The sequence below is a fragment of the Cellulomonas fimi genome, from assembly GCF_012952065.1.
Classification (GTDB): Bacteria; Actinomycetota; Actinomycetes; order Actinomycetales; family Cellulomonadaceae; genus Pengzhenrongella; species Pengzhenrongella fimi_A.
In genome coordinates this window covers 56,584-113,357 of record NZ_JABCJJ010000006.1, presented here as the reverse complement: position 1 = coordinate 113,357, position 56,774 = coordinate 56,584, and the positions used below count along the sequence as shown (strand labels likewise).

The window sequence follows — 56,774 nt, the reverse complement described above, 5'->3', positions numbered from 1 at the left end:
ACGAGCGTCGGACCTTGATCCGACTCCCGGCGACGGCGGTCCGCATCGACGGCGCGCGCGTCGCGCGCATTCTCCGGCGCCACCTCGGACCTCATCATGAGCGTTCTGTCAGGCCGACCGCGCGCCCCAGCACGCGCAACGCCTGACACATCCGCGAGGTACGCACGCGCGACGCCACCTGTCAGGCCGAGCGCGCTCGATACCACGCGCGATGCCTGACACATCTGGGGGACACGCGCCGACGTGCGCCGACGTGCGCCGACGTGCGCCGGCATGCGCCGACGTGCGCCGGTTCGCGGGTGTCGGACAGGCCCTCCGGTCAGGCGAAGAACGGGCGGAACACCGTGAACATCAGGGCCGCGACGAGCGCCGCCATCGGGATCGTGAGGACCCACGCGACCGCGATGTTCTTCGCGACGCCCCAGCGCACCGCGGAGAGCCGCTTCGTCGCGCCCACACCCATGATCGCCGAGGTGATCGTGTGCGTCGTCGAGATGGGCGCGTGGAACACGAACGCCGTCGTGTAGAGCACGGACGCCGCGACGGACTCCGCCACGAAGCCCCGGGCAGGGTCGAGCTCGATGATCCTGCGGCCGAGCGTCCGCATGATCCGCCAGCCGCCCGAGTACGTGCCCAGCGAGATCGCGCCCGCGGCCGAGAGCTTGACCCAGAGCGGGATCTCGGTGCCCTGGTGGAACCCGCCGGCGACCAGCGCCAGGACGATCACGCCCATCGTCTTCTGCGCGTCCTGGAGCCCGTGCCCGAGCGACATCGCGGCGGCAGACGCCGTCTGCGCGATCCTGAACCGGCGCTGCGCCTTGGCCGGCGCGACCGACCGCACGAGCCACAGCACACCCACCATCAGCAGGTACGCGAGCCCGAAGCCGACGAGCGGCGAGAGGATCATCGGGAGCACGACCTTGTCGAGGATCACGTCCCACTGCACGGTCGTCGCCGACGCGAGGCCGGCGCCGACCAGCCCGCCGATCAGCGCGTGCGTCGACGACGACGGGAGCCCCAACCACCACGTGATGAGGTTCCACACGATGGCCCCGATGAGCCCCGCCAGCACGATCGCGAGTCCGTACGTCCCCGCGTCGGGGCTGACCGCGATGATCCCCGAGCCGATCGTCTGCGCGACGTCCGTCCCGAGCAGCGCACCGACCAGGTTGAAGACGGCGGCCATGACGAGCGCCACACGCGGGGTCAGCGCGCGGGTCGAGACCGACGTCGCGATCGCGTTCGCGGCGTCGTGGAAGCCGTTGGTGTAGTCGAAGCCGAGCGCGAACGCGACGACGACGACGACGAGGGCGAGCTCCACCGGCGCTCAGGACTCCTTGAGCGCGATGGTCTCGACGGTGTTCGCCACCTTCTCGAACGCGTCGGCCGCGTCCTCGAGCCGCTCCACGACCTCCTTGAGCTTCATGAGCTGGATCGGGTCGGTGATCTCGTCGAACAGCTGCGCGAGGAGCTTGCGGTGGATCTTGTCGGCCTGGTTCTCGAGGCGGTTGACCTCGACCCAGTACTCGTCGAGGTCCGACATCGACCGCAGGCGGGGCATCGCGTCGGCCGTGAGCTCGGCGGCGCGCTGCAGCACCTGCACCTGGTCGGCGACCCGGGCCGGCAGCTCGTCGAGCTTGTAGAGCACGATGAGGTCGGCCGCCTCCTCCATGAAGTCCATGCAGTCGTCGAGGCTCGAGGCCAGGTTGTAGATGTCGTCCCGGTCGAACGGCGTGACGAACGTCTGGTTGAGCCGCCGCATGATCGAGTGGGTCGCCTCGTCGCACTGGTGCTCGATGTCGGCCAGCTGCTTGGCGAGCGCCTTGCGGGTCGGCCGGTCGGCGCCGAGCAGCTCGCCGAGCAGGTTCGCCCCCGTGACGAGGTGCTGCGCCGACGCAGCAAGAAGGTCGAAGAACGAGGTGTCGCGCGGGGTGAGGCGCAAGCGCACAGGAGGCTCCGGACGGGAGGGACGCGTGGTCGGACACAGGCTAGGGCAGCCGCGAGGTGTCCAGGCAACTTCGATGGTGACGCAGCGGTGACACGGAGGTGTCCTGGGCGTGGATCACGGATGGACGGCGCCACGGTGTGACGAGCGACTCAGCTCCGACGCGGAGCGACGCACCGCGCCTCAGTCGAGCCGGCCCCTCCGCCACAGGTCGGCGGCGAGCTCGAGCTCCTCGGCGGTCCGGACGAGCGACGACGCTCCCCGTGTGAGCCGCAGCGCGTCGGCCGGGGCGTGCGCATCGACGTCGTCGGCGTCGAAGGCCGCGCCCGCGGCCAGGACCCGGCAGAACGCCGCCCCTCGCTCGAGCGCCACCGCGAGGTCGCCGGCGAAGACGCCGGACAGCACGGCGTCGGCCACCTCGCGGATGTCCTCGGGCCCGGGCGGGGTGACCACGCCGGCGACGACGTCGGCCACCTGGGCCGCGTGGACCCCGCTCGCGTAGCGCGCGGCGAGGGTGCGGGGATCGCGGCGCGTCCACTCCCGCAGCGTGTAGAGCCGCCAGAGCGCCCCGGGCAGCGTCCCGGGTGGGCTGTCGGCCCAGAGACCCGCGACGACGTCGAGCCCCTCCGCCTCGACGAGCCGGACGAGGCGGTCGACGAGGTGGGGATCGTCCGAGGCGCGCGCCTGGTGGACGATCGCGCCCGCCGTCGTGTGCGCGACCTCGGAGCGCAGCGCCGGGTCCATGTCACCCGGGATGTCGTCCGCGAGGCGAGGGTCGAGCATCGCGGGACGCCGGGGTCGCCGGGCCTCGCCGTCCGAAGAGCTCATCCGGCGATTGTCCCCGAGGCCCTGTTCGGCTCGCACGTCCGGGCGTCCGGGTCGACAGTGGTGAGTGGTTGAAGCGCCGCACCACGGGGGGAAGGCCGACGATGTCCCAGTCCGCACAGCCGCGACAGGCTCGGGGCGACAACAGCGCCCACCACCGCAAGGCGATCGGCCTCTCGGTCGCCGCCGCCGTCGGCGGGTTCCTCTTCGGGTTCGACAGCTCCGTCATCAACGGCGCGGTCGAGGCGATCGAGGGGGCGTTCGGTCTCAGCGCGACCCTGACCGGCTTCGCCGTCGCCGTCGCCCTGCTGGGCTGCGCGGTCGGGGCCTGGCTGGGTGGGCGGCTCGCCGACCGGTTCGGGCGGACGCGCATCATGCTGCTCGGCGCCGTCCTCTTCCTCGCGTCGGGCGTCGGCTCCGGGTTCGCGTTCGGCGTGTGGGACCTGATCCTCTGGCGGATCGTCGGTGGGCTCGGCATCGGCATCGCGTCGGTGATCACGCCGGCATACATCGCCGAGATCTCGCCGGCGGCCGTGCGCGGACGGCTCGCGTCGCTCCAGCAGCTCGCGATCACGCTCGGCATCTTCGCGGCGCTGCTCTCGGACGCGGTGTTCGCGAACACGGCCGGTGGCGCCTCCGAGCCGAGCCTGCTCGGGCTCGACGCCTGGCGCTGGATGTTCCTGGTCTCGGTCGTGCCCGCCGCGGTCTACGGCATCATCGCGCTCCGGATCCCCGAGTCGCCGCGCTACCTCGTCTCGGCCGGCCGACGCGGCGACGCCGTCGAGGTGCTCCGGTCCGTGCTCGGCCCCGACGAGGACCCGGAGACCCGCGTCGCGGAGATCGAGCGCACGATCCGGTCCGACAAGCTCCTCGCCAAGCAGGCCAGCCTGCGGGGTCCCGCGCTCGGCCTGCTGCCCATCGTCTGGGTCGGGATCGCCCTGTCGGTGTTCCAGCAGTTCGTCGGGATCAACGTGATCTTCTACTACTCGACCACGCTGTGGCAGACGGTCGGATTCACCGAGAAGGACTCGTTCACCGCGTCGGTGCTCACCGCGGTGACGAACGTCCTGGTGACGCTCATCGCGATCGCGCTCGTCGACAAGGTCGGGCGTCGGCCGATCCTGCTCGTCGGGTCCGCCGGCATGGCGGTGTCGCTCGGCGTCATGGCGCTCGCGTTCACCAACGCGACCGGGTCGGGGGACGACATCTCGCTCACGTCCCCCTGGGGTCCGGTCGCCCTCGTGGCCGCGAACGTCTTCGTCGTCTTCTTCGGCGCGACCTGGGGCCCGGTGACGTGGGTCCTGCTCGGGGAGATGTTCCCGAACCGCATCCGCGCGGCCGCCCTCGGGGTCGCGGCCGCGGCCCAGTGGATCGCGAACTTCCTCATCACGATCAGCTTCCCGCCCATGCTCGACGCCTTCGGCCCGACCATCCCCTACCTGCTGTACGCGATCTTCGCCGCGATCTCCTTCGTGTTCGTCCTCCGCCTGATCCCCGAGACCAAGGGGGTCGAGCTGGAGGACATGGGAGACGTCCGGGTCCGACGGCGCCGCGACGTCACGACCTGACCCGCCGCGCCGACCCAGCGCCACCCCGAACGGTTGCCCGAGGCAACCACCTGCCGTACCCTCGACCAGTGCCCGCTGAACCGCTGCCCGCCGAACCGACACCCGCAGAACCGATGCCCGCTGAACCGACACCCGCGCCGGGCGACTCGACTCCTTCCTCGCACGACCCCTACCTCGCGCTGGTCGCAGCCGTCGAGGACCTCACCCGCACCCACCGCGAGACCGGTGCCCTCGTCGCCCGTGCGGCAGGGAGCTCACGTGCGGGCCTCGCTGTCGTCCGGACGCTCGAGCTCGCCGGCCCGATGCAGATCGGCGACATCGCGCACGCCCTGCGCGTCGACATCTCGGTCGCCAGCCGTCAGGTGAGCGCGCTCGTCGCCGCGGGGCTCGCCGCCCGGACGGTGGACGACGACGACCGGCGGGCCCGCGCCGTCGTCCTCACCGAGGAGGGGCGCGCGGTCGCGGACCGTGCACGCGTCGCCGCCGGCGCGCTCACCGCCCAGGTGCTCGCCGACTGGTCCGGGCCCGACGTCGCGACCACGGCCGCGCAGATCCGTCGCCTCGCCGACACGGTCACCGCCTACGTCGTCGCGCTGCGCGACGCCGGGGACGAGTCGGTCGGCGCGGCGGAGGCCGACCCCGCGTGACGAGCCGGCCCGTGACCCCCGCACCCGACCCGCCCGCTCCGCACACCTCCGCGCCGCACACCTCCGCTCCGATGTCGCACCGCGAGGTGCTCGAGGCGCTGTCCGGCATCCTGCTCGGGATGTTCGTCTCGATCCTCGCCACGAGCGTCGTCTCGTCGTCGCTCCCCCGGATCATCACCGACCTGAACGGGACGCAGTCGGCCTTCACGTGGGTCGTGACCGCGACCCTGCTCACCACCACGATCTCGACGCCCGTCTGGGGCAAGCTCGCCGACCTCGTCGACCGCAAGGTGCTCATCCAGCTCGCCCTGGTCGTCTCGGTGCTGTCCTCCGCAGCGGCCGGGTTCTCCGAGTCGACCAGCATGCTGATCGGGATGCGCGCGCTCCAGGGGATCGGCGCCGGTGGGCTCACGGCGCTCGGCACCGTGCTGATCGCCGACATCATCTCGCCGCGCGACCGGGGCCGGTACATGGGCCTGATGGGCGCCGTGATGGGCCTCGCGATGGTCGGCGGTCCCCTCCTCGGCGGCGCGATCACCGACGGGCCCGGGTGGCGGTGGAACTTCTTCGTCGGGCTGCCGTTCGCGGTCGCCGCCATCGTCGTGCTCCAGCGGACGCTGCACCTGCCGCCGCTCGAGCCGCGGGTCGTGCGGCTCGACTACGCCGGCGCGGCGCTCCTCTCGGCGGGCATCTCCTCGCTGCTGCTCTGGGTCACGTTCGCCGGCAACCAGTTCGACTGGGCGTCGTGGCAGACGGCCGCGATGGTCGGCGGCGCGGTCGTCGTGCTGGCCGCGGCGGTGTGGGTCGAGTCCCGGGCGGCCGAGCCGATCATCCCGCTGCACCTGTTCCGGAACCGGACGCTCGTGCTGTCGGTCGTCGCGAGCGTCGCGGTCGGCGTGGCGCTGTTCGGCACGTCGGTCTTCCTCAGCCAGTACATGCAGGTGGCACGCGACAAGTCCCCGACCGAGTCCGGGCTCCTCACCGTGCCGATGATGGTGGGGATGCTCGTCTTCTCGACGTTCAGCGGCCGGATCATCAGCCGCACGGGCCGGTACAAGCGCTTCATGATCGCCGGCGCGCTGGTCCTGACGGCCGGTCTCGCGCTCATGGGCACGATCCGGTACGACACGAACCTGTTCCTCGTGGGCGCGTACATGCTCGTGCTCGGCGCGGGCGTCGGCATGCTCATGCAGAACCTCGTGCTCGCGACGCAGAACACCCTCGACCTGCGCGACATGGGCAGCGGGACAGCGACCGTGGCCTTCTTCCGCACGCTCGGCGGCGCGGTCGGCGTCGCGGCCCTCGGGGCCGTGCTCGGGGGCCGGATCACCACCCTGCTGCTCTCCGGCCTGCGCGACCTGGGCATCGACCCGGCCGTCCTGACCGGCGGCACGACGGCGATCCCTGACGTCTCGACGCTGCCGCCGGCCATCCGGGTCGTCGTCGAGGCGTCCTACGGCCAGGGCATCGCCGACCTCTTCCTCCTCGCCATCCCGCTCGGGCTCGTGACGGTGCTCGCGGTGCTGTTCCTGCGTGAGGTGCCGCTCGGCACGCGGTCGGGCGTCGACGTCCGGCGCGCGAAGGCAGAGGTCGCGCACGGCGCCGGGGACGCGTGATGGCCGGCGACCCGTTCTCGCTCGTCGAGCGGGAGCTCGGGCTGCTCCTGCGCCGGGCGCGCGCGTCGTCGGCCGCGATGGCAGCCCGCGTCCACCCCGACCTCGACGCCGCCGCCTACCCGCTCCTCGTGCACGTGTCCCGCGCCCCCGGCGTGCGCAGCAGCGACCTCGCGGCCCACTTCGGCGTCGGGCGCGCCACGATCTCGCGGCAGGTCCGCCGCCTCGAGGAGCTCGGGCTGCTCGCGCGGCGGGCGGACGCCGCCGACTCGCGCGCGCAGCGGCTCGAGCTGACCCCCGACGCCGAGCGACGTGTCACGACCGCGCAGGACGCGCGCCGGGCCTGGCTGCGCGCGGCGCTCGAGGAGTGGCCGCCCGACGACGTCGCGGTGCTGGCCGGGTCCATCGGTCGCCTCAACGCGGCGCTCGACCGGGCGACGAACCGGACGTGACGGTCAGGCGGTCCACGTGCTCCGGCGCCCGGCCGCGGCCCTGATCGCCTCGACGCGCGTGGCGGCGAGCCGCGGCGGCACCTCGCGGAAGAGCTGCGGGACGTCGGTGCGCCCGAGCACCAGCGCGGCGTCGGGCAGCGCGTCGCCCGCGAGGACCGGGGGCACGTCGGTGTCCAGGACGACCACCGGCCGCACCTCGACGTGCAGCCCTGCGGCGGCGCCGAGCACCTGCTGCACGCGGGCCTGCTCGAGCCGGGCGTCGCGCAGGTAGCTGGTGGGGCGGCCGTCGACCTCGACGCTGGTGCGGCTCATCACGACGTGCGCGTCCGGGTGCGCGTGGACCCGGATCGCGAAGACGCCACCCGTCCCGATGAGCAGGTGGTCGAGCACCGCGCCCTGGCGGCCGACCGGCACGTCGTGCAGCACGAGCCAGCCCTCGGCGACCAGCCGCTCGAGCCGTGCGGCCACCGACCCGCTCGCGTCGTCGGCCGCGTCGTCGGGCACCGTCACGTAGGCGTCGAACGCATCCAGGGCCGCGCGCCGCGGCACGGGGAGCACGATCTCGTGCACGTCGGCGCGCAGGTACTCCTGGGCCGCGAGGCGGAGGCTGTCCTCGAGCATCGGCCGTTCGACGACCACCTCGCCCGAGCGCAGGTCGACCCAGCCGACCCGCGCCCCCGTGTCCGCGGTCGCGACGAGGAAGTCGACACCGAAGCGGTGCCAACGTCGCATCGTGAGGGTCGGGGACATGAGAGCAGTATCGGCACGTCAGCCGGCCGACTTCAGCCTTTCCCGAGCTCGACCCGCCTGATCCGGGTCGGGCGGTCAGGACGGATCGGGTCCCGTGCCGTCCGCCGGCTCGAACGTGAGCGACACGGAGTTCATGCAGAAGCGGTCACCCGTCGGCGTCTGCGGGGCGTCGTCGAACACGTGGCCGAGGTGCGAGCCGCAGCGCGCGCAGCGCACCTCGGTGCGGACCATGCCGAGCGTCGTGTCCTCGATCAGCTCGACGGCGTCGCCCGCGAGCGGCGAGTAGAAGCTCGGCCACCCGCAGTGCGCCTCGAACTTGGTCTCGGAGCGGAACAGCTCGGCGCCGCACGCGCGGCAGCGGTAGACCCCCGGCCGGTTCTCGGCCAGGAGCTCACCGGTCCACGGTCGCTCGGTGCCCGCGCGCCGCAGCACGGCGAACTCCTGCGGGTCCAGCGCGACGCGCCACTCGTCCTCGGTCCGCTCGACGGCGTACGCCATGAATCCCTCCTTCGTCCGACGGCCAGGCTATGCCTGGGCCGCCCGGGTGACCATCGCGCGACCTGACGACCATCGCGACCCTGACGAGCGCTGCGCGGTCAGCGCGAGCGACGGCGACCCGCGGAGGCGCCACGCGACATCTCGACGGCACCACCGCGCCCGCCGGACGTGGACGAGTACACGGGGGTCGAGCCACCCTGCGCCGGCCGGCTCGAACCCGGCGTGCGCGCGGGCGCCGTCGAGCGCCCCGCACCCGCGGCGCGGCCCGAGCCACCGGGCTGCCGTCCGCCCTGCGGCGCTGCGGCCGCAGCACCCTGCGCACCGGAGCCGCCGCGGCGACCGCGACCGGCACCGCCACCTGCCCCGCCACCACGGCGCGACCGGCCCTGGCCGGCGACGTCCCCGCTGCGGGCCGCGTTGCCGCGACCGTGCTCGGGCACCGAGACCGGCGGCGCGGTCGGCATGACGACGTCCGCCACCGCACCGACGAGCGACGTGATGACCGGCGAGCCGGGCCCGACGCGCTGCGGCGTGACGGTGATCTTCGCAAGGCGCGTGAGGGTGCGGACGTCGCCCGCCTCCTCGGGGAGCATGACCGTGACGACCACGCCCTCCGACCCGGCCCGGGCCGTGCGACCCGAGCGGTGCAGGTACGCCTTGTGCTCGGCCGGCGGGTCGACGTGCACGACGAGCTCGATGTCGTCGACGTGGATGCCGCGCGCCGCGATGTCGGTCGCGCACAGCACCCGGACGCCGCCCGAGGAGAACGCCGCGAGGTTGCGCTCGCGCGCGGGCTGGCTGAGGTTCCCGTGCAGGTCGACCGCGGGGATCCCTGCGGCGGTCAGCTGCTTGGCCAGCTTCTTCGCCTGGTGCTTGGTGCGCGTGAACAGCACGCGACGCCCGGTACCCGACGCGAGCTGCTGGACGACCTGACGCTTGGACTCGGCGTCGTGCACGGCGAGCACGTGGTGCGTCATCTTCGCGACCGGCGACTCGGCCGAGTCGACCGAGTGCGTGAGGGGGTTGCTCAGGTAGCGCTTGACCAGCTGGTCCACGCCGTTGTCGAGCGTCGCCGAGAAGAGCATCCGCTGCCCCTGCTTCGGCGTCTTGTCCATGATGCGCTTGACGCCCGGCAGGAAGCCCAGGTCGGCCATGTGGTCGGCCTCGTCGAGCACGGTGATCTCGACGCCGTCGAGCGTGAGGAGCCGCTGCTGGAGCAGGTCCTCGAGCCGGCCGGGGCACGCGACGAGGATGTCGATGCCGCCGTTCAGCGCGCTCACCTGGCGGTTCTGGGAGACGCCGCCGAACACGGTGGTCAGGCTGAGGCGCTCGGCCTTCGCGAGCGGCTCGAGCGTCCCCGCGATCTGGGTCGCGAGCTCGCGGGTCGGTGCCAGCACGAGCGCGCGGGGGCGGGCGGGCTTGCGGGCGCTGCCCGACGCCGCGAGGCGCGTCACGATCGGGAGCGAGAACGCGAGCGTCTTGCCCGAGCCCGTGCGGCCACGGCCCAGGACGTCGCGGCCCCGGAGCGTGTCGGGCAGCGTCGCGGTCTGGATGGGGAACGGAGCGGTGATGCCGCCCGCGGTGAGGGAGCGGACAAGGGTCTCGGGCACGCCGAGGGAAGAGAACGTGGACACGTGAAGGTCGCCTTTCCGGCGGTGGATGGTCGGGGCTCGCCGCGTGAACTCGCAGGTGCTCCACGACGCGGGCCGCGCACGAGATGGTGCGGGCCTCGGGGTCCAGTATGCCTCACGTCGCCTCCCGGCCCACCTCCTTCACCCGGTGACGCCCCTCACGTCGCTCCGGGGGGTGCCGATCGGGACGCCACGGACACGGCGGACGACGCCCGACGAACGCGGCGTCACGTCGCCCCGCGTCGCGACCACGGAAGGACGGTGCACCATGGCGGAGCCGCTCACCGTCCTCGCGGTCTCCCCCGGCACGGGCGGCTACTTCTTCGGGGAGGTCCTCGCCGGGCTCACGCGCGAGGTCCGCGCGGTCGGTGGGCGCGTCGTCGTCGTCCAGACGCTCGGGCCGGGCGCCGCGGCCGACGAGCTCGACGAGCCCACCGCCTTCAGCACGCCCGTCGCCTGGGCGCGCGCGGACGGCGTCGTCGCCGTCACGAGCGCCGTCCAGGCGCCGTACCTCGAGCGGCTGCGTGCCGCCGGGACCCCCGTCGTGTGCGCCGGCATGCCGCTCGACGGCTTCGAGGCCCCGCTGGCCGTGCCCGACAACGAGGGCGGGACCGCCGACGCCGTCGCGCACCTCCTCGAGCACGGCCACACGCGGATCGGCTACGTCGGGCCGCTCGACCGCGCCGACCTCCGCGACCGGCTCACCGCGTACCGGGACACGCTCACAGCGCACGGGCTCGACGCCGACCCGGCCCTGGTCGTCGACGTGCCGGGGAGCACCCCCGCCGCGGGCGCCGCCGCCGCCGCGCAGCTGCTCGCGCTCGACCGGCGCCCGACCGCGGTCATGGTCGCGACGGACCGGATCGCGATCGGGCTCATGGGCGCGCTCGCGGACGCCGGCGTCGTCGTCCCCCGGGACCTCGCCGTCATCGCGTTCGACAACATCGAGGCCGCCGCCTTCAGCAGCCCGCCGCTCTCGAGCGTCAACCAGCGCTTCGACGAGGTCGGCGCGCTCGCGGGCCGGCTGGTCCTCGCGCAGATCCGAGGCGACGCGGTCCCGGCCGTCGCGCACACCTCACCCGCCGCGGGGCTGGCCCTGCGCGCGTCGTGCGGGTGCGCGCCGGACGTCGCGGGCGGCACCGGGAGCGCGCAGCCCGTGCAGGCGTACCGCCCCTCGCCGCTCGAGGAGCTCAGCGAGCTGCTGCGCGGCGCCCTCCTCACCTACGACAGCACGGCGGACGGCCCGACCGAGGACGCCGTGCTGGCGATGGCCGTCGAGGTCGAGGCGCTCCTCGAGGCGGGCGACGCCGTGCCCGCCGAGCGGCTCGAGGCGCTCACGACGTCCCTGCGCCGCGTGGCGACCGACGCGAGCGTGCTGCACCGGACCCTCGGCGCGCTGACGGAGTACCTCGAGCGCACGGGTGCGGCGACGCCCGACCAGGCGACGGCGGACGACGCGCTCGGTGACGCCGGCCGGACCGCCGCCACGCGCGTCGCCGCCGCGCTCTGGCAGATGCAGGCCGGCTCGTTCCGCGTCCGCGCCGAGTCGCTCGAGGCGCTCATCGAGGAGCAGGTCGCTCTCGACAAGGGGCTGCTGGACGTGGGGAGCGCCGAGGCGCACCGCCTCGCGTGGCTCACCGGCACGCACGTGCGGGCCGGCGTGCTGGGGCTGTGGGACGGCGAGCCGGGGACCGGCCCGCTGCGGATCGCGGGCAGCTACGACCCCGACGGCCTGCTGACCGGCGTCCTCGGCACGACGATGCCGGTCGAGAGCTTCCCGCCCGCGCCCCTGGTCGGGGGCACCCCGGACTCCGCGGACCGTGTGTGCGTCGTCGTGCCCGTCCGCACCGCCGAGCGCGACTGGGGGATGCTCGCGCTCGTCGGCGCGATCGTCACGACGTCGAGCCGCGAGACCTACCACCACTGGGCCGCGCTGCTGTGCGCCGCGCTCGAGGAGGAGCGGCTGCACCAGACGGTCCGGGCGAGCGAGGAGCGTTACGCGCTCGCGGCGCTCGCGACGAACGACGGGCTCTGGGAGTGGGACGCGCGCACCAGCGCGCTCTACCTCTCCGACCGGTGCTGGGACCTGCTGGGCCTGGACCGCGCCACCGAGAACCGGCTCGAGGCCTGGCGGGCGCTGATCCACCCCGACGACGTCGCCGACATGGAGCACGCCCTGCGCAAGGCGGTCGCCGGGCACGAGGCCACGGTGCTCACCGAGTACCGCGTCCGCACGGCCGACGGCTCGTACCGCTGGGCGCTCGCGCGCGCCCTGTCGGTCCGCGCGGCCGACGGCTCCGTGGAGCGCATCGTCGGCTCGCTCTCCGACATCCACGAGCGCCGGTCGCTCGAGGACCAGCTGCGCGAGAACGCGCTCTACGACGCCCTGACGGGCCTGCCCAACCGCCGGCTCTTCCTCGACCGGCTCGAGCACGCCGTCGCGCAGTGCCGGCGGTCGAGAACCCCCTTCGCCGTTCTCTTCCTCGACCTCGACGGGTTCAAGGTCGTCAACGACTCGCTCGGGCACCAGGCGGGCGACCGCCTGCTCACCGCCGTCGGGAACCGGATCGAGCACCAGCTGCGCGCGGTCGACACGGGCGCGCGGTTCGGCGGCGACGAGTTCGCGATCCTGCTGCACGACGTCGAGCCGCACGACGTGCTGCACGTCGCCCAGCGCGTCCAGGCAGCGCTCGCCGAGGTCATCGACCTCGACGGCAACGAGGTCGCGATCCGAGCCAGCCTGGGGATCGCGACCAGCGCGATCGACTACGCGTCGGCCGAGGACGTGCTCCGCGACGCCGACACCGCGATGTACCACGCGAAGGCGACCGAGCGCGGCTCGGTGTCGTTCTTCGACGCGGCGATGCACGCGAACGCGGTGCACCACCTGCGCCTCGACGCCGAGCTCCGGCGGGCGCTCGACGAGGAGCAGTTCGAGGTGCACTACCAGCCGATCGTCGACCTGGCGTCGGGCCTGGCGAACAGCTTCGAGGCCCTCGTGCGCTGGCGGCACCCCGAGCGCGGCATGGTCCCGCCCGACCAGTTCCTGCCGATCATGGAGGAGACCGGGCTGATCGTCCGGCTCGGCCACTGGGTCATCGAGGAGGTCTGCCGGCAGCTCGCCGTGTGGGGCCCCGCGGTCGTCAACGTGAGCGTCAACATCTCCGACCGCGAGTTCTGGCACAGCGGCCTGCTCCCTCACGTGCTGCACTGCCTCGGGCGCCACGGGCTCACGGCGGACCGGATGACCATCGAGATCACCGAGGGCGTCATCATGCGGCGGCCCGAGCTCGCCCTGCGGCTCATGAAGGACATGCACGACGCCGGGCTCCAGCTCCACATCGACGACTTCGGCACGGGGTACTCGTCGCTCGAGACCCTGCACCGGTTCCCGGTCGAGGCCTTCAAGATCGACCGCTCGTTCATCAGGGGCGTGATGAGCGGCGACCGGACGGCCGACCTCGTGCGGGTCATCGTCGCGATGGGCAAGGCGCTCGGCCTGGCCGTGGTCGCCGAGGGCGTCGAGACGACCGACCAGCTCGCGTTCCTCCAGGAGATCGGCTGCGTCACGGGCCAGGGCTACCTGTTCATGCCCGCGGTGGCCGGTGACGCGGCCGGCGAGCTCGTCGGCCAGGTGCTCGGCGGCGGTCCGGTGGTGCCGACGCAGGGTGGTCCGACGCAGGGCGGTCCGGTCGGCGACGCGCGCGCCGCGGTCGGGGCCACGCGCGGCGCGTAGCCGTACGGTGCACCCCATGACGGACGGGGGAGAGCTGGGGCTCGTCCCCGTGCTCGGGGAGGTGCTCGGCGAGATCTGGCACCGGGCGACGACGACCCAGCCCGCGCCGTCGACCACGGTGGTGCTCCTGACCGCGGGGGTGGCCGTCCTGGTCGTCCTCGTGCCGCGGCTCTGGGGCGTGGCACGGCACGCGGTCACCCTGGTCCACGAGGCCGCGCACGCGGGGGTCGCGGTGCTGACCGGTCGGCGGCTGTCGGGCATCCGGCTGCACTCGGACACCTCGGGGCTCACCGTCTCGGTGGGGCGCCCGCGAGGCCCGGGGATGATCGCGACCGCCGCGGCGGGCTACCTCGGACCGGGCCTGCTCGGCCTGGGAGCCGCGTGGCTCGTGTCGCGGGGGTACGCCGTCGGGCTGCTCTGGCTGCTGCTCGTGGTGCTGGTCCTCGTGCTGGTCCAGATCCGCAACTGGTTCGGGCTGTGGTCGGTGCTCGTCACGGGCGTCGTGCTGGTCGCCGTGACGTGGTGGGCGGCTCCGGTGTGGCAGTCGGTCGCCGCCTACGCGATCACGTGGTTCCTGCTCGTCGCGGCGCCGCGCCCCGCCCTGGAGCTGTTCGCCCACCGCAGCAGCGGGTCCGACGCCGCGCTCCTGGCCCGCCTCACGCACGTCCCGGCAGCGGTGTGGATCGCGGTCTTCGTGCTTGTGACGATCGTCACGGCCGTTCTGGGCGGGTCCCTCCTGGTCAGCGCATCTGCGCCGTGATAGCGCGACTCGCCCGCAGATGCGTGCTCCGTTCCTGGACCCGTGACCTGATACCGCCTAGTCTCGGCGGACACCTCAGGGTGGACACCGACTCCTCCGACCTCTCGAGCAGCCACCCACCGTGAGCCCGACCACGCCGAAGCGTCCGCCGCTGACCCGGTACTTCTCGGTCGTCAGCGTGCTGTCGATGCTCACGCTCGGGATCGCTCTCGTCTTGGCCGTGAGCCAGGTGACGACGCAGCGCGAGCACGCCGTCGGGATCGAGACCGCGGAGATCGTCGAGTCGTACGCGCGGCAGGCCGTGTCGGTCGACGCCTACACGCTGGGGGTGCTCTCGTCGGGCGAGCGCGCGGGCGTCGACGAGGCCGTCCGCGGGTTCGACGACCGGGTGGTGTCGCTGCGGCTGTGGACCGTCGACGGCGACCTGCTGTACGACTCGGGGTCCGACAGCCCCACCGGCTTCCCGGACGGCATCCGGCTCGACGACGCGGTGCGCGGGGGAAGCCCCGTCGCGCACGTCGGCACGATGGTCCTCCCGAACGCCTCGGTCGCCCGCGCCGGCGGGACCGAGGTCGAGGTGCTCGACGTCTACGTGCCGGTGCGCTACCGCGACGTCGTCGGGGCCGTCGGCGCCGCCGAGGTGGTCCTCGACTACAGGGACTCGGCCGCCGCGCTCGCCGACATCAACCGCACGATCGGCCTGGTCGTCGCGGGCGGGTTGCTCGTCGTGTGGCTCCTGCTCTTCCGCACGGTGCGCACGTTCACGCGCCGCCTGCAGTCGAACGCGCTCGACAACGCCCGGCTCGCACTGCTCGACTCGCTCACCGGCCTGCCCAACCGGCGGATGCTCACGGAGCGCCTCGCCCGCGCGGTCGACACCGCGTACGACGAGGGCACCGGCGTCGGGCTCGTGCTCCTCGACATCGACCGCTTCAAGGACATCAACGACTCCCTCGGCCACGACATGGGCGACGAGCTGCTCCAGCAGGTCGCCCGGCGGCTCCAGGGAGCGCTGCGCGACAACGACGTCGTCGCCCGCCTCGGCGGGGACGAGTTCGCGATCCTGCTGCCCTCGATCCGGGCCGCCGCCGACTCGGAGCGCCTGGCCGATCGCGTGCGCAACGTGTTCGGTCCCCCGTTCCGGCTCGGCGACCTCGACGTCCACGTCGAGACGTCGATCGGGGTCGCCTGCCTGCCCGAGCACGCGCACGACGGCTCCTCGCTCATGCGCAAGGCCGACGTCGCGATGTACACCGCCAAGGTCCACCGCATGGGCGTCGCGGTCTACTCGCCCCACGAGGACGACTCCTCGCCCGCGCGCCTCGTGCTGCTGGGCGACCTGCACCGCGCCCTCGAGCGGGCCGACGAGCTCGTGATGCACTACCAGCCGAAGATCGACCTGCGCACCGGCGCCACCGCGGGGGTCGAGGCACTCATGCGATGGCAGCACCCGACCCGCGGGATGCTGCCCCCGACGCTCTTCGTGCCGCTCGCCGAGCAGACCGGCCTGATCAACGACCTGACCCGCTTCGCGCTCGAGACGGTCGTGACGCAGATCGCGCGCTGGCGCGAGGAGGGCGACCCGGTGCCGGTCGCGGTCAACCTCTCCGCGCACAACGTCACCTCGTTCGCCGTGACGGAGACGATCGAGGCGCTGCTCGCGACGCACCAGGTGCCGGCGAGCCTGCTCGAGGTCGAGATCACCGAGACCGCCCTCGTGGCGGACCCGTCCCGGATCCTCCCGGTGCTCAAGCGCCTCGCGGACATGGGCATCCGGGTGTCGATCGACGACTTCGGCATCGGCACCACCTCGATCTCGCAGCTGCGCGACCTGCCCGTCGCGCAGCTCAAGATCGACAAGCTCTTCATCGCCGACATCGAGGCGAGCGCGGACAAGCGCGGCTCGGAGCTCGTCGTCAAGGCGATGGTCGACCTCGCGCACTCGTTCGGCCTCGTCGTGGTGGCCGAGGGGGTCGAGGACGCCGGGACGGCGAGCCGGCTCGCGGCCCTCGACGTCGACCAGGCGCAGGGCTTCCTGTACTCCGAGGCGGTCCCTGCCGCGGCCGTCGCCGGGGTGCGCGCGGCGCTGCTCCCGGCCCCACGCCGGCGGTTCGCCCCCACGCGAACCGATCTCCCGACAACAAATCGGCCAGAACGCTCAAGTACGCCCACCGACGTGCCGATGACCACATCATGACCTCCGAAGGACGCGCACCCATGGACGATCTGCTGCAGGAGATGATCCGGCCCGCGGGCCCGAGCGCCGCCGACCGCGCCCGGCGCCGGCGGTTCGTCGCGAGCGCCGCGACCGTCGGCCTCGCGGTCGTGGGCGTGAGCTCGCTGACCACCTCGGCGCTGTTCCGTGACAACGACGACGCCGGGGTCAGCGGGTTCACCACCGGGTCCGTGTCGATCTCGGGGACGCCCGTGGACGAGGTGATCACCACCGACCCGCTCGTGGCGCCGGGTGACACGTCGTACGCGGTTCTCGACGTCCTGAACGACGGCTCGCTCGAGCACCGGTACGCGATCGAGTACGCCGCGACGAACCGCAACTCGGCGCAGGCGCCTGCCGACCGCCCGGTGCCCGACCTGGCCTCGGTGGTCGACATCGGCCTCTACGCGCTGCCGACCGGCGCCGCGTGCGACGCCGCCTTCGTCGCGTCCGCCCAGCCGCTCGTGCCGGTGCAGAAGCTCGCCGCGGGTGCTGAGAACGTCCTGCTCGGGTCGAGGACCGACGGCGTGCAGGGCGGCGAGCGCACGCTCATCGCCGGTGCCTCGGAGCAGCTCTGCGTGAGCCTCGGGCTGCCGATCGGAGCCGGCAACGAGTACGCCGACGCGACCACCGACCTGGTCTTCACGTTCTTCGCGGAGCAGACGAAGAACAACTGAGGCTCGAGGAGCTCCAGCCCCATGCCGTTCCTGCCGGCGACCCGACGCGACCGGCGCACGAGACCCGTGCGCCGGCGCGCCCGACGCACGCCCCCGGGGAGTCGTCGCGCGCGCGGCGTCCGGGTGGCGCTGTGGACGGTCGTCGCGCTCTGCGTCGGGTCGTACGCGGCCTCGCTGCTCGTGCCCCTCTACTTCCAGGTGCAGGAGCAGCGGCTGCTCATCGTCGTCTCCGGCTCGATGTCCCCGTACATCGACGCGGGCGACGCCGTCGTGATGAAGCAGATCGAGAACCCCGCCGAGCTCCGCGTCGGTCAGGTCGTCTCGTTCTGGCCGCAGGACTCCGAGGTGCTCCAGACGCACCGGATCATCCGCCTCGAGATCCTGCCCGTGCTCGAGCAGGACGAGAGCACGGGCCGGATGGTCCCCAAGCTGGACGAGGCGACCGGTGAGCCGATCACCCGGCCGTACATCTTCACCAAGGGCGACGCCAACGACGAGCCGGACCCGAACGCGACGCCGGTCAACCGCGTCCGCGGGGTCGTGCTCGCCGTCCACCCCGGCTGGGGCGCCGTGCTGGGCTGGGCGCACTCCGCGACGGGCCGGTTCGTCATGCTCGGGCCGCCGCTGCTGATCCTCGCGGGCATGGAGGTCGCCGCCGTGGTGCAGGCGCGGCGGGCCCGCGCCCGGCGCCCCGCGCTCGGCATCGAGAGGAGCCAGGTCGATGACCTCCTCTTCGAGTGACCGCGACGCGTCGCTGGTGCGGCTCGGGGTCGCGCTCGTCGTCGGGCTGCTCGTCGCCGTCGGCATGTCGGTCCAGACCGCGAGCACGCGGGCCGGCTTCTCGGGCGAGGACACCGCCGGGCTCCGGCTGACGACGCGGCCGGCGTGCGTCGGGTCGGCCGCCGCGTACACGAGCGGGATGATCGACGCCGCGACGCCCGCGCTGAGGTGGAGCTTCTCGGGCGCCCTGCCCGCGGACGCCACCGCGCAGGCCGTCGCCGTGACGTCGCCGGGCCTCCTGGTGTGCGACCCCGCACAGCTCGCGCCGGCGGCCGACGTCGTGCCCGGCGCCCTCGCGCTCGACGCGACGGCGCCCGGGAGCGCGCTCACCGCGGCGACCCCCGTCGCGCTCCCGGGCGACGCGGCGACGCTCCTGCTCTGGGTGTCGCTGCCTGTCGACCCGACCGGCGCGCCGGTCCCCGCGGACGGTGAGCTGGCGTCGGTCGTGGGCCCGGACGGCGCGCTGGTGCTGCGGCTCACGGGCGGCGCGCTCGAGCTCACGCACCCGAGCGGGAGCGCGACCACGACCCTGGCCGGTGGCGCGCTGCCGACCGACGGCGCGGTCGCGCTCGTCGCGGTGTCGATCGAGGCCGGCGCCGTGACCCTCGGGCTCGCGCTGCACGACGGCGCCCCGACCGTCGCGTCCGCGCCGACGTCGTGGACCCCCGGACCGGTCACGCTCACCGTGGGCGCGCGCGCCGGCCTCGTCGCGGCACCCGCCGTCGTGGACGAGGTGACCCTCCTGACCGGCGCCACCGACGAGGCCGGGCTGCGCGCCCTGGTGGCGGCCGACGACTGGTGGACCGAGGCCCCGTACCCCGACCCGGCCCCCTGACGCTCAGACGCGCGCGCTGCGCCGCTCGAGCAGCACCACGTCCCGCCACACGCCGTGGCGCGCCCCGATCCGCTCGCGGACGCCCACCCGGCGGAAGCCGTGCCGGGCGTGCAGTGCGAGGCTCGCGGAGTTCTCGGCGAGCACGCCGGACTGGAGCGTCCAGATGCCGGCCCGCTCCGAGCTCTCGACGACGGCGTCGAGCAGCGCGCCGCCCACGCCTCGGCCCCGCGCCGATGCCGCGACGTAGACGCTGACCTCGACGACGCCTGCGTACACCGCCCGCGCGCTCGTCGCGCTCACCGCGACCCACCCGAGCAGCGGTCCGTCCGGCGACGCCGCGCCGTCGTCGTCCACGGCGACCAGCCGGTGGTCCGGCAGGTGGCCCGCGTCCCAGGCGGACCACGTGGGGACCTCGGTCTCGAGGGTCGCGATCCCGGTCGCGACGCCGTCGGCGTAGATCGCGAGGACCGCCCCGGCATCGGCCGGGGTCATGGGCCGCACCGACGGCGGCACCGGGTCGCCGTCGGAGCGGCTCGTCGCACGGGCACGGCGGACCCCGGGCTGCACTGGCACCGGACCAGTATGCGACCGGCCTCCGGCGAGGGCGCGGACGACGAGCCGCGTCAGCAGCCCGACAGCGAGCACGGTCACGCCCGTGGACACGGCCTGCCACGGCAGCGTCGCCGCGAGCAGCACGCAGCCACCGAGCCCGACGAGCTGGAGCGCACGCGGCCACCGCCGCTCGACCGCGGGTTGCCGCAGCGCCGCCGCGTTGGCGACGGCGTAGTAGAGCAGGACGCCGAACGACGAGAACGCGATGACGCCGCGCAGGTCGGCGACCAGCACGAGCACCACGACGACGATGCCGACCGCGTACTCGGCCCGGTGCGGCACCCCGAAGCGCGGGTGGACCGCCGCGAGCTGTCGCGGCAGGTCGCCCGCGCGGGCCATGGCGAAGGTCGTCCGTCCCACGCCGGCGACCAGGCCGAGCAGCGCTCCCGCGGACGCCAGGACGGCTCCGACGCGGACCACCCCGGTGAGCCCGGGCTGCCCCGCCGCCGTGACGACGTCGGCGAGGGGGCGCGCCGAGGCCGCGAGCTCCGTCGGGCCCAGGACGCCGAGCGTGACCAGCGCGACGGCGAGGTAGACGACCACGACCACCGCAAGCGCGAGCTGGATCGCCCGCGGGATGACGACGCGCGGGTCACGGACCTCCTCGCCCAGGGTCGCGATGCGGGCGTAGCCGGCGAGCGCGAAGAAGAGGAGGCCGGCCGACTGGAGCACTCCGTAGGGCGTCGGTGCGGCACGGGGTCCAGCCATCAGGTCCGCAGCCGTCGACCCGTCGACCACCCCGCCGCAGCACGGGGCCGACGTCGCCCCGACCACGACGACGAGCGCGAGCACCGCGAGCGTCGCCACGACCAGCACCCGGGCGACCCGTGCCGTCCGCGTGATCCCCCGTGCGTTCACGCCGACGATCGCGACGACCGCCGCGACGGCGGTGCCCCGTCCCCAGCCGGGCCCGGCGTCGGGGGCCACGTAGGCGGCGAGGGTCATCGCCATCGCCGCGCACGACGCCGTCTTCCCGATGACGTAGCACCAGCCCGCGGCGTAGCCCCACCACGGCCCCAGCCGCTCGCGCCCGTAGTGGTACGCACCTCCCGCGGCGGGCAGCACGGCCGCGAGCTGGGCGGTCGACGTCGCGTTCGCGTACGCGACCACGGCCGCGATCAGCAGCCCCACGAGGAGCGCCGGCCCGGCCGCGCCCGCCGCGGGCGCGAGGACGGCGAACACCCCGGCGCCGAGCATCGAGCCGACCCCGATCACGACGGCGTCCGTGAGTCGGAGCCGGCGGTCGAGCCGACCGTGGCCGGGCGTCCCGGGAAGGGACGAACGCGGCGGGTCGACGGTCATGTGAGCCCTCCTGGGGTGGCCGGGGTCCGTCGTCACGGTAGCCGCGAGGCGGCGCGGTCCGGCAGTGAGGCGCGGTGAGGCGCGGCAGGGCGCGGGGAGCGGTCACGTGGTGCCGCGGCGGGATGCTGCGCCTACCGTTGCCCCATGCCCGACGACGTGCCCCCCAAGCGATCCGCGCGCCCGGCCGCCGCGGCGCTCGCCGCCCCGCTCAGCCCGCCCGACGGCGCACCCGACGGCGCACCGGACGGCGCACCCGACCGTGTCGAGCCGGGGAACGGGCTGACGCTCAAGGCGCTCCCCGTCGCCGTCGTCTCGCTGGCCGGCTTCGTGCTCTTCGCGCTCGAGCAGCGCGAGCTCGGGTACGCGCTGCTCGCGATCGCCGTCGCGCTCGGGCTGGTGATCGACCGCGCGCTCGGCAAGGACCTCGCGCTCATCGGGTTCGGGCTCGCGGTGATGGGGGCCGTCCCGATCACGACGGACGTGAGCAACGCCCACATGGTCACGATGGGGACGGCCATGGTCCTCGCGGTCGCGGTGCCCTACCTGGTCTCCCGGTTCGTCTACCGGGATCACGCCGTGCGCTTCCCGATCCGCACCGGCGAGCGCTGGACCACCCTCGAGAAGGCGTACCTGGTGGCCGTTCCGCTGCTCGGCTACCTCCTGCTCCCCACATACATGATCAACACCGGCGTGTACCGGAACTGGCCGGCGGTCTCGGACGCCGAGGGCATCGGCCGGCTCTTCCTCGGCACGAACGCCCTGGGGATCTGGGACGAGCTGTTCTTCATCTGCACGGTCTTCACCCTCCTCCGCCGGCACCTGCCGTTCTGGCAGGCGAACGTGCTGCAGGCGGTGCTGTTCACGTCGTTCCTCTACGAGCTGGGCTTCCACAGCTGGGGTCCCGTGCTGATCTACGCGTTCGCTCTGGTGCAGGGCTACATCTTCCGGCTGACGAGATCGCTCACCTATGTGGTCTCCGTCCACCTGCTGTTCGACCTCGTGCTCTTCCTCGTCCTCGTGCACGCGCACAACCGCGAGTGGCTCGACATCTTCCTGTACTGACCAGGCACCGCTGTCCGCATGCCGGAGCCGAATCACCCCGCCTCGCGGCCGCGCGGTGGCTGCCTTCACCGTTAGCGTGGACACTCGACAGATGCCGGGAGGTAGCCGGGGACGGAGGGCGGTGACGTGAGCACAGGCACCCGCACGGCCGTCGGTCCCGTGCTCGGCTACCGTCATGAGGCCTTCCTGTGGCAGGGCATCGACGCCTTCCTCGCGCGGACCGTCCCGTTCGTCAGCGAGGGTCTCGCCGCGGGCGAGCCGGTCATGGTCGCCGTCATCCAGGACCACTGGGCACCGCTGCGGGACGCCCTCGGGGCCGACGCCGCGCGCGTCCGGTTCGTCGACATGGCCGAGCTGGGGCACAACCCGGCGCGGATCATCCCCGCCTGGCGCGACTTCGTCGAGAGCGCCGGCGGCCGACCGGTCCGGGGGATCGGGGAGCCGATCTGGGTCGGTCGCCGACCCGCGGAGATCGTCGAGTGCCAGGTCCACGAGGCGCTGCTCAACCTCGCGCTGCCGCCTGACGCACCGCTCTGGCTGCTGTGCCCGTACGACGCCGACGGCCTCGACGAGCACGTGATCGACGAGGCGATGCGCAGCCATCCCACCCTCGTGCGCGCGGGCGGCACGCACCCCAGCACCGACTACGGCGGGGCGCAGCACGTCGAGCACCTCGCCGGCCGGGACCTGCCCGCGCCCACCGGACCGGTGCAGACGGTGGCCTTCGGGCGCGGCGAGCTCGCCGCGCTCCGCCGCGCCGTGCGGGCCCGCGCGAGAGGGGTGGGCCTGGCGGACGGTGACGTCGACGACCTGACCCTCGCGCTGAACGAGCTGGCGGCGAACAGCCTCGACCACGGCGGTGGCAACGGCGTGCTGCGCATGTGGACCGAGCCGGGTACCTTCGTGTGCGAGATCGCCGACACCGGACGGATCACCGACCCGCTCATCGGGCGCACGTGCCCGCCGTCCGACCAGCTCCGCGGGCGGGGCGTGTGGATGGTTCACCAGCTCTGCGACCTGGTGCAGATCCGGTCGACCTCGAGCGGCACGGTCGTCCGGGTCCACAGCTGGCTGTGACCGCCGCAGGCCGCGCCGGCGCTGCCGGGCCGACCGCTCCTGACGTCACCCGGCGCCGGTGGGTGATCGGGCTGGTCGCGGTGCTGGTCGCCGTCGTCGTCGGAGCGCTGGTCTGGTCGGGCCGCTCGGTGCCCGACGACGCCGCGCCGGCCGGGTCCCCCACGTCCGCCGCCGCGACGCTCGAGGCCGGCCCCACGTCGTCGTCCACGAGCGGCGGACCGGGCGTCGCTCCACAACCCTCCGCCGACCCGCCCATCGCGGCCGACGCGCCCCGCATCGGGTTCCTGGGCGACTCGCTGACCGAGGGCGTCGGCGCCCCGCCCGAGCGCGGGTACGCGTGGCAGACAGCCGAGCAGCTCGGCTGGCCCCTGGCGGTCGTGGACGGGGTGTCGGGCAGCGGCTTCGTCGCACCGGGGCTCGGCCGGCCGATGCCGGAGCGTGTGGACGGCGTCGTCGCGGCCGACCCCGACGTCGTCGTGGTCGCGGGTGGGACGAACGACGCGTTCCGCGGCTACCCGGCCGACGACGTCGAGGACGCCGCCGCGGCGCTGCTCGACGAGCTCGACACGGATCTGCCGGACGCGACCGTCGTGGTGCTCGGTCCGTTCACGTCCGTGCTGACCGGCGGCGCGGGAGGCGACGCGACCGCTGCCGCCGTGCGCGCCGCCGCCGAGGCCGCCGGGGTCGAGTACGTCGACGCGACCGAGCTGCTGGACCGGGCGACCGCGGACTCGACGCAGTGGAGGCGGTACCTGAGCGCGGACGGGCTGCACCCGAACGAGCTCGGGTACGAGGTGATCGCCACCGCGCTGGCCGGCGAGCTGCGCGAGCTCGTGGGCTGAACGGGCTCGTGGGCTGAGCGGGCTCGTGGGCTGAGCGGGCTCTGCGGGTGAAATCCGCCACGGCGCAGCCCGCAACCGTTCCGATTCGCCTCCGCGCGGCCGATAGGGCGGCGACACACCCGTGCCCGGCCGGGCCACCGAACGAAGGACGTCGAGATGCAGGAGAGCGTCGAGCACCCGGCACTGGCACACCTGCGCCCGGGCGCCGGCCCGACGCCGCTCGCGGGCGGCGCGTCGGTGCCGGTCGCGGTCGAGGCGCCGCAGCGACCGGTCGCCGTCGAGCACCTGCCCGTCCCCCGCGTGCCCGCCGTCCCCGCCGCACGGAACGTCCCCGCGGCACCGACCGTCCGCGCCTCGCGCACCGCGGACCCCGCCGGCCTGGTGCTCGGCCTGCTCAACCGCGGCGTCGACCCGATGGCGCCCGAGCTCCGCACCGCGCTGCCCGGTGGGCAGCTGCGTCTGCACTACCAGGTGCAGCGCGACGTCGCGACGGGGGCCGTCGTCTCGCTCGAGGCGCTGATCCGCTGGGCGCACCCCGAGCAGGGCCTGCTCGCGCCGGCCGCGTTCCTCCCGGTCGCGCAGGACCACGGGCTGATGGGGCTCATCGACTCCTGGGCCCTCACGCACGCGTGCCGCGACGGCGCCTGGCTCTCGACGTGCGGGTTCCCCGTGGAGATCGCGGTCAACCTCTCCTCGGCGCAGCTCACGTCGCCGGACGTCGTCCCGACGGTCGAGGGTGCCGCGCGCGCGGCCGAGCTCCCGTCGGGCCTGCTCACGCTCGAGCTCTCGATGACGGACGCGCTCGCCCACGTCTTCGCCGCGCGCGACGTGGCGAGCTCCATGGCGCGCCGTGGCGTGCGGGTCTCCGTCGCCGACGTGGGTCTGGGCGCACGCTCCCCGGAGCGGGTCGGGCACCTGGGCGCGGGCGAGTTCAAGCTCGACCGCGCCTTCGTCGCGACCCTGGGCGACCCGGCGTCGGGACCGTTCGCGCAGCTCAAGGACATCGTCGACGCGGCCCACTACCAGGGCGTGCGCGTCGTCGCCGAGGGCATCGAGAACCAGGCCCAGCTGGACGCCGTGCGCACCGCGGGCTGCGATCGGGTCCAGGGCTACTTCGTCGGCCGACCCGCTCCGCTCGAGGACCTCGCCGAGGTGCTCGCGCAGCCGGCGGCCGGCTGGTCGTAACCCCGCTCCTCGTGTCAGACCCAGCGCGCCCCCCGCACCGCGCCACGCCTGACACCTCCCGTGCGGACTCCACGTGTCAGACCCAGCGCGCGCCCTGCAGCGCGCCATGCCTGACAACCGCCCTGCGTCGGCCGGAACGTTCCAGGGTCAGACGCCTCGCGGTCACGCCGGGAGCGTCACCCCGAAGCGCGTGACGTCGCCGGTGCGCTCATACCAGGCGTCCCCGCCGAGGGCACGTGCGAGCCGGCGGACGATGTAGAGGCCGAGACCGGTCCCCATCCGTCCGCCGCCCTTGAGGAACATCTCGTCGAAGATCTGCCCGGCGACGGCGTCGGGCACGCCGGGGCCGCTGTCCTCCACCGCGATCTTCACGACGCCACCGTCCTTCCACGCGCGCACCACGAGCGGGGCGGCACCGTACCGGGTGGCGTTGCTGACGTAGTTCGTGACGATCTGGCGCAGCTGGTCGAGGTCCGTGACCAGCTCCAGGTCCGCCGGGCAGACGACCTGCACGTCGGACCCCGCCCCCAGCTCCACGAGCGTCCCGAGGTGCTGGTGCACGATGCCTTCGAGCGCCGGGCGGAGCTGCACGGCCGACGTCGAGAGCGTCACGCGCCCGGCGTCGAGGCGTGCCGCGAGCAGCAGCTCGTCGAGCATCCGGCGCATCTGCTGGGCGCTCGACTCGATCGAGCCGAGCAGCTCGACGCGCTCGTCCTCCTCGAGGGCGGCCCAGTGCCGCACGAGCATGCTCGCGGAGCCGGCCACGACGGCGAGCGGGCTCCGCATCTCGTGCGCGGTGATCGCGAGGAAGTTCGCGCGCTCCGCGGCCGCCGCGCCGAGCCGGACGTTGGCCTCGGCGAGCTCGCTGTTCGCCTCGGCGAGCTCGCTCGCCGCGGCCCGCATCTGCTGCGAGTCGGTGCGCTGCTGGGTCACGTCGCGGGTCACCTTCGCGAAGCCGACCAGCTCGCCGCGCTCGCGCAGCGCCGTGATGACCACGTTGGCCCAGAACCGGGTCCCGTCCTTGCGGACCCGCCAGCCCTCCTCCTCGTAGCGCCCGTCCCGCACCGCGCACTCGAGCTCGTACTCGGGGTGCTTCGACGCCTTCGCCTCGGGCGTGTAGAAGAGCCTGAAGTGCTGCCCCAGGGCCTCCTCGGCCCGGTAGCCCTTGAGCCGCTCGGCTCCCCGGTTCCAGCTCGCGATCCGTCCAGCGGGGTCGAGCATGAAGATCGCGTAGTCCATCACGCTCTCCACGAGCAGCCGGAAGCGCTCCTCGCTCTCGAACAGGGCGCGCTCGGTCGACCGCTGCGCGCTCACGTCCTGGCTCTGCAGCAGCAGGTAGAGCGGACGCTCACCGGAGTCGCGGACCGCCGCGACGGTCGACGTCACCACGCGGTCCGTCCCGCTGAGCCGGTGCTCGACCTGCACGACGCCCTCGTCCACCGCGGTCGACAGCGCCTCGGTGACGCGGCCGCGGTCCGCGCCCGGGACGACGTCGGGCAGCGCCAGCCCGACGACGTCGTCCATGCTCGCCCCGAGCAGGCGCGCCAGCTCGCGGTTGGCGCGCACGAGCTGGCCGGTCAGGGTGAGGGTGCCGATGCCGATCGCCGCCTGGTCGAAGACGGCGCGGAACCGCTCGACGTGCTCGGTGAGGATCGCCTCGCCCTCCCGGCGCGAGGCGTCGCCGTCGTGCCGGGGGTCGGAGGAGACGACGCCGCCCGGCTCGAGGCCGTCGGGGGGCAGCGGCTGCTGCTGTGCGTCGACCTCGGGCGCGAGTCGCCCGGCCTCGGCCGGGTTCGCGGCATCGGCGATCGCCGTGAGCGCCGCGATCAGCTCCTCGACGTGCGCCGACTTCTGGACGAAGGCGGCCGCGCCGAGCTCGAGCGCCCGGGCCTCGAGCCCCTCCTCGTCGAAGCCCGAGTACAGCACGACCTTGGTATCGGGCGAGACGCCGCGGACCGCGCCGATGGCGTCGAGCCCGCCGAGCTCGGGCATCGAGACGTCGAGCAGCATGAGGTCGGGGTGCTCCTCGCGGGCGATCCGGACGGCGTCGTGCCCGTTGCCGCCCTCGGCCACCACCGTGAAGGCGCCGGTGAGCCGCAGCCGCAGCCGCAGGAGGGCCCGCACCTCGGGGGCGTCGTCGACGAGGGCGATGCGGTGGGGGGTCACGACGACGAACGGTAGCGCTCAGCCCGCCGTCGCACCGGTCGAGCTGCCGGACCATCCCGCGCGACTCAGACCGGGGCGCCGCTCCGCGTGGCCGACGGCGCCGCCCCGGTCAGGCGCGCCCACACGACCTTGCCGCCGTGCTCGCCCGGCAGCACACCCCACCCCTGGGCGAGGAGCGCGACGTACGTCAGCCCGTGCCAGCCGGTGTACGGGTCGATGGGCAGCGGCGACGGCGTGCCCGCCCCGGCGTCGGCGACCTCGACACGCAACGCCTCGTCGGTGAGGGCGAGCCGGAGCGAGAACGGCGGCCCGCCGTGCTTCACGGCGTTGCCGACGAGCTCGTCGACCACGAGCTCCGCCTCGTACAGATCGCCCTGGTAGCCCCAGCGCTCGGCATGGAAACGGAGGAACTCGCGCGCGGCGACGGCGTCGTCCGGCACGGGGTTCAGCTCGAGCACCGCGACCTGCTGCTCCGTGGTGCCGAGGTCCTCCAGGAGGTCGAGCAGCGCGTCGACGTCGCTGTCCTTCGGCACGTAGCCCTCGACGCGTCCGCGGAGCTTCTCGCCCTCCTCGGCCGTGAGCCCCGTGAAGACGGCGACCTTCGCGGCGGGCGCGACCTCCCGCAGCATCGCGAGCGCCTCGCCGCCGTGCAGGCGGGGGAGCCCGATGTCGAGCACGACGACGTCGGGCTGGGCCTCGGCGGCCAGCCGCACCGCGGTCTCGCCGTCCCCGGCCTCGCCGACGAGCTCGAACCCGCCGCGCAGGCGCAGCGCCGTCGCGACGAGCCGCCGCAGTGCGGGGACGTCGTCGACGAGGAGCACGCGGACGGTCACGTCGAGGATGCTAGTGCTGCGGCGCAGGTCAGGACGCGCCTCGACCGCTCTGCGCCTGGAGCCGGTCGTCGGGATCCTTCTGCGGGCTGGCGAGGCCGGGCGCGTCGCCGTGAGTCATGACTACCTGCGTACCCCACCGGCGCCGAGACGGCATCCGCACAGCCGCGCGCCGTCGCGCGCCGCCGTCCCGCGCCGCCGTCCGGCGCCGTGAGTTCGCTGGTCCCGTTCCGAGTTCGCTGATCCAGACCAGCGAACTCGAGGCGTGACCAGCGAACTCGGGGTGCCGCCGCCGACGACGCGCCCGCAGGGGCAGGCGCGCAGACCCGGACGTCACGGGCGTCGGGCCGGGCGCGACGGGCACCGATCGAGATGACGCCCGCCCGGCCCGTGACCTCCGCTACGCGCGCACCCGCGTGATCACCGGCCGCGGCGGCGTCGGCCCGTGGCCACGGACCCGCGCCCGCACGACCCGGGCGACCAGGCCCGGCCGGAACAGCTGCAGCGGCGACCCCATGAGGTGGTAGACGCGACCGAGCACCTCGCCCGCGAGGGGGTCCCCGCCCACCGCGAGCCGGTCCACCTGCCGGGCCCACCCCCCCAGCGCCCCCTGCACCCGCGAGACGTTCCCCGTGCTGGCGGCGTACCGGAGGTCCTCGCTCGTCGCGATCGACCACGGCAACGCGGCGACCCGGCAGAAGCGGCGGATGAGCCGGCGCTCGTCGCCCGGGCGCAGCCCGCGTGCGAGGGCGTCGCGCAGCAGCACCGACTCGCGGGCCGCGACCGTCACCCCCTGCCCGTAGATCGGGTTGAACGCGCACAGGGCGTCGCCCAGGACCAGCAGCCCGGGCGGCCAGTCGCGCAGGCGCTCGTAGCGGTGCCGGCGGTTGGCCGTCTGGCGATGGATCGCGACCTCGGTCTCGGGCCGGCCGGTCCGGGTCACCTCGGCGACCGCGTCGTCGCGCAGCGTCGTGAGGAACTCCGCGAAGCCGGCAGCGTCCCGCGGCGGCCGGTCGTCGCCCGAGCCCACCCCGCCCACCACCCAGCGCCCACCCTCGACGGGTAGCACGATGCCGCCGCGCGGGTGCGCCGGCGTCTGCAGCAGGACCACCCCCGGCACGGCGAGGTGGTCCGGGTCGAGCGTGAACGTGCGCGTCGCGTAGCCGATGCGCGCGTCGACCTCGGAGACGGCGGGCCGCGGCAATCCGGCGGCGACGAGCCACGCCGGGAGCCGCGAGCTGCGGCCCATGGCGTCGATCACGAGGTCGGCCGCGACGGCGGAGCCGGGCACGTCCACCCACCACGCGGGCCCGTCGGCGCCGCCGGGCCGGAGCCCGCTCACCTGGGTGCCGTCACGCACCTCGACCCCGGGCAGCGCCCGCACGCGTTCCCGGACGAGGTGCTCGAACAGCGGCCGGGTCGCGGAGAGGACCTCGAACTGACGGCCGGACGGCGACCACCCGTTCTCGCCGAGCCACGCCACCTCGCCCGTGTCGAACGGCACGGCGCCCGCGGCCCGCAGCTCGGAGCCGAATCCCGGGAGCAGCTCCTCGACCGCCAGCAGACCGCGGTAGAGGTACACGTGCGCGTGCCGGCCCTGCGGCACGCCGTCCCGTGGCTCCGGCCGGTCCGGGAGCCGGTCGCGCTCGAGCACCGTGACGGTGCGGCCACCGCCACCGCCACCGCCCGCGCCACCGTCCGCGGCTGCTGCGGCGGCGGCGGCAGCGGCGGCGGCGAACAGCCCGGCCAGCCCGCCCCCGAGCACGACGACGTCGCGCGGCTGGGATGCACCGGACCGGCGCGCGTGCGACCGGCGTGGACGATCTCGTGACGTCATGCGGCCTCCCTGGGTCGGGCCGTGGGCTGTCCCTCCCATGGTGCGCGTCAGACCGGCGCCTGAGCACCCCCGAGCAGCCGCGGCCGTCCTGCTGCCAGGCCCAGCGCCACCTGGCCGAGGCTCGTCACCAGGAGCAGCACGAGCGGCGTCGTCCACGAGCCGGTCGCCTCGCGCAGCCATCCCGCGAGCAGCGGGCCCGACGCCGCCACCACGTAGCCGATCGTCTGCGCCATCGCCGAGAGCGCAGCGGCCTGCGCCACGCTGCCCGACCGCAGGACGACCATCGTCATCGCGAGCGGGAAGCTGCCGCCGATGGCGATCCCGATCAGGACCGTCCACACCAGCGGTGCGGCGGACGGGGCGACGAGCAGGCCCACGATCCCGGCCATGCCCGAGGCCGCGAGCCCCACCACGTACCAACGCTGGTGCGGCGCGCGGGCCGCGGCCGGGGGGACGACGAGCGCGAACGGGATGCCGACCAGGAGGAGCAGCCCCAGCAGCGCACCGGCCTGCTCGCCGCTCAGCCCGGCGTCCTGGTGGATCTGGGCGAGCCACGCGACGCTCGTGTACCAGAGGAGGGACTGGAGCCCGAGGTAGCCCGCGACCTGCCAGGCGAGCGGGTCGCGCACCAGCCGGAACCGTCCGCCCGGCGCGCCGAGGGCGACCTGCCGCACCGGGCTCGCGCGCACGAACAGCCACAGCGCTGCCGCGAGAATCGCCGGGGCGGACCACACGGCGAGGCTGCCCTCCCAGCCGATCGAGGCGCCCAGCGGCACCGCCACGGCGGCCGCCACCGCTGCGGCGATGTTGACCGACGTCGTGTACACGCCCGTCATCAGGCCGGCGCGGTGCGGGAAGTACTGCTTCACGACCGCGGGCAGCACGACGTTGAGCACCGCGATCCCCGCGCCCGCCGCGAGCGTGCCGCCCAGCAGCGCAGGCACCTCGGGCAGCGCCCGCGCGAGCTGGCCCAGGCCGAGGACCCCGAGCGCGACGGCCTGCGCGCGGGCGACGCCCCACCGCCGCACGAGGACGGCGGCGAGCGGGGCGACGAGCCCGAAGAGGAGGACGGGTCCCGAGGTGAGCACCACGACGTCCACCGTCGAGAGCCCGCGGTCCTGCTCGATGCGGTCGAGCAGGGGCCCGACGGCGGCGATGGCCGGGCGCAGGTTCGCCGCGGTGAGGACGACCCCCAGCACCAGCAGCCAGACGGGCGCGCGGGTCCCCCGGGCCGCGGTCCGGTTCTCGAGCGTGGTCACGCGGGTCAGCCTGCCCCATCGACGCGTCCGCCCGGCGTCGCGTCCGCCCGGCGTCGCATCCGCCTCGAACCCGGTGGGCGGACCTGCTCGCGGCCGCGGGGGTCAGAGTGCCGCGAGCGCCTGTCGCACGCGCTGGGACAGCGCCTTGCCGTCGACCCGGCCGAGACCCGACGCCGCCGCGTTCGCCGCCTTCATGACGGCGCCCATGTCCCGCATCGAGGTCGCGCCCGTGGCGGCGACGGCGTCGGCCACGACGGCGTCCAGCTGCGCGTCCGTCAGCGCGGCCGGGAGGTAGGTCTCGATGAGGTCGGCCTCGGCGGTCTCGTTCGTGGCGCGGTCGGCGGCACCCGCCCCCGAGTAGATGTCCGCGCTCTCGCGGCGCTTCTTCACCTCGCTCGCGAGCACCGCCCGGACCTGGTCGTCGGTGAGCTCCTGGGCGACCGGACCGGCCTTCTCGGCGGTGCGGACGGCGGCGATCACCTGGCGAAGGGTGTTGGTCCGGAAGGCGTCGCGCGCCTTCATGGAGGTCGTCAGGTCGGCGGTCAGGCGCTCGAGAGTGCTCATGGAGCCATGGTGCCTGACGACCGACCGTTGACGCCGGGGCCTCACGCCGGGATCGTGAGAGCCTGCCCGCCGCGAGCCGGCACCCATGGGGGTGGTGACCGCGTGGCAGGAGTCGCAGGGGGTCCGGAATGCACACGTCCCGAAGGTTTCGCGCGCTCGTCGCCACCCTGGCCGCCGCCGCTGTGATCGGCTCGGTGGTCGCGGCCCCCGCTGCGGCGGGCGGGACAGCATCCGGCGGCACGGCAGGCACACCAGGCGCGGCACGCGCGGCAGCACCGCAGCAGTACCCGGGCGAGCGGGCCGAGGCGCGCCGTGTCGACCGGGTGCCGACCCCGCAGCCGAGCTGGTTCGACTGCAGCCCCGCGTTCGGCCCGGGCAACGAGTGCACCACCGTGAACCTCCCGCTCGACTACGACAGACCCCAGGGGCCGACGACGGCCGTCGCGGTCCTGCGGCACAGCGCGACCGACCAGGCGAACAGGATCGGGACCCTGTTCCTCAACCCGGGCGGGCCCGGGGGATCCGGCGTCCAGATCGCCGCTGCGGCGGGCTTCTTCCTCGGGCCCGAGGTCCTGGCTCGCTTCGACGTCGTCGGCTTCGACCCGCGCGGCACCAACTTCAGCGACAACGTGCGGTGCTGGGAGAACCTGGGCACCCAGGCGGCCGACCTCGCGGGGCTCGGCGTCCCGTTCCCCTTCACCGACGCCGAGGAGACGGCGTACGTGGCGTCGTCGGAGGCGTTCGGGAGGGCCTGCTCGACGACCGGCCGGCCGCTCTCAGCCTCCATGTCCACCGCCGAGGTCGCACGCGACATGGACGTCCTGCGACGGATGGTCGGGGACCAGCAGCTGACGTACCTCGGGTTCTCCTACGGCAGCTACCTCGGCAACGTGTACGCCAACCTGTTCCCCAGCCGGGTCCGCGCGGTCGCGATCGACGGTGTCCTCGACCCGCTCGCGTGGGCCGGGACGCGAGCCGACCGGGACGTCCCGCAGACCGCACGGCTGAGGTCGGGCGAGGCCGCCGCCCGGGCCCTCGACGAGATCCTGCGTCGCTGCGCGGAGGCCGGTCCCGAGCTCTGCACCCTGGCCGCCCTCGGCGACCCACGCGCGATCTACGCCGAGATCCGCGCCGCGCTCCAGGAGACCCCGCTCCCGATCGTCGATCCCGTGACGGGAGAGGAGCTCTTCACGCTCACCTACCCGACGCTCGTCTCCTTCCTGCTCGGCGACATGTACTTCCCGGAGGCGGCTCTGTTCGTGGACGCGGACCTCTCCTTCGCCTACTCGCTGCTCCACCCCCCGACCGAGCCGGGCAGCGCCGACCCGGGCAGCGCGATGCCGAGCCAGGACGTCGCGCGCGCAGCGCTCCTGGCGAAGGTGCGCGACGCCGAGGCTCAGGCCGCGGCGGCCCGCGCCACGCACGCGGAGCAGGCTGCGGCGCTCGGGTTCGCGTTCCCGTACGACAACTCCCCGGAGGCGTTCCAGTCGGTGCTCTGCACCGACGGCAGCAACCCCGCGAGGGCCGACCGGTGGCGCGGGTACGCGGACGAGGCCGACCTTCGCGCGCCCGACTTCGGCCGGCTGTGGACGTGGTCCTCTGCCCCGTGCGCCTCCGCGACGTGGAAGGTGCGCGACGAGGACGCGTACCGGGGTCCGTTCACCCGGAGCACGGTCAACCCCGTGCTCGTCGTCGGCAACTACTGGGACCCGGCGACCAGCTACGACGGCGCGGTCACCGCGGCGTCGCTGCTGCCGAACAGCCGACTGCTCTCGAGCGACAGCTGGGGGCACACCGCCTACGGCACGTCGGCGTGCGTGACGGACGCGGTGGACGCCTACCTGCTCAGCGTCCAGACGCCCGCCGAGGGCACGCTGTGCGTCGGCGACGTCCAGCCGTTCTCAACCTCGCTCGGCGAGGAGCCCGGTCCTGACTCCCGTGCACGCGGCGCGCAGCCCGATCGCCTGCCGCCCGTCGTCCCGCCGCTGCCCGGGGCGGTCCCGCGCGGCTGACGCTCCACGCCGATGCCGGGCTCACGTCCCGGCGTCGGAGGGGTCGTCGTCACCGACCGGCGACCGGGCCACCCGGTGGCGCGAGCGCTCGGAGCCGGCGTGCGTGCCACGCCCCGTGCACGACCATGGCCAGGAACACCCCCGTCCAGATCCACCGCGTCAGCGGCGAGGCCCACGGGTCCCACCATGCCGCTCCCACGACGCCGCCGACGCTCAGGGTGATCGCTGCCGCGAACGCTGCCGGCCGCCACCACCGCTCCGCACCCGCCGGCAGGAGGATCCAGGCACCGAGCAGTAGGTACCCCACGGACAGCGACGTCGCCATGACGCCTCCCGCAAGGCTCACGAGGACGATCCGGCCGTCGGTCGTGACCATCATCGTCGCGCCGGGAAACAGCATCCCGACCGCCACGTGCGCGGCCAGCACACCGACGAGGAGGGCCGCGCCGCCCCCGCACCACAGTCCGAGACGACCGGCCAGCCACCGCCCGTCGTCGGCGTCCCGGAACGCACGGGCAGCGAGCACCACCGCTCCCGCCGCGAGTGCCGCCGCGCCGACCGTCGCCCCGCCGACGAGCGCGGCGTACGCCAGGGCGACTGCAGCGACGAGACGCACGCCGGACCGCACGCGCCAGTCGACGACGACCCCGGGAGTCCGTCCGGCTCGCCACAGGACGGTGAGCAGCGCGAGCGCGAGCACCACCAGCGTGGGCACCGTCGACTCCCACGGCCCGGTGAGGTGCTCCACGGCCGACAGGAACACCGCGCCGGGCAGCGCGACGATGCCGAACCGGAGCAGCCAGCCCGTCCCCACCCCCGGCGTCCCGGACGATGCCGATGCTCCCGGTAGCGCCACTGCCCACCCCACCCCGTCGTGTTCGGCCGGAACCCGGCGGGTCATGCTCCCGCGTCGGCGCGACTCACCGCACGTCACGGCGCCACGACCGCCCGAACGGCGTAGCGGCCAGGGTCGGGCGGCGGCGCTCTGCCTGGAGACCACCACCCGAGGCACGGTCGCCGCCCCGCTTCAGCCTCGTCGTCGGCCCGGTGATGTGCCAGGTTGGGACGATGCGCATCCGCGTGCCGTCCCGTCACGACGGCGTCCCGCAGGCCGCCGCGCCAGCCGCCACGACGGCGGACCAGCATGCGGACGGCCAGCGGGCGGACGGCCAGCGGGCAGGCGGCCACGACTGGTTCCTGACCGCCGGTGAGCGCGGCAACCCGGCCACGCGCCTGCGGCCGTGGACGCGGGGCAACGCCGCGACGCCGCTCGTGCACGGGCGCGAGTACTTCACGCGGCTCGCGCTGGCGCTCGAGGGGGCGGGGGCGGGCGACCTGGTGCTGTTCACCGACTGGCGGGGCGACCCCGACGAGCGCCTGCTCGACGACGGGACCACGGTCGCGCAGGCGTTCATCGACGCCGTGCGGCGTGGCGCGGTGGTCAAGGGCCTGGTCTGGCGCTCGCACCTGGACCCGGTGCGCTTCTCGGGCGCCGAGAACCGCACGCTGGCCAAGGAGGTGACCGAGGCGGGCGGCGAGGTCCTCCTCGACCAGCGCGTGCGGCCGCTGGGGTCGCACCACCAGAAGTTCGTCGTCGTCCGGTATCGCGACCGCCCGCAGGACGACGTCGCGTTCGTCGGGGGCATCGACATGGCCTTCACGCGCCGGGACGACGCCGGCCACGCGGGCGACCCGCAGGCGGTCCCGTTCTCGCGGTGGTACGGCCGTACGCCGGGCTGGCACGACGTGCAGGTCGAGCTGCACGGGCCGGCGGTGCGCGACGTCGAGGACGTGTTCCGCGAGCGCTGGGAGGACCGCGCAGCGCTCTCCCGCCTGCCGTGGCACGTGCTGCCCGACCTGCTCCACCGGGTCGACCGCACCCCGAGCCGCCTGCCCGAGCAGCACCCGGACCCGCCCGTCGCGGGGACGTGCGCGGTGCAGCTGCTGCGCACCTACCCGCACCGCCGGCCCGGCTACCCGTTCGCCCCCGACGGCGAGCGCAGCGCGGCCCGCGGGTACGTCAAGGCGCTCCGGCGCGCACGGCGCCTGCTCTACGTCGAGGACCAGTACCTGTGGTCCGCCGACGTCGCGCGCGTGTTCGCGCAGGCGCTGCGGACGCACCCCGAGCTGCACCTGGTCGCCGTAGTGCCGCGCCACCCCGACCAGGACGGTCGGCTGTTCGTGGCGGCGGCGCACGTCGGGCACTCCCAGGCGCTCGACCTCGTGCGGGCGGCCGGCGGCGACCGCGTGCAGGTGCTCGACGTCGAGAACCACGCGGGCGAGCCGGTGTACGTGCACGCGAAGGTCTGCGTGGTCGACGACGTGTGGGCGACGGTCGGGAGCGACAACTTCAACCGCCGCTCGTGGACGCACGACTCCGAGCTGACCGCCGCGGTCCTCGACGAGCTGCGCGACGAGCGGGAGCCGCGGGACCCGGCCGGCCTGGGCGACGGCGCGCGACGGTTCGCGCGTGACCTGCGCCTGCGGCTGTGGCGCGAGCATCTCGACGTCGACGACGACTCCGAGCTTGTCGACCCCGGGCTGGCGGTCGAGGCGGTGCGTCGCAGCGTGGCCGCGCTCGATGCGTGGCACGCGGGCGGGCAGGTCGGGCCGCGCCCGCCCGGTCGCCTGCGCACGCACGTGCTCGACCTGCCGCCGCGCTGGCAGCGCCGGCTGGCCACGCCCGCGTACCGGACGGTGCTGGACCCGGACGGCCGGCCGCCGGGGATGCGGTTCCGGCGGGAGCACTGAACCTCGTACGTAGTTGCACCTGCAGGTGAACGCTCCCACAGTTGCATCTGCATCTGCATCCGCGTACGCCTCTGAAGGAGTTGTCATGGCGACCGCCGTCGGTCCCTTGCGCCGGCTTGTGACCGACGAGCGCGACGCCGCCCTCGCCCGTGACGTGCTGGTCTCGCTGGAGGGGCCACTCGGGCACCTGTCGGTCGAGCGTTCGGGAGCCAGCGCGAAGCCCCTCCCGCCGGAGCTCGGCCGGATGCTGCAGGAGATCCTGCAAGCGGTCGCCTCCGGCTCGCCAGTCACGGTGACGACCATCCCGCGGGAAGTGACGACGTCCACAGCCGCGGCCATGCTCGAGGTTTCCCGCCCGACGCTGATGAAGCTCGTCCGGGACGGTGTCATCGACGCACACAAGGTGGGGACTCACACCCGACTGCTGTGGGTTGACGTGACCGCTGCCAAGAAGGCCCGCCGCGCTCGCGAGCGAGCGGCATTCGCTGCGCTGCTTGAAGCCGAGGGCGACGAAGAGGGACGACTGACGTCTCGGCCACTTCACGTGGGACGACAACACGTCGCCCTACGCAGTGATGCCGCCGTCACCGGTCAGATCGACGTGACAACAGCCCGAGGTGCGATCGCATGACCGTCCCGACCTACGAAGAGTTCATGCTCCCGACCCTGCGGGTCCTCGCCGACGATCAGCCGCGTTCGACGCGCGCGACCGTGGACGCCGCCGCAGACCTGCTCGGGCTCGACGGGTCCACCCGCGAGGAGACCATCCCGTCCGGCCTCCTCACCTACCTGAGCCGGGGCCAGTGGGCGCAGACGTACCTCGTCCAGGCGGGCCTCATCGCACGGCCCAAGCGGGGCACGGTCACGATCACCGACGTCGGCCGCGCCCTCCTCGCCGAGAATCCGGACCGCGTCGACTCGGCGCTGCTCCGCCGCTACCCCGCCTTCACCGAGTTCGTCAGCCGCAAGCAGACTTCCTCAGGCGGCTCGCGCCCGCCGCACGCGGACGCGGGGCCCGCCCCGGCGTCGTCGGCCCCGGATCTCGCTCCCGACGAGCTCGTCGCCAACGCCGAGCAGGCGAACCGAGCCGAGGTGGAGTCCGACGTGCTCACCCGCGTCCGCGCCCTGGACCCTGCGGCGTTCGAGCGCCTCGTCATCGAGCTGCTCGTCGCCATGGGCTACGGCACCGCCGAGACAACCACGCACACGGGCCGCTCCGGTGACGAGGGGATCGACGGGATCATCCACCGCGACGCGCTCGGCCTCGACCGCGTCTATCTGCAAGCGAAGCGGTACACGGACAACCCCGTCGGGCCGGAGGCGATCAACGCGTTCTACGGAGCGCTCCAGCGCAAGCGCGCCGACCGCGGCGTCTTCCTCACGTCGAGCACCTTCACCGCCGGTGCCCGCGCTGCGGAGCACGACTTCCGCACGATCGTCCTCATCGACGGCGCGATGCTGGCTCGCCTCATGGTCGACCACGGTGTCGGCGTCCAGATCGCCAGCACCCACGTCCTCAAGCGGCTGGACCAGGACTACTTCGACGAGCTGTAACCGGAACCGGGTCATCGGCCCCGACACGAGGGCTGTGTCAGAGGCGCATGACAGCATGTGGCGAACTTGCCAGGCCGAGGAGTCACCGTGACGCCGTCGATCACGTATCTGTCGCCTACTGACATCGCCGAGCGGCGCTCGGAGCTTTTGGAGCGCGCCGGCCTCGAACTCGACACCCTGCGTCAGCGAGGTGCGGAGTACCGGCTCTCACCGGAGCAAGCAGCGGTTCTCAAGGATCTCGAGGATCTGGTCTTTCTCGCCGGTGGATCACCCGATGGCGCCTGCTGCCTGAGGTAAGAGCGGAGCAGCCCAGTCTCAGGGCAGTCGCTCCGCACGACGGCTCAGGTACGCGTCGAACCCGGGCGCGGTGTAGAAGTACCGCCCCTTGCCCTGCCGGTACACGACGTTTGCTTTGACGAGGCGCCCCAGCAACACGTTGACATTGCCGGTCGACTTCGGCGATCTGCCGCCGAGCTCGCCCGCGAGGAGGGGAGGGTAGGAGCAGCCCGCGGCGTCTCCCAAGAGGTCCTGCTCGGCGGGTGTCAGCGCATCGACGCGCGGCGCGTAGAAGTCGAGATCCAGGCGACGGTAGATGTCCGACTCGATCTCCTCGAGGATTCGCACGGTCAACGTGTCGCTGCAGGCATACGTGGCCGCGTCCCACAGCTCCGCCCCCCACAGCTGAATGAAGTATGGGTAACCCTCCACCGTGGTCAGCACGCGCTCGACAAGCTCCTCGGACGCCGATCGGCCCGTCCCCTCGAGCGGCACAAGGAAGGCTTGGCGAGCTTCGGCGGTCGGTAAGGATCCGACCTCGTCACCACGAAACATGCGTTCGGAGTACGTCCGCGCCTCGAGGAGATTGATCGTCAGCGTGGGGAGCCCGCACAGCACCAGCGCTACGGGCACCTCCTGGCGTTGCAGCATCGACACCGCGGCGAGAAGCATCGAGAGCGGGTGATCGCCGTCACGAGCCTTCTCGTCATACAGGATCTGCGCCTCGTCGAAAAGCAGGACGAGGCCTTCCCGTCCCGCCCGGGTCGCGGCGTTCACCGCGTCGACGACCGACTCGGCCAGCGCCGTCGTCCTGGTGGCGAGGTCGCCACCAAGGGACCACTCGAAACCCTCGAACGACACCGAGACCGTGCGCCGTGCCACCTCGACCGCGTCCGAGACCGCTTCACGAAGTCGACGGGCCTTGGACACCTCCGTCGTCAGTCTTTCGAGGTGGCCGGCGAGGAGCGAGGTGAGCCGTTCGTCGCTGTTGTGGCGAGGCTCGAGCTCCAACATGACGGTGGCCCATCCGTCCTCGCTGGCGCTCTGCTCGAAGCGCCTGAGGAGCACGGTCTTGCCGACACCCCGTAGCCCGGTGAGCCGTAGGTTTGCCGGAATCTCCGGCGCGGAGGACAGCGTCGACCGGAACCGTCGAATCTGGGTCTCGCGCCCGGCGAGGTGCGTCGGTTGGAGACCGACTCCCGGCCGGTAGGGGTTCTTTGCTGGGCGCTCCCCGGCGTGTGGCACCTAAAGCACATTACAGGCTCTCTGTAATGTGCGCGAGACCGGGCGGCGCGTCGGCCAGGCACTCACGTCGTCGGAGCCTGCTGCCGATCTCGTAAGGGTCAGTCCTGACCCAGCGCCGGCCCAAGGTGCCCTCCACATGACCGCCGTGCACGTCGAGGAGCGCTTCGAGGACGCGATCGAGGCGTCGATGCTCGACGCCGGCTGGATCAAGGGCTCGACGAACGACTACCGCCCCGACCTCGGCCTCGACGTCGCGCAGTTGTTCGCCTCCCTCCACTCCACTCAGGCCACCGCGTGGGCGAAGATCCTCGGCTACTACGGCGGGGACGAGACCACCGGGCGCAGCAAGTTCGCGCGCAGAACCTGGCCGCCGCCATCGACCAGCGTGGGCCGCTCGACGTGCTCCGCCACGGACTGAAGGACCACGGCGTCAAGGTCGCGCTCGCATTCTTCGCCCCGGGGTCGACCCTCTCCGCAGAGCTCGTCGAGCTCCACGCGGCCAACCGCCTCAGTGTCACGCGCCAGCTGCGCTGCTCGGCCACGAGCGGCAACGCGCTCGACCTCGCGCTCGAACACGTTCACGCCGTCCGACGCACCCCGGCAGACGAACTACATGGACGGCCGGCCCCCGACCCCCGCGCGCCCCGCGTAACCTGTCCACGGCGACGCGCGGTCCACCGGGTTCTCCCTAGCGTTCTCCCCAGGGATCCCCCGGTGAATCCCCGCTTCTCGCGGGCCTCTAGCTCAATCGGTAGAGCTGCGGACTTTTAATCCGTAGGTTGTGGGTTCGAGCCCCACGGGGCCCACCGCGTGAGAGGACTCACCGTGGCCAAGCGCCTGCTCGACACCACCGCGCGCGAGCTCGCCGGGTACAGCCGCACCGACGTCCTCGCGTCGATCCGCGGCAGCGAGGGCCGCGTCATCGCGGCCGAGATGATCGCGCCCGTGATGGCCGCCGTGTACGACGTCAGCAACCCCGAGCTCGCCGCCGCCATGGGTGCCGACCTGCTCGTCCTCAACATGCTCGACGTCCGGCGGCCCGAGGTGTTCGGCATCACGGCCGAGCCGGCCGAGGTCGTGCGGGAGGTCAAGCGGCTGACGGGCCGGCTGGTCGCCGTCAACCTCGAGCCGGTCGACCCCGAGGCCGACCTGGTCACCCAGGACACCTTCGGGTCGGGCGAGAAGGCGGGCCGGCTCGCGACGCGCGAGAACCTCGCCGCGGCGGCCGAGCTGGGGGTCGACGCCGTGGTCCTCACCGGCAACCCGGGGATGGGCGTGACGAACGAGTCGCTCGCCCGGGCGGTCGCGTCGGCTCGCGAGGCGGTCGGTGACCGCGTGGTGCTCATGGCCGGCCGGATGCATGCCGCGGGCAGCGCCTCGGAGGCCGGCTCGCACCTCGTGGACGACGCGTCGCTCGAGGGGTTCGTCGCCGCAGGCGCCGACGTCGTGCTCGTGCCCGCGCCCGGCACCGTGCCGGGGTGCCACGAGGCGCTGGTCCGCGGGTGGGTCGAGGTCGTCCACCGCGCGGGCGCCCTGACGATGACGACGATCGGCACGTCCCAGGAGGGCGCCGACGAGGACACGATCCGGCGCATCGCGCTCATGGCGAAGATGACCGGGACCGACGTGCACCACATCGGCGACTGCGGCTACTTCGGCATCGCCCTGCCCGAGAACCTCATGGCGTACAGCATCGCGATCCGCGGCCGTCGGCACACCTACCGGCGGATGGCGATGTCGCTCGCGCGCTGAGCGCCCAGCCCCTCAACTGCACTCAAGCCCGCACGGGCAACGGCCCGGCTGCACGCGCCTCACGACGCCCGGGCGACGACCTCCGGTTCCGGGCGGCGTTGCCGGCTGACCTCGTCCTGCTCCGGGAGCGGACAGAAGAACGTCGCGGCGACGACGCCGAGGACGGCACCCAGGAGCTGCGCCACCACGAACCCCGGCACCGACGCGGGCGCGATCCCGGCGAACGTGTCGGTGAACATCCGCCCGATCGTGACGGCCGGGTTGGCGAACGACGTCGAGCTCGTGAACCAGTACGCCGCCCCGATGTAGGCGCCCACGGCCGGTGCGACCCACGCTCCCCGACCTGACCGCGTCAGCGAGAAGATCACGAGCACCAGACCCGCCGTGGCGACGACCTCGGCGACGAGCAGTCCCCCACCTGTCCGCGCGGTGGTCGACGTCGCGGTCGGCACCTCGAACATGACGTTGGCCAGGACCGCACCCGCGACACCGCCGGCGACCTGGGACGCCGCGTACGCACCCAGGTGCGACGCGCCGAGCCGGGCCCCGCCGCGCCGCGACAGGAACCAGTCGGCGAGCGAGACCACCGGGTTGAGGTGCGCCCCGGAGACCGGGCCGAGCACGACGATGAGCACCGCGAGACCGAGGGTGGTGGCGATGCTGTTCTCCAGCAGCTGCAGCCCCACGTCCGCCGGCGACAGCCGCTGCGCAGCCACCCCGGACCCGACCACGACGGCGACCAGCATCCCGGTCCCGACGAACTCCGCCAGCAGTCTGCGGCCGATCGATGGTCCCGCTGCCGTCCCCATGTCTGCGCTCATGCCGCCCATGGTTGACGACGCGAGTTGCATCAGTCAATATTGAGTCAATGTCTACCGAGCGAACTGACGGACTCCAGCGGCGCGCGGCTCTGCACGCCGCGTTGTCGGACCCCGCCCGGCTGCAGGTCGTCGACACCCTGACGCTCGGCGACGCCTCGCCCTCCGAGCTCGCTGAGGCACTCCGGATGTCCTCGAACCTGCTGGCCCACCACCTCAAGGTCCTTGAGCGCGAGGGCGTCGTCGGCCGCAGCCGGTCGGAGGGGGACCGGCGTCGGGCGTACGTCCGCCTCGTGCCGGGCGCGCTGGACGGCCTGGTGAGCGACGCCGTCCGCCCCGCGCCTCGCGTCCTGTTCGTCTGCACGGCGAACTCGGCGCGCTCCCACCTCGCGGCCGCGCTCTGGCGGCGGGCGAGCAAGGTCCCGGCCGCTTCCGCGGGGACCCACCCGGCGGAGGCGATCGCGCGCGGCGCGGTCGACAGCGCCCAGCGGCACGGGCTCGACCTGCCGGCCGTCCGACCCCAGCACCTCCGCGCCGTGCTCGATCCCGAGGACCTCGTCGTGACCGTGTGCGACCGGGCCCACGAAGAGCTCGACGTCCCGATCGACGTCCACTGGTCCATCCCTGATCCGCTGCGCACGGGCACGCCCGAGGCGTTCGACCACGCGCTCGAGGAGATCGGCCGCCGCGTCGACCTGCTCGCGCCGCACCTCGTCCCCACGTCCTGAAGGAGAACCGGATGTCCGACACCGCGCCACGGCCCACGCCCGACCGCCCCAGCGTCATGTTCGTCTGCGTCCACAACGCGGGCCGCTCGCAGATGGCCGCGGCCTACGCCACCGCGCTCTCCGGCGGCAAGGTCGAGGTCCGCTCCGCGGGCTCGGCGCCCGCCGACTCGATCAACCCCGTGGCGGTCCAGGCCATGGCCGAGGAGGGCATCGACATCACCGCCGAGACCCCCAAGGTCCTCACCCCCGACGCCGTCCAGGCCTCCGACGTCGTCATCACCATGGGCTGCGGCGACGCCTGCCCGTACTTCCCGGGCGTGCGCTACGAGGACTGGGAGCTCGAGGACCCGGCGGGCAAGGACCTCGACGCCGTCCGCCGCGTGCGCGACGACATCCGCGGCCGCATCGAGGCCCTCCTCGCGGACCTCCTGCCCGCAGCCTGAGCCGGGCCGACCTGTCGTCGTCCGACACCGCACCGCACAGCGCCGCACCGCACCGCCCGCCCGCACCGCGCCGCCCGCCAGCACCGAGGAGCACGCGATGAGCAACGTCCCCGCAGTCACCGACGCGACCTTCGAGGCAGAGGTCCTCGCGTCCGACAAGCCGGTGCTGGTCGACATCTGGGCGACGTGGTGCGCACCCTGTCGGCGCACCGAGCCGATCATCGAGGAGCTGGCCGCGGAGCACGGCGACAAGGTCCGCTTCGTCAAGCTCGACGCGGACGCCAACAACGAGACCGTGACGAGGTACGGCGTCGTCTCCATCCCGACGTTCAACCTGTACTCCGGCGGTGAGCTCGTGAAGTCCCTCGTCGGGGCCCGTACCAAGCCGCAGTTCCTCGAGGAGCTCGGTGAGTACCTCGGCTGAGCCCACCCCCAGCCACGACGTCGAGGGAGAGACCATGTCCGGCCAGAAGGGGATGCCGGGGCTGCTCAGCCCCGACCACGAGCTGCGCTCGATCGCGCAGGACCTCACCGAGCGGTTCCACGGGACCTTCGCGGCGGAGACGGTCGAGCGGTACGTCTGCGAGTCGTACACCGCGCTCGCGCGCACCGCGAAGATCACCACCCACCTGCCCGCGCTGACCGCCAAGTTCGCGAGGGACCGGCTGGTCGCGCTCGCCCAGGCGAAGGGCGCGGAGCCTCGCGACGTGCCCGAGGTGCTCTTCGTCTGCGTGCAGAACGCCGGCCGCTCCCAGATGGCCGCCGCCCTGCTCGACCACCGCGCGGCGGGGCGGGTGCACGTCCGCTCCGCGGGCTCCATGCCGGCCGAGGCGGTCCACCCGGGCGCGGTCGACGTGATGACCGAGCTCGGCATCGACATGTCGACGGCCTTCCCCAAGCCCCTGACCGACGACGTCGTCCGGGCTGCCGACGTCGTCGTCACCATGGGGTGCGGGGACGCCTGCCCGATCTACCCGGGCAAGCGGTACGAGGACTGGGAGCTGGCCGACCCCGCCGACGCCTCCCCCGACGAGGCCCGCCGGATCCGCGACGAGATCGACGCCCGGGTCCGCCGGCTCCTCGACGAGCTGCTCCCCACCGCCTGAGCGCCACCCATCGCCACGCGATCAGGCCGCACCGCTGCCCGAGTGGCTGGCGAACGCACTGTGGAGAGCCATGTCCGCAACATCCTCAACCGGCTCGGATTCGCCGAACGGGCACAGATCGCTGCGTGGATGGCCACACTCGACGCTGACCGTCGAGCGTCAGGTGAGCGGCGCTCCTGAAAGGGAGGCCACATCGGGAGTCTCGACGGCGTCCATCACGGCTGGGCACGCGTAAACCCGCGCGTAGCTCCCCCCGGTGATCTCCCTGATCAGCCCTAAGGCCTCGAGACGTTGGATCGCGTTGTTGGCGGGCGGGTAGGTCACGTTGTGCAGACTCGCCGCCTGACTGGGCGTGATGATCGGGTAGCCGATCAAGTCCTCGACAATGTCGAGCACCACACCCCGCGCCTTGACCTTCCGTAGTCGGTCCAGCATGAATGCGCGGATCTCCACAAGGCGGTTGATCCTGGCGATCGTGTCCGCGGCTTGCGCGGTCACAGCATCACAGAAGAACGTCACCCACGGATTGAAGTCGCCAGTCTGGCTCGTCTCGAGCAGTCGGTCCTTGTACGTGTCTTTTCGTGGTTCCAGCCACGGGGACAGGTTGAGGATCGGATAGCTCAGAGCGCCAGCCGTCACCAGCTGGAGCACGATCACCAGCCGCCCGAGACGGCCATTGCCGTCACTGTACGGATGAAGGCTCTCGAACTGGTAATGCGCGAGGGCGACCCTGACCAGCAAGGGGATGTCGTCTTCTTGGTGGAGCCACTTCTCCCAATCGCTCATGCCGTCGATCAGAGCCTGGCCCTCCGGCGGTGGCACGTACCTGGACGCCTCGATCCCCTTGTGACGCTCACCGATGTATACCTGCCCGGATCGCAGGTCACCGGCGTCGAATCCGTCGCCCCGTGTTCCGGAGACGAGCACCTTCTGCAACTGCGACAGCAACGACACGCAGAGCGGCTTCTCACGCACCAGCTGGATCCCGAGCTCCGCCGCTCGAACGTAGTTGAGAACCGCTCGTACCTCTGAGCTGCCCCGGCTGGGCTCGATGGCGTCGGCTTCGAGCACCTCCCGCAGCGGCGCGTACGTACCCTCCAGCGCACTCGTGCTCACCGCCTCGCGGTACAGGACTGGACGTACGAGGAGTCTCGGGTTCGGAAGCTGCTGCGCCGCTGCGTCCAAGCGACCCACGGCCAGCGCGGCCTCCGTCACGGCCTTGTAGGTCGCCTGGGAGAGGGGCACTTCGCGGGGAAGACTCGCGGGGACGAACGCATGATGCGAGTACAGGCGCTTCAAGAGCTGGTCGTACCCGCGGATCGCTACGAGTGACCCGACCGGAGACGACTCGAACGCGGTCTTATCCACAGGGCTGACCCCTCCGGCTATGAATCACACGGCTGTATCTATAGGTTTCGGGCACATCCTATAGAAGCATCTCGCTCATTCATAGGTTGCGAGTCGCGCCTGTGGACAGGCCACGCGGCCGTCACGCCTGCTCGTGTACGTCGCAACGGAGGCATGCGCCGTGCACAGCCTCCACCACGGCATCGGTGTTTCCTACGCCGGGTCGAGGTCCCGGCGGGGCGTCCTTGCGATCGCCAGTGAACGGTGCCCTCAGGCCCGCGCGAGGATCGCCCCGGTGTCGACACCCGGCGGCAGGACGACGAAGGACCGCCCGCAGCAGCGCTGCAGGCGGCCCGTTGAGGACTGCGAGGTGGCGTCAGCCCTTGGGCGACACCGTGAAGCTCGTCTGGGCCTGAGCGGGGTCGGCGTCGAGCTCCTGGTCGGCGAGCACCTGGCTCGCGGTCTCCTCGAGGAAGACCTTCGTCGAGCCGGCCTCGAGCACCGCGTCGCCCGGTGCGGGCTCGGCGACCAGGGCGAGGTCGAGCCCGCCTGGCTGGGACGGCGAGACCGCGATGCGCAGCCCCCCGCTCTCGGGGAGCCCGGCCTGCGCGTGCAGGTCCTGGACGGTCGTGCGGGCGTTCTCGGTCAGGGTGAGCACATGCGCTCCTCTGGGTTGCCGGGTGGGGCGCCACGGCCCGTCCCGCCGGTGACGGGAGCGGCCGGCGACACCGTCGGTCACCTCCACCGTCACAAGCGCAGGGCCGCGATGCAAGCGCGCCCCGCGACGTGTCCGCTGGGTGGACACGCCGCTCCACGGGCACGACGCCGGGGCCGGACGTACCGTGGCGACGTCACCGCGGGCGCAATGGAGCGCCGCGACCGTTCGCGCGTGGACGCGCGGAAGGGATGGTCCCCGTGAGGCACACGCCCCGGTTCGTCGTCGCCGTCGCTGCTCTCATCCTCGCCGCCGGGGCCGTCGCCCCCGCGGCCGCCCTCTCCGCGAGCGCTACGGCGTCCGGGGCCGCGAGCGCCGTCGACGGCCCCGACCGCCTGCACGCCCCGGCGCGTCCGGTCGTCCTCGCGCTCGGCGACTCGGTCGCCGCAGGCCAGCAGTCGGCGCCGATCGGCACGACGTTCGCGCGCACGGCGCAGCAGTGGCGCCAGAACGGCTACGTCGCACGGTTCCACGAGGCGCTGACCACGCGGCTCGACTGCGCCCCGCCCCGCTCGCCGCTCGAGGGCTGCCCCCACCTGCAGCTCGTCGACATCTCGCGGACGGGGATCCCGGGCGGTCCGGGCGGTGTGACCACGACGACGATGCTCGAGCCCGGTGACCAGCTCGACCGCGCGGTCGACTTCCTGGAGCGGCGCAACGGCGACCGGCTGACCAGGAACGACGTCGAGGTGGTCACGCTGACCGTCGGGGGCAACGACCTGTTCGGCCCGGCGGTCGCCTCCTGCGTGCCGCCGACCGCCGCGTGCGGTCCGACGCTCGCCACGGTGTTCCAGGGGTTCGCCGCGCGCTACGACCAGATCCTGTCGGAGCTGCGCGCCGCGGCGGGCCCGGACACCGTGATCATGACCATGACGTACTACAACCCGCTGCCCTTCTGCGCGCTGGGCGCGGGCGACCCCGCGGGCGCGACGGTGCTCGGCAACACCGTGCTCGAGGGCGGCACGCTCGGCGGCGCGACGCTGCCCGCGGGCTTCAACGACCTGATCCGCGCGGTGTCGGCCGAGCACGACGCCGTCGTGGTGGACACGTTCGGCCTCCTCGGCGCGGGCGACTTCGTGGGAGGCAACGACTGCACGCACCCGAACGCCGCCGGCCACCAGGTCATCGCGGACGCGTTCGCCGCGGCGTTCCCGGGCTGACGACGGCGGGCCCACGCCGTCGCCGTCGAGCCCGGCACCTCGGACCAGCCGGCAGCGTGGAGGATGCCGCCACCCCGACGAAGAGCGCCGGCTCGGGTCCGCCGGGTGCGTGACTCGCACCCTTCCGACACTGACAGCTCTCGCCCGGCGACCGAACCGCGCGGAGCATGGTGCTCGCGGGGCGCCTGTGGCCGCCAGGACGGCGGATCAGGCACCAGCGCCACATGGTCCGCGCCGGAGGACCCGGAGCGCCGACCGGCTCAGGCCGGGATGTCATGCCGCCGCGTCAGGCCGGGACGGGCTCGTGCGCGGCGATGAGCTCGCGCACCCGACCTCCCGACAGCGTCTCCTCGACGAGCAGCGCGGCCGCGACCGCCTCGAGCAGCTCGCCGTGCACGGCGAGCAGGTCGGTCGCCTGCTGGTGCGCCTCGCGCAGCAGGCGGTCGACGGCGGCGTGCGCCCGTGCGGCGACCTGCCCGCCGACCCGCAGCGTCTCGGCGTCGACCTGCGCGTACCCGAAGTCGGTCATGCCGTACTGCGTGACCATCCTCGTCGCCAGGTCCGTCGCGCCCTGCAGGTCGCCCGACGCGCCCTGGGTGTGCTCGCCGTCGAGCAGGCGCTCCTCGGCGGCCCGGCCCGCGAGCGCGACGACCAGCTGCGCGAGCGCCTTGCGGCGAGGCAGGAACACGTCGTCGTTGCCGCTCATCCAGGTGATCCCGCCCGCGGGCCCGCGGGGCACGATCGTCACCGAGACCGGGTCGTCGGCGTCGGGCAGCAGCGCCGCGGCGAGAGTGTGGCCGGCCTCGTGCCACGCTGTGATGGTCCGGTCGAACTCCGTCACGAGCGCGGACGTCCGCGCGCGGCCCATCGCCACCGTCGCGACCGCGGCCTGGAAGCACGAGGCGTCCACGACCGTGACGCCGCGTCGCGCGGCCTCCATCGCGGCTTCGTTGACGACCTGCGCGAGGTCGGCGCCGGACATGCCGGGCGTCTGCCGCGCGATCTGCACGAGGTCGACGTCGTCGCTCAGCGGCCGCGACCGCGCATGCACCTCGAGGATGAGCGTCCGGCCGCGCCGGTCCGGGTTCGGCACCTGGACCTGGCGGTCGAGGCGACCCGGACGCGTCAGAGCCGGGTCCAGCGTGTCGGCGCGGTTGGTGGCCGCAAGCACGATGGTGCTCGACCCCGCGAAGCCGTCCATCTCGTTGAGCAGCGAGATCAGCGTGTTCTCACGCTCGCCGTCGCCGCCGTTGCCCGAGGCGCCACCGCGCGCTCGCCCGACGGCGTCGATCTCGTCGATGAAGATGATCGCGCGCTCGCACCGGCGGGCCTCGGCGAACAGGTCGCGGACCCGGCGCGCGCCGACGCCCACGAACGACTCGACGAAGTCCGAGCCTGCGAGCGCGAAGAACGGGACCTGCGCCTCCCCCGCGACCGCGCGCGCGAGCAGCGTCTTGCCCGTGCCGGGCGGACCGACGAGCAGCGCGCCGCGCGGACGGGTCGCGCCGACCGCCTCGAACCGCTCGGGCTGCCGCAGGAGCTGCACCATCTCGCGCAGCTGGTCCACCGCCTCGTCCGCACCCGCGACGTCGGCGAACGTGACGGTCGGCACCTCGCCCGACGTCAGCGCACGCCGCGCCCGCTCACCCGTCATGCGCATCGGGTTGACCGCGCGGAGCACGAGGAGCAGCACGCCGACGACGAGCACCACCGGCAGAACCCGGCCCGCCACCTCGGCCACCACCCCGCCGCCGCCTGCCTCGCTCTCGACCGCGACCCGCGCGTCGAGCAGCGCCTGGGTGAGCTCGTCGGCGTAGTCGGCGGGGTGCGCCGCGACGACGACGTCGCCGTCCGTGAGCTCGAGCCGCACCTGCGCGGCGGCGTCGTCGAATGTGGCCGCCTCGACCTCGCCCTCCTCGACCAGGCCGAGCGCGCTCGAGAGGCTCACGCGCTCCGGGGCCGGTGCCCGGGTCGCGAGCACGGCCGCAGTGGTGCCCGCGACCAGCACGAGCCCGACAGCGACAGCGACGACCACGGCCCGACGACGCCACCAGGGCGTGTCCGGCGACCCGTCCCCACCCGGCGGCTTCTGCGGTGCGGGCACGAGAGGCAGCCGCCCGCGCAGGTCGACGGGGGCCGACGTGGGATCGCTCTGCGCTGTCACGTCGGACCTATCGGACGACCCACCGGCCTGTCTGAGCGATCTCCGCCAGGTTCGTCCGCCGCCCGCTCCGCCGAGCCCTGCAGGCCTCAGGCGGAGGGTCGCCGGTCGTCGTCGTCCGCAGCGACGCGCTGCTCACCCGTGCGGTCCGCCCCCTGCTCACGCTCCGCGATCACGTCCCGCCCGGGCCCTGCGAACTGGTTCGCCCGCTCGACCGCCTCGATGCTGCCGGTGAACAGACCCGCGTCGTGGTGGATGGTCATCTGCACGGTGTCGTCGGGCCCCGGGTCGCGCGCGCGGTCCCGTGCGCTGCGACGGGTGGGTGGCGCGGCGTGCGCCTCGGCGGGCACCGGGCCCGACGGCGGCACCTCGGCCCGGGCTCCGGCGTCACCCGCGCGGGGGTCGCCGTCGTCCGCGACGTCACCGACGTCACCGACGTCACCGACGTCACCGTCCTCCGTCCCGGACCCTGGCGCAGGGGCGGACGACGGCGTGGACGGCGCCGGCCGCTCGGCACGCGAGCCCTCAAGGGCGCCGCTCGAGCGCGGCCGCACCGCGCCGTCGTCCTCGATCCGCGTGCGCGGCAGCGCCTGCGGCTGCTCGCGCTGGAGCCAGTCGACCAGCCCCTCGCGCACGTAGCAGCGCAGGTCGAACAGCGTCGGCGCGTCAGCCGCGCTCGCCAGCGCGCGGACCCGCACGAGGCCACCGGTCGCCTCGGTCACCTGGAGCACGCCGACGCGGCGGTCCCAGAGCTCGGTCGTCTCGAGCAGGCGCGCCAGCTCGGTCCGCATCTCCTGCACGGACAGCGTCCAGTCCAGGTCGAGCTCGACGGTCCCGAGCAGGTTGGCGTCCCGCCGGGTCCAGTTCTCGAACGGCGTCACGGTGAAGTACGTCGACGGCATGATGAGCCGCCGGTCGTCCCACAGGTGGACGACGACGTAGGTCATCGTGATCTCCTCGATGCGGCCCCACTGGCCCTCGACCACCACCACGTCGTCGACCCGGATCGCGTCGGTGAAGGCCAGCTGGAGCCCGGCGAACACGTTGCTGAGCGTGCTCTGCGCCGCGAGGCCCGCGATGATCGAGATGACGCCGGCCGACGCGAACAGGCTCGCGCCCGCGGTCCGCGCGCCGGGGAACGTCATGAGCACGGCGGCGATGCCGGAGAGCACCAGCACGGCCACGGTGACGCGCCGCAGGATGGTGATCTGGGTGCGGACGCGGCGCGCGCGCCGGTTGTCCGGCACGTCGGTCGGGTGCCGGTGCAGGGCCGCGTCCTCGACCACGAACGCGAGCGCGCCGATCAGCCAGGTCACGGCGACGATCAGCGCGATGACGAGCGCGTGGAGCACGGGCCGCCGCCAGTCGGCCGGCTCGGTCGAGATCCGGAGCGCGAACCAGATCGCGATCACGACGAGCACGGCGCGCATCGGCCGGCGCGCCCGGCGGATCACGTCCAGCGCGAGGAACGACCTCCGCGCGGCCGACCGCACGAGCGCCGAGATGATCGCCGCGGCGACGAACGCGAGCACGACGGCGCTCACCACGGCCACGATCGGGATCATCACGTCGACCGTGTCGGTGACGGTGACCTCCTGACCGGTCATCATGTGCACCTGGCCGGCTGTGCAAGGGCCGGCTGTGCAAGGGATGGACTGCTGCTCATTCCCGAAACGGTACGCCGGGCCCCACAATCGCGAGATGGACCAGGCGCCCCGCCATCCTCGTCTCTGCGTGCTGGCGCCGACACCGATGCTCACCGTGACCATCGAGGCCGGCAGTCCCGCGGGGCCGGGCGGCACGGGCCCCGACCACCCGGAGGTCCACGTCCACCCGGGCGGCCAGGGGCTCTGGGTCGCGCGCATGGCGTACTCGCTGGGCGCCGACGTCGTGGTGTGCGGCCCGTTCGGCGGGGAGACGGGCGTCGTCGCGGCTCATCTCGCCTCGCTCGAGAACCTGCGCGTGCGCTCGACGCGGTACCTCGGCGGCAACGGCGCCTACGTGCACGACCGGCGCGCGGGGCACCGCCAGGTCGTCGCCGAGATGGTGCCGCGCGCGATGGACCGGCACGAGCTCGACGACCTGTACGGCACCGTGCTGGTCGAGGCGCTCGAGTCCGACGTCTGCGTCCTGACGGGCGCCGACCCGGCCCACGTGGTGCCCGGCTCGTTCTTCGGCCGCCTCGCCCAGGACCTGCGCGTCGCGGGCCGCAGGGTGGTCGCCGACGTCTCGGGCGAGTGCGCCCGCGCGGTCGCTGGCGCCGCTCCGGACGTGCTGAAGATCAGCCACGAGGAGCTCGTCGCGGGTGAATTCTCGGCGGACGAGTCCGCCGGCGCGCTCCTGGCGGCGGCCCGCCGGTTCGTCGACGGCGGCGTCGGGGCCGTGGTCGTCTCGCGCGCCGCGGAGGCCTGCCTGCTCGTCACGGCCGACGGCGTCGTCGAGGTCACGGCACCGCCCGTCACCGCCGTCGACCACCGCGGCGCGGGCGACTCGATGACCGCGGGGATCGCCGTCGGCCTCGGCCAGGGCCTGCCGATCGCCGACGCCGTCCGCCTCGGCGCCGCGGCGGGTGCGCTCAACGTGACCCGCCGCGGGCTCGGGACCGGCAGCCGTGACCAGATCGAGAGGTTCTCGGACCACGTCAGCGTACGCGCGGTCGATGCGACCGCCCTCCCCGCCCGACCGATGGAGGCACCGTGAGAGTCCTGGTCACCAACGACGACGGGATCGACTCGCCCGGGCTCGCGGTCCTCGCCTCGGCGGCGGTCGACGCGGGGTGCGACGTCGTCGTCGCCGCGCCGGCGCGGGAGTCGTCGGGGGCGAGCGCGTCGCTGCTCGGCGCCGAGCAGGACGGTCGGCTGATCGTCGACGAGAAGGACGCGCCGGGCCTCCCACCTGGGGTCTCGGGCTCGTTCGCCGTGCGCGCGGCGCCCGCGCTCATCGCGCTCGTCGCGTCGCACGGCGGCTTCGGACCGAAGCCCGACCTGGTGCTCAGTGGGGTCAACCGCGGCGGCAACACCGGGCACGCCGTCATCCACTCCGGGACGGTCGGCGCCGCGCTCTCCGCGATGACGCACGGCATCCGCGGGATGGCGGTGTCGATCGCCGACGACGACCCCCGGCACTGGGAGACCGCGGGCGTGGTCGTCCGGCCGCTGCTCGACTGGCTGCTCGCCTCGGAGCCGCTCGACCGGGTCGTCAACGTCAACGTGCCCGACCGCCCGGCCCACCAGGTGCGCGGCGTGCGCCAGGCGCCGCTCGCGTCCTTCGGGACGGTCCACGCGCGCATCCGCGAGGTCGACCACGGCAACCTCGTGCTGACCTACTCCGAGGTCGAGGTCAACCGGGAGATGGACACGGACGCCGGGCTCCTCGCTCGCGGCTGGGCCACGGTGACGCTGCTCCGGGCCCCGGTGCACGACGCCGACGCGGCCGTCCCGGAGCTGCTGCACGGGCTCTGACCAGCGCTCGCGCCTGCGCCCGTTACCGCAGATCGGGGTCGCGCGCTCGACGTGCGGACGGCCTGGCCCGGGTCTAGGTTCCCTGATCAGAGGCCAATCGGCCCCATACCCGCTACGAGAGGGACTCGAATGACCGTCACGGGGATCATCACCGCCATCGTCATCGGCGCCATCATCGGCCTGCTGGGTCGGCTCTTCGCCCCCGGCAAGCAGAACATCTCCATCCTGGTCACGATCATCGTCGGCATCATCGCCGCGCTCCTCGGCACCGCGCTCGCGAACGCAGTCTCCAGCGCGGACACCCCGGGGATCGACTGGATCGAGCTGCTCTTCCAGGTCGTCCTCGCCGTGATCGGCGTCATCATCGCGGCCCGCATGCTCGGCGGCCGCCGCCGCGTCTGACGCGACTCACGAGCACGCGGGTGCCCGGCGATCCAGGTGGTCGCCGGGCACCCGTGCGTCCGGGGTCCTCATCCGGCGCTGGCCGTCATCCGGCACGGCTCAGGCGCCGAGCGCCTCGGCGATGAGCAGCATGGTCACCAGGAAACCGGTCACGAGGTTGAGCCACAGGAACCGTCGCCAGCCGGCGTTCGCCCGCTCGCAGTCGGCGTCCCGGACGGACCAGGCGCTCGCGGCGTTGACCGCGTAGGGCAGGGGCAGGAGCGCGGCGAGCGGGCCCGGCCACGGGACGAGCAGCAGCGCCGCCGCCGCCAGCACGTACGCCACGGTCGAGGCCACCACGGTCGGGTGCGCGCCCAGCACCGTCGCCACGGACGCGATCCCGCCCTCGCGGTCGGCCCGCACGTCCTGCACCGCGCCGAACGCGTGCGACGCCATCCCCCACAGCACGAACGCGACGAGCACCGGCCACGCCGTCCGCGCCGACAGGTCGGCGTCGACCAGCACCAGCGCGTACAGCAGCGGACCGACGAAGTGCATCGCCGACGTCGCCGAGTCGAGCACCGGCCGTTCCTTGAACCGCAGCCGGGGCGCGGAGTAGGCCACCACGAGGACGACGACGACGCCGAGCACGGCCGCCGCGACGGCGTCGCCCAGCGCCAGGAGCCAGACCAGCAGCGGCACGTTCGTGACCAGGCAGGCCCAGAGGATGCGGCGGTGGACGGTCCGCGCGCGCGCCGGGTCGACCAGGCCGCCCTCGATCCCGCCCTTGCGGGGGTTGCGCAGGTCGGACTCGTAGTCGAAGACGTCGTTCACGCCGTACATGAGCAGGTTGTACGGGATCAGGAAGTACAGCGTGCCGACGACCAGCGCGGTGTCGACCCGCCCATCCGTCGCCATGAGGTAGCCCGCGGCGAACGGGTAGGCGGTGTTGATCCAGGAGAACGGTCGCGACGCGGCGAGAACCTCCCTCACCGCCCTTCCCCCTCCGCCGGGACCGGACGGCGGCGGTCGCCGAGCAGGGTCCACAGCGCCGGCATGAGGAGCGTCGCCGCGAGCGGGTACGCGAAGTCCTCCAGCGGCGCGCCCCACAGGTACACGCCGAGGATCTTGTCGGGGTCGAACTCGTAGAGCCCGACCGCGATCATCACGGTGTCGAACACGAGCGTGAGCGCGGCCATGACCACCGCGGTCCACACGAGCGGCCCGGGCCGCAGCCGCCGGAGCCACCGGGCCAGCACGAGCGCGAGCACCACGAGGACCGCGAGGTTGAGGACGGCGTTCGTCACTGCGCACCACCCCGCGCACCACTCGGCGCACCACTCGGCGCACCGCCTTGCGCGCGGCGCCGGGCCCGGCGGTCGAGCGCGCGCCACACGAGCAGCGTGTTGTAGCAGAGCAGTGCGAGGAAGAAGGCCTCCTCGAGCGGCAGCTCGGGCGCGAGCAGCACGCCCGTCATGTGCGGGCTGTCGCCGCGCGCGAAGATGCCGAACGCCAGCCCGGCGACGTCCCACAGCAGGAAGAGCGCCACCCCGACCGCGACGCACGACGCCGACCGCCGCCAGTCCGCCCAGAACGCCAGCCGGTACTTCCGGTCGAGCACGGCGAGTCCCGCGAGCGAGACCGCGAGCGCACCGAGGTAGACGAACCCGATCACGGAGCCGAGCCCTGGAGCTCGTGGGGGTCCCGCGCGGGTTGGGCGCCCCGCGCCCCCGGCCACCGGCCCGTCGCCCGCGACGCGTCGAGGAAGCCCGGCCGCAGGGGCGCCGGGAGCGCGCGCGACGACGTCTCCCCGAGCAGGCGCTTGGCGACCAGCTCGGCGCTGATCAGGCACATCGGGAGCCCTACGCCCGGAATGGTGCCACCGCCGACGTACAGCAGGTTCGGGACACGCGCCGAGACGTTGCCGGGCCGGAACATGGCGCTCTGCCGCAGCGTGTGCTCCATCCCGAGCGCGGTGCCGCGCCACGCGGAGAAGTCACGCGCGAAGTCTGCGGGCCCGACGACGCGCCGCGTCACCACCCGGTCGCGCAGCCCCGGGACCCCGGCCCAGGCACCGACCTGGTCGAGGTACCGGTCGGCGTGCGCCTCGAGCTCGGCCCGCGCGGGCGACCCCGCACCCCCGGCGCCGAGCCGGGGGTCGGCCGGGAACGGCACGAGCACGAACACGTTCTCGTGCCCCGGCGGCGCCGCGTCCATGTCCGTCGCCGAGGTGCGCGACACGTACATGGAGGCGGCCTCGGGCACCCGGAGCGCGTCGGGCGACGCGCTCGCCCCGTTGCCGAGCACCGCGTCGAAGTTGCCGGGCCAGTCGCGCGTGAAGAACAGGGAGTGGTGCGCGAGCTCGGGCAGCGACCCCCGCACGCCCGCGAGCACGAGCAGCGCCGAGATCCCCGGCCCGCGCCGCTCCCAGACCGGCTCGGGCAGCGTCGCGTGCTCGGGCGCGAGCAGCTCGGTCTCGGTGTGGTGAAGGTCGGCCCCCGAGACGACGACGTCGGCCGGCACGAGCTCGCCCGTCGCCAGCCGGACCCCTCGGGCGAGCCCGGTCCGCCGCGGCGCGCGCGCCGTCCGCGACGCCGGCACGACCTCGATCGCGGTGACCTCCGTGCCCGTGCGGATCCGGACGCCCGCCGCGAGCGCGAGCCGCTCGATCGCCTCGATGACCGTGTACATGCCACCACGCGGGAACCGGACCCCGTCGACGAGGTCGAGGTGGCTCATCAGCGAGTACAGCGCCGGGACCCGGTACGGCGACGACCCGAGGAACACCGCGTGGTACCCGAGCACCTGCCGCAGCCGGGGGTCCTGGACGGTCCGCGCGACCCTGTCCGCGAGCGTCTCCGTGAGCAGGCGCGCGAGCGTCCCGCTCCGGCGCAGCACCGGGGCGCCCAGCGCGCGGTCGCTGCGCGCGAACGTCGTGTAGAGGAAGTGGTCGATCGCCGTGCGGTACGCCTCGCTCGACTCGCCCGCGTAGGCGCGCATGCGGGCCCCCGCGCCCGGCTCGAGGGCGTCGAACCGGGTCCAGTTCTCCTCGGGGTCGCCGCTCACCTCGAGCGCCTGCGCGGGCCCACCCGGATCGGCGCCCTCGAAGAACACCCGGTACGCCGGGTCGAGCCGCACGAGGTCGAGGTGGTCCTCGATCCGCTCGCCCATCAGCGCGAAGAAGTGCGCGAACACC

General features: G+C 73.7%; 53 protein-coding genes and 1 tRNA gene (2 of these 54 only partly in view). 31 read left to right on the top strand and 23 right to left on the bottom strand.

Features of this window, described 5'->3' with window-relative positions; all coding sequences use genetic code 11:
- Positions 1-146: the 3' end of a hypothetical protein gene (locus tag HIR71_RS05960; RefSeq protein ID WP_311836121.1), read on the top strand. It extends 769 nt beyond the left edge of the window; 146 of the gene's 915 nt are visible here — the last part of the coding sequence; its start codon lies beyond the left edge, outside the window; its stop codon occupies positions 144-146.
- Between the two features lie 173 nt (positions 147-319).
- On the opposite strand, the gene HIR71_RS05955 is transcribed toward HIR71_RS05960, so the two are convergent.
- From HIR71_RS05955 to HIR71_RS05945, 3 genes are all read right to left on the bottom strand, one after another.
- On the bottom strand, positions 320-1,321 hold the full coding sequence (locus HIR71_RS05955; protein WP_169324132.1) for an inorganic phosphate transporter: 1,002 nt from the start codon (positions 1,319-1,321) through the stop codon (positions 320-322).
- A gap of 6 nt (positions 1,322-1,327) precedes the next feature.
- Positions 1,328-1,948 carry a DUF47 domain-containing protein gene (locus tag HIR71_RS05950; RefSeq protein ID WP_169324131.1) on the bottom strand — a complete coding sequence of 207 codons (621 nt, stop codon included), beginning with the start codon at positions 1,946-1,948 and terminating at the stop codon, positions 1,328-1,330.
- A gap of 180 nt (positions 1,949-2,128) precedes the next feature.
- Positions 2,129-2,728 (bottom strand): hypothetical protein, encoded by a 600-nt coding sequence (locus tag HIR71_RS05945; protein ID WP_169324196.1) that lies wholly within the window; start codon positions 2,726-2,728, stop codon positions 2,129-2,131.
- Between the two features lie 146 nt (positions 2,729-2,874).
- Between HIR71_RS05945 and HIR71_RS05940 the strand changes: the two genes are divergently transcribed.
- The 4 genes from HIR71_RS05940 to HIR71_RS05925 all read left to right on the top strand — a co-directional run bounded on the left by HIR71_RS05940 (position 2,875) and on the right by HIR71_RS05925 (position 7,050).
- Entirely contained in the window at positions 2,875-4,338 is a 1,464-nt protein-coding gene (locus tag HIR71_RS05940) for a sugar porter family MFS transporter (protein WP_169324130.1), read from the top strand.
- Between the two features lie 68 nt (positions 4,339-4,406).
- Complete coding sequence (locus tag HIR71_RS17145; protein ID WP_169324129.1) at positions 4,407-4,985, top strand: MarR family winged helix-turn-helix transcriptional regulator; 579 nt, start codon at positions 4,407-4,409, stop codon at positions 4,983-4,985.
- A gap of 71 nt (positions 4,986-5,056) precedes the next feature.
- Positions 5,057-6,601 (top strand): MFS transporter, encoded by a 1,545-nt coding sequence (locus HIR71_RS05930; protein WP_169324195.1) that lies wholly within the window; start codon positions 5,057-5,059, stop codon positions 6,599-6,601.
- Positions 6,601-7,050 carry a MarR family winged helix-turn-helix transcriptional regulator gene (locus HIR71_RS05925; protein ID WP_169324128.1) on the top strand — a complete coding sequence of 150 codons (450 nt, stop codon included), beginning with the start codon at positions 6,601-6,603 and terminating at the stop codon, positions 7,048-7,050. Before HIR71_RS05930 ends, HIR71_RS05925 begins: the two co-directional genes overlap by 1 nt.
- Before the next feature lie 3 nt (positions 7,051-7,053).
- On the opposite strand, the gene HIR71_RS05920 is transcribed toward HIR71_RS05925, so the two are convergent.
- From HIR71_RS05920 to HIR71_RS05910, 3 genes are all read right to left on the bottom strand, one after another.
- Positions 7,054-7,800 carry a nuclease-related domain-containing protein gene (locus tag HIR71_RS05920; RefSeq protein ID WP_169324127.1) on the bottom strand — a complete coding sequence of 249 codons (747 nt, stop codon included), beginning with the start codon at positions 7,798-7,800 and terminating at the stop codon, positions 7,054-7,056.
- Between the two features lie 75 nt (positions 7,801-7,875).
- Positions 7,876-8,298 carry a peptide-methionine (R)-S-oxide reductase MsrB gene (gene msrB / locus HIR71_RS05915; protein ID WP_169324126.1) on the bottom strand — a complete coding sequence of 141 codons (423 nt, stop codon included), beginning with the start codon at positions 8,296-8,298 and terminating at the stop codon, positions 7,876-7,878.
- A gap of 98 nt (positions 8,299-8,396) precedes the next feature.
- Positions 8,397-9,932, bottom strand: coding sequence for a DEAD/DEAH box helicase (locus HIR71_RS05910; RefSeq protein ID WP_169324125.1), 1,536 nt, complete (start codon positions 9,930-9,932; stop codon positions 8,397-8,399).
- 265 nt (positions 9,933-10,197) lie between these two features.
- On the opposite strand from HIR71_RS05910, the gene HIR71_RS05905 reads away from it, so the two are divergent.
- From HIR71_RS05905 to HIR71_RS05880, 6 genes are all read left to right on the top strand, one after another.
- Positions 10,198-13,665 (top strand): EAL domain-containing protein, encoded by a 3,468-nt coding sequence (locus HIR71_RS05905; protein ID WP_169324124.1) that lies wholly within the window; start codon positions 10,198-10,200, stop codon positions 13,663-13,665.
- Positions 13,666-13,681: 16 nt separating this feature from the next.
- Entirely contained in the window at positions 13,682-14,425 is a 744-nt protein-coding gene (locus tag HIR71_RS05900; RefSeq protein WP_169324123.1) for a M50 family metallopeptidase, read from the top strand.
- 121 nt (positions 14,426-14,546) lie between these two features.
- Positions 14,547-16,622 carry a putative bifunctional diguanylate cyclase/phosphodiesterase gene (locus tag HIR71_RS05895; RefSeq protein ID WP_311836120.1) on the top strand — a complete coding sequence of 692 codons (2,076 nt, stop codon included), beginning with the start codon at positions 14,547-14,549 and terminating at the stop codon, positions 16,620-16,622.
- Positions 16,623-16,642: 20 nt separating this feature from the next.
- Entirely contained in the window at positions 16,643-17,317 is a 675-nt protein-coding gene (locus tag HIR71_RS05890; protein ID WP_169324122.1) for a hypothetical protein, read from the top strand.
- A 21-nt stretch (positions 17,318-17,338) separates the two neighbouring features.
- Positions 17,339-18,058, top strand: coding sequence for a signal peptidase I (locus HIR71_RS05885; protein ID WP_169324121.1), 720 nt, complete (start codon positions 17,339-17,341; stop codon positions 18,056-18,058).
- Positions 18,039-18,932: a hypothetical protein gene (locus HIR71_RS05880; RefSeq protein WP_169324120.1), complete on the top strand. Its 894-nt coding sequence runs from the start codon at positions 18,039-18,041 to the stop codon at positions 18,930-18,932. Before HIR71_RS05885 ends, HIR71_RS05880 begins: the two co-directional genes overlap by 20 nt.
- A 3-nt stretch (positions 18,933-18,935) precedes the next feature.
- Here the strand turns inward: HIR71_RS05880 and HIR71_RS05870 are convergent, their stop codons facing one another.
- Entirely contained in the window at positions 18,936-20,846 is a 1,911-nt protein-coding gene (locus tag HIR71_RS05870) for an amino acid permease (protein ID WP_311836119.1), read from the bottom strand.
- Between the two features lie 144 nt (positions 20,847-20,990).
- On the opposite strand from HIR71_RS05870, the gene HIR71_RS05865 reads away from it, so the two are divergent.
- The 4 genes from HIR71_RS05865 to HIR71_RS05850 all read left to right on the top strand — a co-directional run bounded on the left by HIR71_RS05865 (position 20,991) and on the right by HIR71_RS05850 (position 25,012).
- Entirely contained in the window at positions 20,991-21,908 is a 918-nt protein-coding gene (locus HIR71_RS05865; RefSeq protein ID WP_311836118.1) for a CPBP family intramembrane glutamic endopeptidase, read from the top strand.
- A gap of 126 nt (positions 21,909-22,034) precedes the next feature.
- Positions 22,035-22,985: an anti-sigma factor RsbA family regulatory protein gene (locus HIR71_RS05860; protein ID WP_169324119.1), complete on the top strand. Its 951-nt coding sequence runs from the start codon at positions 22,035-22,037 to the stop codon at positions 22,983-22,985.
- Complete coding sequence (locus HIR71_RS16730; protein ID WP_169324118.1) at positions 22,982-23,827, top strand: SGNH/GDSL hydrolase family protein; 846 nt, start codon at positions 22,982-22,984, stop codon at positions 23,825-23,827. The genes HIR71_RS05860 and HIR71_RS16730 overlap by 4 nt, the downstream gene beginning before the upstream one ends.
- A gap of 156 nt (positions 23,828-23,983) precedes the next feature.
- Positions 23,984-25,012, top strand: coding sequence for an EAL domain-containing protein (locus HIR71_RS05850; protein ID WP_169324117.1), 1,029 nt, complete (start codon positions 23,984-23,986; stop codon positions 25,010-25,012).
- 162 nt (positions 25,013-25,174) lie between these two features.
- Here the strand turns inward: HIR71_RS05850 and HIR71_RS17375 are convergent, their stop codons facing one another.
- The 5 genes from HIR71_RS17375 to HIR71_RS05825 all read right to left on the bottom strand — a co-directional run bounded on the left by HIR71_RS17375 (position 25,175) and on the right by HIR71_RS05825 (position 31,668).
- Complete coding sequence (locus HIR71_RS17375; RefSeq protein ID WP_169324116.1) at positions 25,175-27,178, bottom strand: PAS domain S-box protein; 2,004 nt, start codon at positions 27,176-27,178, stop codon at positions 25,175-25,177.
- Between the two features lie 65 nt (positions 27,179-27,243).
- Complete coding sequence (locus HIR71_RS05840; protein WP_169324115.1) at positions 27,244-28,011, bottom strand: response regulator; 768 nt, start codon at positions 28,009-28,011, stop codon at positions 27,244-27,246.
- A gap of 397 nt (positions 28,012-28,408) precedes the next feature.
- Positions 28,409-29,845: an NAD(P)/FAD-dependent oxidoreductase gene (locus HIR71_RS05835; RefSeq protein WP_169324114.1), complete on the bottom strand. Its 1,437-nt coding sequence runs from the start codon at positions 29,843-29,845 to the stop codon at positions 28,409-28,411.
- Positions 29,846-29,892: 47 nt separating this feature from the next.
- Positions 29,893-31,104: an MFS transporter gene (locus HIR71_RS05830; RefSeq protein ID WP_169324113.1), complete on the bottom strand. Its 1,212-nt coding sequence runs from the start codon at positions 31,102-31,104 to the stop codon at positions 29,893-29,895.
- A gap of 102 nt (positions 31,105-31,206) precedes the next feature.
- The gene (locus tag HIR71_RS05825) at positions 31,207-31,668 is read right to left on the bottom strand and encodes a GatB/YqeY domain-containing protein (RefSeq protein ID WP_169324112.1); all 462 of its coding nucleotides are present in this window, start codon (positions 31,666-31,668) and stop codon (positions 31,207-31,209) included.
- 128 nt (positions 31,669-31,796) lie between these two features.
- Between HIR71_RS05825 and HIR71_RS05820 the strand changes: the two genes are divergently transcribed.
- The gene (locus HIR71_RS05820; protein ID WP_169324111.1) at positions 31,797-33,680 is read left to right on the top strand and encodes an alpha/beta hydrolase; all 1,884 of its coding nucleotides are present in this window, start codon (positions 31,797-31,799) and stop codon (positions 33,678-33,680) included.
- 49 nt (positions 33,681-33,729) lie between these two features.
- On the opposite strand, the gene HIR71_RS05815 is transcribed toward HIR71_RS05820, so the two are convergent.
- Positions 33,730-34,494 (bottom strand): hypothetical protein, encoded by a 765-nt coding sequence (locus HIR71_RS05815; RefSeq protein ID WP_169324110.1) that lies wholly within the window; start codon positions 34,492-34,494, stop codon positions 33,730-33,732.
- A 254-nt stretch (positions 34,495-34,748) separates the two neighbouring features.
- Between HIR71_RS05815 and HIR71_RS05810 the strand changes: the two genes are divergently transcribed.
- From HIR71_RS05810 to HIR71_RS05795, 4 genes are all read left to right on the top strand, one after another.
- Positions 34,749-36,431 carry a phospholipase D family protein gene (locus tag HIR71_RS05810; RefSeq protein ID WP_169324109.1) on the top strand — a complete coding sequence of 561 codons (1,683 nt, stop codon included), beginning with the start codon at positions 34,749-34,751 and terminating at the stop codon, positions 36,429-36,431.
- Positions 36,432-36,516: 85 nt separating this feature from the next.
- A complete protein-coding gene (locus tag HIR71_RS05805; protein WP_169324108.1) occupies positions 36,517-37,062 on the top strand; it encodes a helix-turn-helix domain-containing protein in 546 nt (181 codons plus the stop codon).
- Positions 37,059-37,985 carry a restriction endonuclease gene (locus tag HIR71_RS05800; RefSeq protein ID WP_169324107.1) on the top strand — a complete coding sequence of 309 codons (927 nt, stop codon included), beginning with the start codon at positions 37,059-37,061 and terminating at the stop codon, positions 37,983-37,985. The genes HIR71_RS05805 and HIR71_RS05800 overlap by 4 nt, the downstream gene beginning before the upstream one ends.
- Positions 37,986-38,072: 87 nt before the next feature.
- Complete coding sequence (locus HIR71_RS05795; protein WP_169324106.1) at positions 38,073-38,282, top strand: hypothetical protein; 210 nt, start codon at positions 38,073-38,075, stop codon at positions 38,280-38,282.
- Positions 38,283-38,300: 18 nt separating this feature from the next.
- Here the strand turns inward: HIR71_RS05795 and HIR71_RS05790 are convergent, their stop codons facing one another.
- Complete coding sequence (locus HIR71_RS05790) at positions 38,301-39,506, bottom strand: ATP-binding protein (protein WP_169324105.1); 1,206 nt, start codon at positions 39,504-39,506, stop codon at positions 38,301-38,303.
- A 136-nt stretch (positions 39,507-39,642) separates the two neighbouring features.
- Between HIR71_RS05790 and HIR71_RS05785 the strand changes: the two genes are divergently transcribed.
- The 3 genes from HIR71_RS05785 to HIR71_RS05775 all read left to right on the top strand — a co-directional run bounded on the left by HIR71_RS05785 (position 39,643) and on the right by HIR71_RS05775 (position 41,258).
- Positions 39,643-39,924, top strand: a complete 282-nt coding sequence (locus HIR71_RS05785; RefSeq protein WP_169324104.1) for a hypothetical protein — start codon at positions 39,643-39,645, stop codon at positions 39,922-39,924.
- Between the two features lie 315 nt (positions 39,925-40,239).
- Positions 40,240-40,312: transfer RNA gene (locus tag HIR71_RS05780), tRNA-Lys, on the top strand.
- 19 nt (positions 40,313-40,331) lie between these two features.
- Positions 40,332-41,258, top strand: coding sequence for a DUF7916 family protein (locus HIR71_RS05775; protein ID WP_169324103.1), 927 nt, complete (start codon positions 40,332-40,334; stop codon positions 41,256-41,258).
- A gap of 59 nt (positions 41,259-41,317) precedes the next feature.
- On the opposite strand, the gene HIR71_RS05770 is transcribed toward HIR71_RS05775, so the two are convergent.
- Entirely contained in the window at positions 41,318-42,079 is a 762-nt protein-coding gene (locus tag HIR71_RS05770; RefSeq protein ID WP_249051599.1) for an aquaporin, read from the bottom strand.
- 47 nt (positions 42,080-42,126) lie between these two features.
- Between HIR71_RS05770 and HIR71_RS05765 the strand changes: the two genes are divergently transcribed.
- From HIR71_RS05765 to HIR71_RS05750, 4 genes are all read left to right on the top strand, one after another.
- Complete coding sequence (locus HIR71_RS05765; RefSeq protein ID WP_169324102.1) at positions 42,127-42,804, top strand: arsenate reductase/protein-tyrosine-phosphatase family protein; 678 nt, start codon at positions 42,127-42,129, stop codon at positions 42,802-42,804.
- Between the two features lie 11 nt (positions 42,805-42,815).
- Positions 42,816-43,247 (top strand): arsenate reductase ArsC, encoded by a 432-nt coding sequence (locus HIR71_RS05760; protein WP_169324101.1) that lies wholly within the window; start codon positions 42,816-42,818, stop codon positions 43,245-43,247.
- 97 nt (positions 43,248-43,344) lie between these two features.
- On the top strand, positions 43,345-43,671 hold the full coding sequence (gene trxA, locus HIR71_RS05755) for a thioredoxin (protein WP_169324100.1): 327 nt from the start codon (positions 43,345-43,347) through the stop codon (positions 43,669-43,671).
- Between the two features lie 34 nt (positions 43,672-43,705).
- Positions 43,706-44,353, top strand: coding sequence for an arsenate reductase ArsC (locus HIR71_RS05750; protein ID WP_169324099.1), 648 nt, complete (start codon positions 43,706-43,708; stop codon positions 44,351-44,353).
- Positions 44,354-44,512: 159 nt separating this feature from the next.
- Here the strand turns inward: HIR71_RS05750 and HIR71_RS05745 are convergent, their stop codons facing one another.
- Entirely contained in the window at positions 44,513-45,721 is a 1,209-nt protein-coding gene (locus HIR71_RS05745) for a Fic family protein (protein ID WP_169324098.1), read from the bottom strand.
- 355 nt (positions 45,722-46,076) lie between these two features.
- Positions 46,077-46,358, bottom strand: a complete 282-nt coding sequence (locus HIR71_RS05740) for an iron-sulfur cluster assembly accessory protein (RefSeq protein WP_169324097.1) — start codon at positions 46,356-46,358, stop codon at positions 46,077-46,079.
- Positions 46,359-46,615: 257 nt separating this feature from the next.
- Here HIR71_RS05740 and HIR71_RS05735 point away from each other — a divergent pair, with 257 nt between their 5' ends.
- Positions 46,616-47,575 carry an SGNH/GDSL hydrolase family protein gene (locus HIR71_RS05735; protein WP_169324096.1) on the top strand — a complete coding sequence of 320 codons (960 nt, stop codon included), beginning with the start codon at positions 46,616-46,618 and terminating at the stop codon, positions 47,573-47,575.
- A gap of 286 nt (positions 47,576-47,861) precedes the next feature.
- Here HIR71_RS05735 and HIR71_RS05730 read toward each other — a convergent pair whose 3' ends face one another.
- Complete coding sequence (locus HIR71_RS05730) at positions 47,862-49,739, bottom strand: ATP-dependent metallopeptidase FtsH/Yme1/Tma family protein (protein WP_169324095.1); 1,878 nt, start codon at positions 49,737-49,739, stop codon at positions 47,862-47,864.
- Between the two features lie 86 nt (positions 49,740-49,825).
- Positions 49,826-51,343 carry a mechanosensitive ion channel family protein gene (locus HIR71_RS05725; RefSeq protein ID WP_211373836.1) on the bottom strand — a complete coding sequence of 506 codons (1,518 nt, stop codon included), beginning with the start codon at positions 51,341-51,343 and terminating at the stop codon, positions 49,826-49,828.
- Between the two features lie 94 nt (positions 51,344-51,437).
- Between HIR71_RS05725 and HIR71_RS05720 the strand changes: the two genes are divergently transcribed.
- From HIR71_RS05720 to HIR71_RS05710, 3 genes are all read left to right on the top strand, one after another.
- Complete coding sequence (locus HIR71_RS05720; protein ID WP_169324094.1) at positions 51,438-52,436, top strand: PfkB family carbohydrate kinase; 999 nt, start codon at positions 51,438-51,440, stop codon at positions 52,434-52,436.
- Complete coding sequence (surE, locus tag HIR71_RS05715) at positions 52,433-53,197, top strand: 5'/3'-nucleotidase SurE (protein WP_169324093.1); 765 nt, start codon at positions 52,433-52,435, stop codon at positions 53,195-53,197. The genes HIR71_RS05720 and surE overlap by 4 nt, the downstream gene beginning before the upstream one ends.
- Positions 53,198-53,326: 129 nt before the next feature.
- The gene (locus HIR71_RS05710; protein ID WP_169324092.1) at positions 53,327-53,599 is read left to right on the top strand and encodes a GlsB/YeaQ/YmgE family stress response membrane protein; all 273 of its coding nucleotides are present in this window, start codon (positions 53,327-53,329) and stop codon (positions 53,597-53,599) included.
- A gap of 99 nt (positions 53,600-53,698) precedes the next feature.
- Here HIR71_RS05710 and HIR71_RS05705 read toward each other — a convergent pair whose 3' ends face one another.
- The 4 genes in view from HIR71_RS05705 to crtI are tightly spaced (each overlapping or abutting the next) and all read right to left on the bottom strand, a layout consistent with a single transcriptional unit that may run on beyond the window.
- On the bottom strand, positions 53,699-54,571 hold the full coding sequence (locus HIR71_RS05705) for a prenyltransferase (RefSeq protein ID WP_169324091.1): 873 nt from the start codon (positions 54,569-54,571) through the stop codon (positions 53,699-53,701).
- Positions 54,568-54,885 (bottom strand): lycopene cyclase domain-containing protein, encoded by a 318-nt coding sequence (locus tag HIR71_RS16725; protein ID WP_169324090.1) that lies wholly within the window; start codon positions 54,883-54,885, stop codon positions 54,568-54,570. The genes HIR71_RS05705 and HIR71_RS16725 overlap by 4 nt, the downstream gene beginning before the upstream one ends.
- On the bottom strand, positions 54,882-55,253 hold the full coding sequence (locus HIR71_RS05695; RefSeq protein ID WP_311836117.1) for a lycopene cyclase domain-containing protein: 372 nt from the start codon (positions 55,251-55,253) through the stop codon (positions 54,882-54,884). The genes HIR71_RS16725 and HIR71_RS05695 overlap by 4 nt, the downstream gene beginning before the upstream one ends.
- On the bottom strand, positions 55,250-56,774 hold the 3' portion of the coding sequence (gene crtI / locus HIR71_RS05690; protein WP_311836116.1) for a phytoene desaturase family protein. 218 nt of this gene lie beyond the right edge of the window; 1,525 of the gene's 1,743 nt are visible here — the last part of the coding sequence; its start codon lies off the right edge, out of view; the stop codon is at positions 55,250-55,252. Before crtI ends, HIR71_RS05695 begins: the two co-directional genes overlap by 4 nt.

What these genes read in the sequence shown, in the direction of transcription:
- HIR71_RS05760 (WP_169324101.1), top strand. Translation starts at nt 42,816, where the DNA reads ATGTCCGACACCGCGCCACGGCCCACGCCCGACCGCCCCAGCGTCATG.
- HIR71_RS05835 (WP_169324114.1), bottom strand. Translation starts at nt 29,845, where the DNA reads ATGACGTCACGAGATCGTCCACGCCGGTCGCACGCGCGCCGGTCCGGT.
- HIR71_RS05885 (WP_169324121.1), top strand. Translation starts at nt 17,339, where the DNA reads ATGCCGTTCCTGCCGGCGACCCGACGCGACCGGCGCACGAGACCCGTG.
- HIR71_RS05785 (WP_169324104.1), top strand. Translation starts at nt 39,643, where the DNA reads ATGACCGCCGTGCACGTCGAGGAGCGCTTCGAGGACGCGATCGAGGCG.
- HIR71_RS05940 (WP_169324130.1), top strand. Translation starts at nt 2,875, where the DNA reads ATGTCCCAGTCCGCACAGCCGCGACAGGCTCGGGGCGACAACAGCGCC.
- HIR71_RS05820 (WP_169324111.1), top strand. Translation starts at nt 31,797, where the DNA reads ATGCACACGTCCCGAAGGTTTCGCGCGCTCGTCGCCACCCTGGCCGCC.
- HIR71_RS05900 (WP_169324123.1), top strand. Translation starts at nt 13,682, where the DNA reads ATGACGGACGGGGGAGAGCTGGGGCTCGTCCCCGTGCTCGGGGAGGTG.
- HIR71_RS05890 (WP_169324122.1), top strand. Translation starts at nt 16,643, where the DNA reads ATGGACGATCTGCTGCAGGAGATGATCCGGCCCGCGGGCCCGAGCGCC.
- HIR71_RS05880 (WP_169324120.1), top strand. Translation starts at nt 18,039, where the DNA reads ATGACCTCCTCTTCGAGTGACCGCGACGCGTCGCTGGTGCGGCTCGGG.
- HIR71_RS05865 (WP_311836118.1), top strand. Translation starts at nt 20,991, where the DNA reads ATGCCCGACGACGTGCCCCCCAAGCGATCCGCGCGCCCGGCCGCCGCG.
- HIR71_RS05930 (WP_169324195.1), top strand. Translation starts at nt 5,057, where the DNA reads ATGTCGCACCGCGAGGTGCTCGAGGCGCTGTCCGGCATCCTGCTCGGG.
- HIR71_RS05720 (WP_169324094.1), top strand. Translation starts at nt 51,438, where the DNA reads ATGGACCAGGCGCCCCGCCATCCTCGTCTCTGCGTGCTGGCGCCGACA.
- HIR71_RS05920 (WP_169324127.1), bottom strand. Translation starts at nt 7,800, where the DNA reads ATGTCCCCGACCCTCACGATGCGACGTTGGCACCGCTTCGGTGTCGAC.
- HIR71_RS05810 (WP_169324109.1), top strand. Translation starts at nt 34,749, where the DNA reads ATGCGCATCCGCGTGCCGTCCCGTCACGACGGCGTCCCGCAGGCCGCC.
- trxA (WP_169324100.1), top strand. Translation starts at nt 43,345, where the DNA reads ATGAGCAACGTCCCCGCAGTCACCGACGCGACCTTCGAGGCAGAGGTC.
- msrB (WP_169324126.1), bottom strand. Translation starts at nt 8,298, where the DNA reads ATGGCGTACGCCGTCGAGCGGACCGAGGACGAGTGGCGCGTCGCGCTG.
- HIR71_RS05925 (WP_169324128.1), top strand. Translation starts at nt 6,601, where the DNA reads ATGGCCGGCGACCCGTTCTCGCTCGTCGAGCGGGAGCTCGGGCTGCTC.
- HIR71_RS05765 (WP_169324102.1), top strand. Translation starts at nt 42,127, where the DNA reads ATGTCTACCGAGCGAACTGACGGACTCCAGCGGCGCGCGGCTCTGCAC.
- HIR71_RS05800 (WP_169324107.1), top strand. Translation starts at nt 37,059, where the DNA reads ATGACCGTCCCGACCTACGAAGAGTTCATGCTCCCGACCCTGCGGGTC.
- HIR71_RS05725 (WP_211373836.1), bottom strand. Translation starts at nt 51,343, where the DNA reads ATGACCGGTCAGGAGGTCACCGTCACCGACACGGTCGACGTGATGATC.
- HIR71_RS05750 (WP_169324099.1), top strand. Translation starts at nt 43,706, where the DNA reads ATGTCCGGCCAGAAGGGGATGCCGGGGCTGCTCAGCCCCGACCACGAG.
- HIR71_RS05945 (WP_169324196.1), bottom strand. Translation starts at nt 2,728, where the DNA reads ATGCTCGACCCTCGCCTCGCGGACGACATCCCGGGTGACATGGACCCG.
- HIR71_RS05805 (WP_169324108.1), top strand. Translation starts at nt 36,517, where the DNA reads ATGGCGACCGCCGTCGGTCCCTTGCGCCGGCTTGTGACCGACGAGCGC.
- HIR71_RS05825 (WP_169324112.1), bottom strand. Translation starts at nt 31,668, where the DNA reads ATGAGCACTCTCGAGCGCCTGACCGCCGACCTGACGACCTCCATGAAG.
- HIR71_RS05710 (WP_169324092.1), top strand. Translation starts at nt 53,327, where the DNA reads ATGACCGTCACGGGGATCATCACCGCCATCGTCATCGGCGCCATCATC.
- HIR71_RS05905 (WP_169324124.1), top strand. Translation starts at nt 10,198, where the DNA reads ATGGCGGAGCCGCTCACCGTCCTCGCGGTCTCCCCCGGCACGGGCGGC.
- HIR71_RS05850 (WP_169324117.1), top strand. Translation starts at nt 23,984, where the DNA reads ATGCAGGAGAGCGTCGAGCACCCGGCACTGGCACACCTGCGCCCGGGC.
- HIR71_RS05870 (WP_311836119.1), bottom strand. Translation starts at nt 20,846, where the DNA reads ATGACCGTCGACCCGCCGCGTTCGTCCCTTCCCGGGACGCCCGGCCAC.
- HIR71_RS05770 (WP_249051599.1), bottom strand. Translation starts at nt 42,079, where the DNA reads ATGAGCGCAGACATGGGGACGGCAGCGGGACCATCGATCGGCCGCAGA.